Genomic DNA, 51,006 nt, shown 5'->3' with positions numbered 1-51,006 from the left:
TTGACGAATTGCATCTCGACTACCCCTTTGCCGGAAGTCGGATGTTGCAAGGGCTCTTGAGAGGAGAAGGTCTGGAGACCGGGCGGCGACACGTCCTCCTGGTCGTCTGCCTGACGGAATGCACTGAATATCTGGTCGAACATCCTGACCTCCGCGGGCGCGGCGTATTGCCGTCCGTCTGTTGCTTCTGCTCAGGGCGTGCTCAGAATTCTTCCCAGCCGTCGGCTTTCCCGGCGAGGGCAGTGGCGCCCGCGACACGAGCGGAGACGGCTCGCGGGAAATATTGTCTCATCCGTTGCGTTGCGGGGGCCGGTTGCTGCTGCTCTGCGCTGTCCTGCCGGAAGGAGAAGTGCCGGATCAATTCGCGCAGCTTGTGGGCTTCCGCTGCGAGCGTCGCACTGGCGGCATTGGCTTCCTCGACCATGGCGGCGTTCTTCTGGGTGACATGGTCCATCTGGTTGACGGCCATGTTGATTTCGGAAAGCCCGACGGACTGTTCACGCGCAGCGGTCGAGATCGCATCCATATGCTGGTTCATCGTCACGACGTCGTGTTCGATCGCCTTCAGCGCATTGCCCGCCTCGCGCACCAGTTCGACGCCGCTTTTCACTTCGGCGGTCGAATTGCCGATCAGGCCCTTGATCTCCTTGGCTGCATTGGCCGAGCGCTGCGCGAGTTCACGCACCTCTTGCGCGACGACTGCGAAGCCCTTGCCGGCGTCTCCCGCCCGCGCTGCTTCCACGCCGGCATTGAGGGCGAGAAGGTTGGTCTGGAAAGCGATCTCGTCGATGACGCTGATGATGCTGGAAATCTGGTTGGAGGACTGTTCGATACGCTGCATGGCTTCTTCGGCATTGGCGACGACCACGCCCGACTGGGTGGCGCTGATATTTGCCTGGCTTGCAACCTGACGGGCTTCCTCCGTCCGTTTCGCGGAATTGGCGACATTCGAGGTGATTTGCTCCAGCGCGGCGGCGGTCTCTTCGAGAGAGGCCGCCTGCTGCTCCGTTCGCTTGGAGAGATCATCCGCACTCGCGCTGATCTGGCCGGTGCCGTCGGAGATGGTCTGGGCGCTTTCCGAGACGGCGCCGAGCACGCGGCCGAGTTGGGCGACGGCCGTGTTCAGGTCGTGGCGCAGCATCTCGAAATCCTGATGGAACGGCTCGGAAAGCTCGAAGCCGAGATCGCCGCCGGCTAGCCGGCGGAGCGCGTCGGCCAGCCCGCCGGTCGCCTGGTCGAGCCGTGCCTTGGCGGCCGCTTCGGCTTCGGTCTGGATGTGCCGCCGTTCGGCTTCGGCGTTTTCTCGCTGGCGCGCGGCCTCCTCTTCGAGTGCGCGCTGGGTGAGCGCCGCCTTGCGGAACACTTCGAGCGCGCGCGCCATGTCGCCGATCTCGTCGGCCCGCTGCTGGCCGTCGACCATGGTTTCCAGATCCTGGCCGGCAATACTGCCCATCGTCGCCTGCAGGGAAACGATGCTGCGGATGACCCGTCGGAAGATGACGGCCCCGAAGGCACCCAGCATGACAAGCAGCAGGCCGCCCGCGGCCACCGTCATCATCTGATAGAAGGTGGAGGTTGCCCGTGCAGCGTCAAGCGTGCCCTGGAGGCGCGCTTCCAACGCGACGTAGAAGGCATCGATCGGCTGCATGATCTCCGCCTTGAAACGGTGATACTCCGGTGAGTTGACAAGGACATTCGCCCGGGCGCGGGAGGCCGTGCTGGTCCGCTCGTTGATGTCTTCCACGAGCTTCATCGCCTCGACTTCGAGCTGCACCAGCCCGTCCGAGCGCTTGTTCGCCTCGTCGAGCAGGGCGAATTCCTCCTCGGTGAAGCCCGCCTGCCGCATCAGGTCGCGCAGCGCGACAGCTTCTCCCAGGGGGCGCGGCTCGGGCGTGCCGCCGGCCACGAAGTCCCAATAGACGCGATGATAGTCGAGCGGACGGGGCGCCAAGCCGTTGCGGATGTCGAGGATGCGGTTGTACTGGTCCCTATACTGCGTATCGCCCGTTGAGGCGTAGACGCGTACGAGGCGGGTCAGATCGTCCGAAGACTGGCGCAGTTCGTCGGCGAGCAGATACGATCTGTATTGCGCGACATGTGCCTCCTCGACGCTCCTTTCCGCTGCGCCGTGAAGGACGAGCGAGCACCCGAGCGCCGTGCTGAGCGCCAGCGTGCCGCAGGAAAATCCAATGAAAAGCTGCTTGATCCGCATGAGTATGGCTCCACTCAATCGACGGATGCCGGGCTGGGGCTTCCTCCCGCGAGCGCCTCGCCCGCAGCCAGTCTACGGCATTCCGTCGATTGCAGGCGTCCGGCCGGCCTCGGCAGGGACCCTGCTATCGCAAGTCGAACCTTGCGCCATCATGAGGCAAGGGCTTCGGCGGGGACGGGGGCTCATTCCCCGTCCGAGGAGGATCGCCGCATGGGGAAGTGGGCAGGCCATCTTGCGCCATATTTCCGGCGATATGGGAAATATGTTTGGTCTTTCGGATTAAGATTAGGTAAAAAACGTAGAATAACTCTCTAAAATCGCTAATTTAGCAATGATACATTGTAATGTAGCATTGTGTATCAATACGTATAGTGCGTCAATATATGAATTTTAATACACATTTAACCGAATTAAACTTCTTTTAAGCGAAGATGTTCAATTTATACAAGCTGAGGATCGGGAAAATGTGCAATATTCTTCAATTTCCTCCAAAGAAGGTCTTTATCAATGGCGTTTCCGACGGTGGTGACGTCGACGACGTGCTTCGTTCCATGGCCGTGGTCACGCAACAGTTGGAGCTGATGCTCGACGTGCTGCGCGAAAGGGCGCGGCTGGAGGCACAGCCGGCCGCAGGGCTGGAGAAGGCGGCTGAAGCATAGGTCCGCAGCAGACAGCAATGAACACTTCAGGTGGCGGGAGATCCGCTGGCTGAAGACTGCGGAATGCCCGCTTTGAACCAAGGCATCCGAACGCCAACACCGACGACCGCGACGGGAAACCTGGAAGACCGTTGCATCGCACAGAGGGACAGATCATGCTTTCATTTGTAAAATCCATGGATGCAGGCCACATCGTCGAGGCGTTGTCGCGTTCGCAGGCCGTGATCCAGTTCGACCTTGCCGGCAACATCCTCACCGCCAACGAGAACTTCTGCCGGGCGCTCGGCTACGAGCTGAGGGAGATCGTCGGCAAGCATCACCGCATCTTCTGCGAGGCGGCCTATACGGCGAGCGAGGAGTATCGCCAGTTCTGGGCGCGGCTCGGACGGGGGGAATACGATGCCACCAGCTACAAGCGCCTGCGCAAGGATGGCGGCGAGATCTGGATCCAGGCCTCGTACAATCCGGTCTTTCGCGGCGGCAAGCCCTACAAGGTCGTCAAGTTCGCGACAGACATCACCCAGGCGAAGATGCAGGCGAGCGAAGACGCCGCCAAGCTCGATGCGATCTCCCGCTCGCAGGCCGTGATCGAGTTCACGCCAACGGGCGAAATTCTTCATGCCAACGAGAATTTCTGCGCGGCGCTCGGCTATGACCTTTCCGAAATCCGCGGCAAGCATCATCGCATGTTCTGCGATCAGGCCTATGTCCAGACGCCGGCCTATGCCGAGTTCTGGAAGAGCCTTGCAGAGGGGCGCTTCATCTCCAACGAGTTCGTGCGTTACGGCAAGGGCGGCCGGGAGATCTGGATCCAGGCGGCCTACAACCCGATCCTCGACCTCAAGGGCCGGGTCTGCAAGGTGGTGAAATTCGCGACCGACGTGACGGAGCGCATGTCGGCGATCAATGCGCTCGGCGCCGGGCTGAAGGCGCTGGCGGAAGGCGATCTCACGCAGAACCTCGCCACCGCCTTCGTGCCCTCCATGGAGACGGTGCGCAAGGACTTCAACGAGGCGGTCGCCGGCCTGCACGAGGCGATGCGCACGGTCGAGGCCAATGCGAATGCGATCGCCTCGGGCGCGCAGCAGATCCGCTCGGCGGCGGACGACCTTGCCAAGCGCACCGAGCAGCAGGCGGCCTCCGTCGAGGAGACTGCGGCGGCGCTGGACGAGATCACCACGACGGTCGGCGATTCGAGCCGGCGGGCGGACGAGGCTGGCACGCTGGTCGCCAAGACCCGGTCGGGCGCGGAAAAATCCGGTGAGATCGTCAAGCAGGCCATCGACGCGATGGGCCAGATCGAGCAGTCCTCCCACGAGATCTCCAACATCATCGGCGTCATCGACGACATCGCCTTCCAGACCAACCTCCTGGCGCTCAATGCCGGTGTCGAGGCGGCACGGGCCGGCGAGGCGGGCAAGGGTTTTGCCGTCGTCGCGCAGGAGGTGCGGGAACTGGCGCAGCGTTCGGCAAGCGCTGCCAAGGACATCAAGGCGCTGATCACCGCATCGGGCGAGCACGTGAAGAGCGGGGTGGCACTGGTCGACGAGACGGGGCGGGCCTTGCAGGAAATCCTGACGCAAGTGGAGGAAGCGCATACCAATGTCGACGCCATCGTCGAAGCTTCGCGCGAGCAATCGACGGGGCTTCGCGAGATCAACCAGTCGGTCAATGCGATGGACCAGGCGACGCAGCAGAATGCGGCCATGGTGGAAGAAAGCACGGCGGCAAGCCACGCCATGGCGCGGGAAGCCGATGCGCTGCATGCCCTCATCCGCCGGTTCAGGCTTTCCGGCAGTGTGCAGCCCGTCCAGCGGGTGCTGTCTTCGCCGCCTGTGGCACAGCTTCATGCCATGGCGCGCAGCATGCGGGCGCCGCGCGGCTCCACGGCGCCGGCAGCGGAGCACTGGGAGGAGTTCTGAGCGGGCGGCCATGGGATGAAAACGGCCGACGGCAAATGCCGGCCGTAGTGAGTAGCGGGAATGCGCGGTTGAGATCGGACGTTCGCCAGGAACAGCGGCGAGACGGCGTTCGAATTATCGGCGCCCGTCGGTCACCATCTTCACCGCAAGTGCGGCAAGGACGGTTCCCATCAGCCAGCGCTGAACCTGTGCCCAAGTCGGATGGCGCGCGAGGACGACGGCGATCGACCCCGCCGACAGGGCGATCATGGCATTGACGCACACACTGATGACGATCTGCGTGAAGCCGAGGACCAGCGACTGCGCAAGCACGTTGCCATTGTCCGGTTCTATGAACTGCGGCAGGAGGGAAAGGTAGAGTGCTGCAATCTTCGGATTGAGCAGATTGGTGAGGAAGCCCATGACGAACAGCTTGCGGGGACTGTCTTTGGGCAGGTCGCGCACATGGAAGGGGGAGCGTCCGCCCGGACGGATGGCCTGCCAGGCGAGCCAAAGCAGATAGATCGCTCCGGCGAAGCGAATAATGTCATACGCGTAGGGTACGGCGAATATGAGTGCCGTGATGCCAAGCGCCGCGCAGAGCATGTAGAAGACGAACCCGAGCACAACCCCGCCAAGCGAGATCAATCCGGCGACCCGTCCCTGACAGATCGAGCGCGAGATCAGGTAAAGCATGTTCGGTCCCGGCGTCAGGACCATTCCAAGAGAGATGAGGGCGAAGGCGAGCAGGTTGGCGCTGTCGGGCATAGTGGGCCTTCAACAATGGGAACTATCTGTTCAAGGATAGGGACACGTCACAGAGGCAGGCATTCAGGAGCGGATGGAAGCAATTGCGATCCTTCGCCCCCGCCATTATAAGAATGAGAGCGAACACGCCGCCAGTATCATCAAGGCCATTCCGATGTTCATCGCGCGTTCGGCGGGCGGAGAAAGCGTGATCCGGCCCAACGCGGCGCCGGTCGCCATCCACCCTAGATCGACCACAACCATCACTGCCACGCACAGGGCCCATTTGGCAATTGTGTCTGCCGTCGCAAACGCTGGTTCCAAAACGACGAACGAGCCGAAAAGGGAGACAAACGCCAGATAGGCTTTCGGGTTGGCAAAACCCAGCGCGAAGCCTATCGCTATCCCTGCCGGCCGGCCGCCGGCCCGTCCATCCGCCCCGCCGGAAACCGGCTGGCTCGCAATCTGCCAGGCCAGCCAAACGAGGTAAAGCACGGAAGCGACGCTCAACATGGTGCGCAATGCTGGAGCCGCATGAAGAAAACCGGCAAGGCCGAGCGCACTCAGGCCGGCCGCCAGGGCCAATCCTATTTGCATGGCAACGAAAAAACCTATTCCGCCGGTCAGCCCTTGTGCCCTGCCCACGGCGATCAGGGCCGCGATACCGGGGCCGGGCGAGCCGAGAAGCGCAGCGCAGGCGACTATGAAGAGGAAAACAGAACCGACCATACATCACCATCGATAATTATATAACAATATCTTTATGTCTTTATGTCATTTCTTCGTGCGGTGGCAAGACCTCTCGGCGCTCCGCTGGACGATGGGCGGGCGCCTTCGAGCTCCCGGATGCCGAAAGCAGCCCGCCGCCTCGATTGATATGGCTCGTATTCAGGTGTCTCGACCGGGATTCGGGGTTCGCCGGAGCGCCCGGCCAAGGGCACCTGCGATGATCGCAGCCATACAGGCAGCCAGTGCGACGATCAGCGCGGCAGAAGGCCAGCCATAGGTCTGGATGGCTCTGCCGACCGCCACCGGACCGGCGATCTGCCCCAGATTGTTCCCCTGTACCACGAGGCCTAGGACGACCGGCACGAGCCCGGCGGCCGGCGCAGCGAGCGGAGCGGTCGACAGAAGCGTTGCCGGGATCAAGCCGCCCACAGCGGAAAACATGACGCAGAGCATGAAGGTGGGCCCGTCCGGCAGCACCGGCAGGAAGATACCGAAGCCGGCGATGCCCATCGCAAGGCTCGCCCATGCGATCAGGCTGGCGCGCGCTACACCGCGTGACAGCAGAACGCCCGCGGCGAGATTGCCGGCGATGTTGGCAGCCGTTGCCATTGCACTGAGCAGTCCTGCCGTCTGGTGCGAGACCTGCATGCGCTCCATCAGCAATACGGGCAGGAAGCCGAACAGCGCGAAGAACATCAGGCTGTAGCAGGCGAAGGCAAGTGCAAGCAGCAAGGGACCGGCGGTCAGGATGGTCGTCGCTGCATCCTTGCCAAGGTTGCTCCACGACCAGCGCGCACGCCGTCCCGCCGCGGAAATCACGAACACGACCATGACGGCGACGACCAGCGCAAGGAGACTGCTCGCCCACCAAATGGCACGCCAGTCGCTGAAGAGCGGACCAGCGAGCATGGCGATCGCCATGCCGGCGGGCATGAAGCAACTCCATAGCGCGAAGGCAAGGTCGCGCCGCGACCGCTCGGTAACATGCTCCAGCACGGACGGCGCCGCGACAGTGATCAGCAGGAAGCCCGCACCTTCGCCGATGCGCGAGATCAGGAGCGGAGCGAAGGAGGAAACGGTGGCACCGTGCGCGGCACCGATGGCGGTTATGAGAAGACCGAGGAGGAGAATGCGCCGCGCGCCAAAACTGGCAACGAGTGCGCCGGCGGAAATCCCGCCGATGAGCCCCAGCACCGCGAAGACGCCGGTCAGCCAGCCGATGGCTGCCAGATCAAGCCCCATATCGGACTGCAACATGGGAATGGCGATAGCCGTTTTGCCGACCTGGAGGGCGGCGACGACGCCAGCCCCGACCAGCAGGGAGACTGCGCCCCAGCGCGTCGACACCGGCGCCGAGGTGGGAGCCAGCGTTGCCATCACGCCGCCTCGCTCAACCGTCCGGTCGCCAGGCGGATGGTGATCTCCGCGACATGGCGTCCCTGGAAGCGTGCGCCCTCCAACTCGTTGGCGCTTGGCTGACGGTCACCGCCGTCGCCATCGTCGGCAAGGGTGGAGGCGCCGTAGGGCGAGCAGCCGGTGATCTCGTCCATGCGCATCTGCCCCTTGAAGCTATAGGGCAGGCCGACCACGATCATCCCCAGATGCAGGAGCACGGTATGGGTGGACTGGATGGTCGTTTCCTGACCACCATGCTGGCTGCCGGTGGAGGTGAAGACGCTGCCGACCTTTCCCACCAGCCTGTCTTCGAACCAGAGCCCGCCGGTCTGGTCGAGGAAGTTCTTCATCTGCGCGGCCATGTTGCCGAACCGTGTCGGCGTGCCGATGATGATCGCATCGTAGTCGGCCAGTTCGGCGACGCTTGCGACGGGGGCCTGCTGGTCGACTTTGTATCCGGACTTTGACGCCACCGTTTCGGGCACGAGTTCCGGCACGCGCCTGATCGCGGCGGTTGCGCCCACGTCCTGCACGCCTTGAGCGACCGCAGACGCCATCGTCTCGATGTGGCCGTAAGACGAATAATAGAGCACCAGAACCTTGGTCATCGTTCTCTCCTTGCCGATTGATGTTTCCGGCAAAGATTAGGCCTGCCGACCGCTCAGCATAAGTGATATAATTCATATCAAGTCGATCATAGGAAATGATCATGCTGGATGCGCTTACCCTCGACCAGATCCGGACGTTCGTCGCAGTCGCCAGGAGCGGCAGCTTTCGGGCCGGGGCAAGCAGCCTGTCGCGCGCGCAATCTGGCGTCAGCGCCGCCATTGCCAATCTGGAAGCGCAACTCGGCGTCCTGCTCTTTGACCGCTCCGGTCATCGTCCGATGCTCACGCCTCAGGGCACCGCGCTCCTCGCCGATGCGCGCGACATCCTGCTGCGCGTCGACGCCATGCGCGCGCGGGCGCACGGTTTTGGCGAGGATGTCGAGCTTGAACTGTCGATCGCGGTCGATACGCTGTTTTCGGTCGCGGTGGTCGGGTCGGCGATAGCCGCGATGCGCCGCGTTCACCCCTCGGTCACGGTCCGGCTCGCTGTCGAGCCGCTTGGCGGACCGTTGCAGGCGTTGATCGAAAAGCGCGCGACGCTCGCGATCATGGTCGGTGAGGATTTTCGCGACCCCAGGGTCGTATTCGAAGCGCTTTCACCTGTTCGCCAGATCGCCGTCGTCGCTCCGGGCCATCCGCTGGCGACGCTGGGCGCGGAGCGGCAGGTCGAGGTTTCGGATATCGCGAACCATCTTCAGATCGTGCTGTCCGACCCGACCGCACAATCGAAAGGCCGGGATTTCGGCGTCATCTCGCCACAGACCTGCCGGGTGAACACGCAGGACGCCAAGCATGCCCTCATCCTGGCAGGCGTCGGCTGGGGACGACTTCCATTGTGGCAGGTTGGGGAAGACATCGACTGCGGAAGGCTTGTCAGGCTTGGTACGAAATCGCTCGGGCGTCACAGCCAGGTCGAATCCGAGAGTTATCTCGCCCGCCGCATCGATGAGCCATTTGGCCCGGCCGCCCGCAGCTTTGTCGATGCATTGAACCTGCTGGATGCGGACAATCCTGCCTGAACCGCCGGCGGTACCCCTCGACCGGATGGGGTGCCGCCAGCGCTGCCAGGGCACGGCGAAGTTCGACGGCGTGTGTCGTCAGGCATCGTCTGCGTGTCTGAACGACGTGCTGTTCATAACGAAAAGGCAAAGAAGCGGGGCGACCGCCACCGTCACGAACAGCCAACGCGCCGCGCTGGCCGTATCCATGCCGTCAGCGCCGCCGCTCGCCCCTGCGAGATTGACGGCCAGTCCGGCGATGGCCGCACCGAATGCGGTGGCGCAAAGCTGCACCGTCATGATGGAGGATGCTGCATTGTCTTCCTCGCCCTGCGGCGCCACATGCAGGATCATTGCCGAAAGGTGCGGATAGGCAAGGCCGACGCCCACTCCCCCGATCACCAGAGCCGCGCAGATGAGGGCCAGGGCAAGCCAGCCTTCCACGCTCGTCCACGGCATGGCGACGACGAGAACCACCATCGACGCAAGGGAGAGCATCGGCCCCGCGCGCACGACGGAGGCGCGCCGTTCGCCTTTCAACCCGGATGTGTGGATTGCCGCCGCCGTCCACCCCGCCGACATAACGGCCGCGATATAGCCGGCCTCCAGCGGCGAGCGGCCATGCAGGTCCTGCAGGAAGAGCGGCAGGAAGATTTCCGTGCAGGTGACGGTGACGGCGAGCAGCGCGGTGGCCGCGTAGAGGCTGCCGAGAGCGGCGGGGCGCTCGAACGTGCCGGCCGGAAGCAGCCTGTGCCTGGATCGTCGTTCCGTCACGATGACAAGCCCGACCAGAACGAGGGCCGTCACCATTCCAGCGACAGTGGATGAAAGATTCGCGCCCATGCCGCCCCAGGAGGCGGCAAACACCGCGAGCGTCAGGAGCGCGAGCTGAACGAGAGGAAGCGGCTCGCTCTGGACTCGTTCTCCCGTGCGCGGTGGCAATACGAAGAGCGCGGCAAGGGTGACCAGCCCGGCAATCGGGACCAGGAACAGGAACGCACCGCGCCAAAGGCCGAGTTCGGCGAAGACGCCGCCGACAGCAGGACCCAGCAGGGTGGCGATGCCCCACATGCTGGACAGAAGCGCGAGGGCGCGAGGCCAGAGCGGCTGGGCGAACACCCGGCGGACCATTGCATAGGCCAGCGCCAGCAGGATGCCGCCGCCGAAACCCTGCGCGAACCGCCCGGCCAGCATGATCTCCATCATATTCGCAATGGCGCAGACCAGCGTGCCGGCAACGAAGACGAGCGCGGCCACGAGATAGCCCCCTCTCGCCCCCGCCTGTGCCAGCAGGGGCGCGGACAGCGCCGCCCCGAGGATCGAGGCGACGACGAACAGGGTCGTGTTCCAGGCGTAGTAGTCGAGGCCGCCGATCTCGCGCACGACGGACGGCAGGATCGTGGTCGAGATGTAGAGATTGACGGCATGCAGGGCGACCCCGCCGCTCAGCGCCAGGGAGCGGATGAGGTTGCCGCCGGAGAGCAGATCGCCCCAGCCCGGCGAAGCCGAAAGGGTGTGCGAGTCGGTCATTGGATCGTCCTTTCAGCGTCGCCGAGGCGCGCCAGCTTGTCGGGATTGCGCATGATGTAGACGCCGGACAGGCGGCCTTGCGCATCGCAGGCGAGGCTGACCGAGGCGACGATTTGCGCAGCGTCGAAGACGAGCGCCCCCCGCGTCCCGTTGATGTCGGCGGGCTGCCATCTGTAGCCCTGCCAGTATCGATGGAGGGCATCGCCGAGGAACCCGAGCACGTCCGCCTTGCCCGAAAGGGGAAGCAGCAGCGTCGGTACCTTGCCGCCCCCGTCGGCCCGAAGCTCGATGTCTTCTGTCATCAGCATGGCGAGCTGCGCCGTGGCTCCTGTCGTGATCGCCGTCTGGAAGGCCGCAAGCAGTTCTTCCTGGCGCTGCTTCGGAGCGAGGGAAGCCGGTTCGGCCCGACCGACACGGCTGCGGGCGCGTGAAACCAGCTTGCGGCACGCCGCCTCCTGAACGCCCAGTGCGGCGGCGATATCCTCATAGGGCTGGTCGAATATCTCCCGCAGGAGATAGGCCGCCCGCTCCTTCGGCGCGAGCCGCTCCAGCACGAGCAGGAAGGCGAGGGACAGCGATGAAGACAGTTCCATCGCGCTTTCCGGCGTCTCGTCGGTCATGGTCTGGATCGGCTCCGGCAGCCACGCCCCGACATAGTCGACCCGGACCCGGCGAGCCGAGCGCAGCATGTCGATGCAATGGCGCGTGCAGGTTGCGGTCAGCCAGCCGGCGGGATTGGAAACGGCCCGGCGTTCGGCCCCCTGCCATTTCAGCCAGGTGTCTTGAACCGCATCCTCGGCTTCGGCGAGCGAGCCGAGGATGCGGTAGGCAAGTCCCGTCAGAAACGGGCGCCGGGCTTCGAACAGGTCTGTGTCGTGCCTGTCCATGTCAGTGCGTCGACACCTGAATGCGGTTCCACAGATTGATCATCGCAACCGTCGCGGTCAGCGCACTGATCTCGGCCTCGCTGAAATGCGCGCGCAGCTCGGCGCGCAGCGCCCCGTAATCCGTCTTCCGCTCGATCTGGGTCAGCGCCTCCGTCCAGGCGAGCGCGGCGCGTTCCTTCGGCGAAAAATCGCTCACATGGTCCCAGACCACGAGGCGATCGAGCCGCTCGTTGGTCTCGCCGTCGTCACGCGCTTCCTTCGTGTGCATCTTCACGCAATATGCGCAGCCGTTGAGCTGGGATGCGCGAAGCTGAACGAGATGATGCAGCATCCGGTCGAGGCCGTGCTCGTCGATCGCGCCATGCACATTCTCCAGGGCCGCAAAGACGGTGGGGATGGTCTTGTAGTGGTTGACGGGTTTGCTCGTCATCGGTGGTCTCCTTTTGGGCGTTACGCTCCTATGACGATCCACGCCAACGATCTGTGACGTGCCTTTGTCGAAATCCGCGGCTTGCTTGTCCCACGGCTGAGCGCTGTACGCCATTGAGCGTCCGGCATGGTTCGGCTCGCGGCTGCGGCATGCCTTCCAAAAATATATGCTTGCGCATGCAAATAGATTGACAGTGTCGCGCGCTCAATATATTGCATGCACATACATATAAATACGAGCCCGCATGATGAGCACTGTAACCGTCTATTCCGACTATGTTTGCCCCTTTTGCCTGCTTGCGGAGCAGGTTCTGTCCGATGCGATCGGCGATCGGGATATTTCCATATCCTGGCGCGCCTTTGAGCTGAGGCCCGAGCCGGTGCCGACGCTGCGTCCGGAAGACCCGTATCTGCCGGCGATCTGGAGCAGGTCCGTCTATCCGCTCGCCGACAGGCTGGGTGTTCCGATCCGGCTGCCGTCGATTTCGCCGCAGCCCCGAACTGCCAAGGCGTTCGAACTCCTCGTCATGGCGCAGGACAAGGGGCTGGACCATCCCTATTCCATGCGCGTGCTGCGCGCCTTCTTTCAGGAGGATCGCGACATCGGCGATCCTGAAATCCTGATCGCGCTGGCGGCGGAGGCGGGCCTCAACGCCGGCGAGGCCCGGCAGGTGCTTGAAAGCGGGGCCTATGCCGAACGTCATCGCGAGGCGCTGCGCCATGCCCGCGAAGACATGGCGATCACATCAGTGCCCACAATCGTTGTCGGCGACCGGGTTTTCCGGGGAACGCCACCGCTGGACGCGCTGCGCCTGGCAATCGACCGTCTCCGGGACGCCGCCGGCAATGAAGACCGCTCCCGTCCGGTGGAGCGGCCGACCCGATAGGCACATGCCTTCACAAGCTCACCACTCACGAAAGGATACATGCAATGAGCTGGCTTTATCTCGGAATCGCCGTGATCTTTGAGATCGCGGTCGCAATCAGTGCGGGCAATGCGAAAGGGTTCACGCGCGCCTGGTGGACCATTGCGACCCTCGTCAGCGGGGCCAACGCCACCTTCTTCCTCAGCCTCGCGCTTCTCACCTTCGATGTGGGCGTGGGATACGCGATCTGGACGTCGGTCGCGGGGGTCGGGATCGTCGTGTTGGGTGCGCTGTTCTTCGGACAGCAACTGAACTGGACGAAGGCTCTCGGGATCGCCCTCGTCATCGGGGGCGTCGTCGGCCTGCGCCTCAGCGGCGCGGCCTGACAAGGAAAACAGCCATCTTACTCGTCCAATTCATCCTGACCAAAAGGAACCATCATCATGGATACAATCCGCAAGACCCAAAGCAACGGCAGCGCATGGGGCATGCTGCTGCTCGCCAGCGTCTTCGAAATCGGCTACGCCCTCAGCGTGGGGGGCAGCCAGGCGTTCACCGTGTTGAGCTGGTCGGTCGCCGCCGTCGTCTTCTTCCTGCTCACGCTCTATTTCCTCAGTGCCGCCTTGCAGACCATCGACGTGGGGATCGGCTATGCGGTGTGGGCCGGGATCGGCTCGGTTGGGGCGGCCGTTTTCGGCAGCATCCTGCTCGACCAGCCGCTGACATTGATCCAGGCATTCTGGCTGGGGGTCATCATTGCCGGTGTCGTCTGGCTGAAGCTGGCCGACAGCGCAAAGCTCCGGGGGCAGGCCTGATGGTCGCCGAATCCTCTGCGCGCCACACGCGACTCATGGAGGAGGTCGTCGCCTTCTCCGTGGATCATGTCCACGACGGTGGCATTCCCTTCATCGCCTTCGTCGTCGACCAGGACGGCGTCGTTCTCGGACGCGGTGTCAACCGCGTCCGGGAGCATCACGACCCGACCGCGCATGCCGAAGTCGAGGCGATCCGTGACGCTTGCCGCACGCATGGAACAACCCGCCTGCAAGGCACGACGCTTCTGGCATCGGGAGAGCCCTGCGCGATGTGCTACATGAGCGCGCTCCATGCGGGCATCTCGCAGGTACTCTTTGCCGCGGATCGCGACGAGGCGGCTGCGCATGGCTTCGACTATCGCGGCACATACCGCCTCCTTGCCCACGATCCGCGGACCTGGCGGTCGCCCGTCGTGAACAAGCTTGCCGTCCCTGAACGGTTGCGTCCATTTCTGGAATTTCGTGCGCGGTTGCCCGCTCTTTAGCTGGGGGTCGCACTTGCTTAGGTGCTTGCATGAGCATACATATGCTGGGCAAGCACCCATTATTCGAGAGGAGTCGATATCGCTCATGCCTAAGAGAAGTGATGCCTGGCTCAAGCTGATTCATGCGGTCGCCAATGTCGAAGCCGAACTCGGGAAGGTCCTGCAAGATCGGCATGGTCTCGGCCTGTCGGACTATCGTGCGCTCGAGATATTGTCGCGATCGCCGGATTCCGAACTTCGAATGCAGGAACTGGCCACGCATTTGCGCCTGAACCAGAGTTCGGTATCGCGAATGGTCGAGCGCCTGGAGCGCGGCGGCCTTACGGTTCGAGATCTTTGCCCGGACGACAAGCGCGGCGTCTACACCGTGCTCACCGACAAGGGGCGTGCGCATTTTGAAACTGCGCAGCCCGACTACGAGGCGGCGCTGACCGCCGCCCTCAAGGAGCATGGCTGCGAAGAGCTGCTGTCGGTGAAATTCACCACGACAGGATAGGCGTTTCCTGAGCGCGGAGGTCTCGAACACCGTGGCGATGGTGTTGGCGTTTCCGTCCGGGCTTTCACCAAACATCCCGCAGGCCATGCGGATATCCCGTTCCGAGCCAACGGTATTCAAAGTTTGTCTGCCCCCATCAACCGCAATGCTGTGTAAGGTTTTTCCAATCGAACCGGAGGGTTGGCCGCTGCGGCCAGGTGCCGGTTCTGCCATGCCTTGGGGAAAACCATGGATCTGGAAAAGATCAAGACGCTGCTCGATTTCGTCGGCCGCTCGCGCGTCTCGGAACTGACGGTCAGCGAGACGGGTACGACGGTCATCATCCGGAAATCCCCGCAGGCGGCGGCAGCGGTGCACGCACCAGCGGCGCTGGAGCCGCAGGCATCAACCGCCCCGGTCGAACCGGCAAGGCAGAAGGATGAAGCCGAGGCGCAACTCGTGCGTTCGGCCATTGCCGGTGTTCTTCATCAGGCCGCAAGCCCCGGCGCGGCGCCGCTGATTGCCGTCGGCGATCCGGTCGAGGCGGGCCAGGCGCTCTGCATCGTCGAGGCGATGAAGGTCTTTACCACGGTGAGCGCGCCCTTCGGCGGGACCGTCAAGCGCATCTTCTTCGACGATGGGCAGGATGTCGGTTTCGGCGATCCGCTCGTGGAGATTGCCTGATGGGCAGGCCCTTCACCTCCGTCCTCATCGCCAATCGCGGCGAGATCGCCGTTCGCATCGAGCGCGCCTGCCTGGAACTGGGGCTGCGGCCGGTCCTTGTCGCTTCCGAAGCGGACGCGGCGGGCTGCACCAGGCCGGGTGCGGGCGGACCGCTCGCCATCGGTCCCTCGGCGCCGGGGCGCAGCTATCTCAACCAGGCGGCCATTCTGCTGGCGGCCCGCGTGACGGGCGCCGAGGCGGTTCATCCCGGTTACGGCTTCCTGTCGGAAAACGCCGATTTCGCCGATGCGGTGGAGGCGGCGGGGCTTGCCTTCGTCGGCCCACCGGCATCGGCGATCCGCATCATGGGCGACAAGATCGCTGCCAAGCGGGCGATGATGGCGGCCGGCGTGCCCTGCGTGCCGGGGCCGGGCGAACCGCTGCCGGAAGATGCCGAAGCGGTGCGGGCGATCGCCGAGGAGATCGGCTATCCCGTTATCGTCAAGGCGGCCGGCGGCGGGGGCGGGCGCGGCATGCGCGTCGTGCGCGAAAGCGCCGAGGTCGCCGATGCGATCGCCATCACCCGCGAAGAGGCGCGCCGCGCCTTCGGCAAGCCGGAACTCTATATGGAGAAATTCCTGGAGCATCCGCGCCACGTCGAATTCCAGGTCCTGTGCGACATCCATGGTAATGCCGTCTGGGTCGGCCATCGCGATTGCTCCGTCCAGCGCCGGCACCAGAAGGTGGTGGAGGAGGCGCCTGCGCCGGGCATCGCGCCTGACCTTGCCGAACGGATCGGCGTGCGCTGTGCGCAAGCCTGCCGGCAGATCGGCTATCGCGGCGTCGGCACCTTCGAGTTCCTCTACGAGAACGGCGAATTCTATTTCATCGAGATGAACACCCGCCTGCAGGTCGAGCATCCTGTCACCGAGATGACGGCAGGCGTCGATCTCGTGCATGAACAGTTGCGCGCCGCGCAGGGCGCAGTGCTGGAGACGGAACGCTTTACCGGCGCGGCGCGGGGCCATGCCTTCGAGTGCCGCATCAATGCCGAGGACCCCACCACCTTCGTCGCCTCCCCGGGGCGCATCACGGCGGTGCGCTTCCCGAGCGGTCCGGGCATCCGCGTCGATACCCATGTGTCCGCGGGCTACCGCGTCTCGCCCTATTACGATTCGCTGATCGCTAAGCTGATCGTCCATGCCCCGACCCGGGAAGATGCCATCCGCCGCATGCAGGTCGCCCTGTCCGAGACCTGCATCGAGGGCATCGCCACCAATCTCCCGCTGCACGCGCGGATCTTCTCCGATCCCGATTTCGTGCGCGGCGGCGTCGACATCCACCATCTTGAAAAACGGCTGAGGGAGGAACCCCGTGGCGAGGCGTGACCGCTCGACGGGCAGGAACACGATCGGCGATCTGTCCGATCCTGCCCTCATCTCGACCCTCACCGGCTGGCTCGAACGCTCCGGCGCAAGTGCGCTGGAGATCACGACGCCCGACGGTGGCGTGCTGAAGATCGCCCTCGATGCCGGCGCGCGGTTGGAGGAGATTGCCGAACCCGCGCCGGCAATCCCGGCCCGGCCGGAAGGCCGCGCCGTCAAGGCGCCGATGGCCGGCCTCTTCCGCGACCGGCATCCCGCTGCCCCTGAAACCGGCCCGCTTGCCGGCGAGGGCAGAGCGCTTGAAGCCGGCGCCGTCGTCGGTTTCGTCGAGGTCGGGCCGGTGCTCCTGCCCGTGACCGCTCCTGATGCCGGGGTGGTCGGTGAAATCCGCACCCGTACCGGCGACCTGATCGGCTACGGCGACCCCGTCCTGACGATGGAGCCTTCCCCATGAGCATTCGGTACGCCGCGCCCGCCGCCATCGTGCCCGACACGGATGGACAGGCAAGAATCTCCTTCATCGGCACACGCGCTTTTCTCATCGAGGCGCCCGGTGCCTTCGATCTGCCGAACCAGCGGCGCGTCTGGGCGCTGTCGCATGCGCTCGAAACCCGCCCCGATGTCGCCGAGATCGTGCCGGGCATGACGAACCTGCTGGTGATCCTCAAGGAGACGCCGGACATGCCGGAGGTGGTCGTCCGTGATCTGCAGGAGGAATGGCGGCGCGCGCGAAGCGTCGATCTGGCAGGTCGCGAGATCGAGATTGCCGTTACCTATGGCGGCGAGCACGCGGATGACCTGCCGGCGCTGTGCGACCTTTCCGGTCTCTCCGACCGGGAGGTGGTGCGCATCCACCACGAGGGCACCTACCGCGTCTTCGCGCTCGGCAGCGCGCCGGGTTTCGGCTACCTGCACGGGCTCGATCCGCGCATCCACATGCCGCGCAAGACCGTGCCTTCGCTTCACATGGCGCGCGGCTGCGTGACCATCGGCGGCATGCAGACGGGCATCGCCGTGCTGACCGGGCCGAACGGCTGGAATTCCATCGGCTTTGCCGAATTGCAGATGTTCGATCCGCTGGCCGCATCCCCCGCTGTCATGGCCCCCGGAGATACCGTGCGTTTCCGTCCTGAAAGGATCGAGCTGTGATCGAGATCGTCGCAACGGGTCCCCTGAACACGGTCCAGGACCTCGGCCGCCCCGGCTATCGCAATATCGGCGTCACGGCGTGCGGGGCGATGGATACGCTCGCGCTGACGATCGGCAATATCCTCGTCGGCAATGCGCCGGATGCGGCCGGCATCGAGGTGCAGACCTTCCCCTTCCGTGTGCGGTTTTCCGACCGGGGCGCCTTTGCCCTGACAGGGGCCGACTGCCGGGCGACGCTCGACGGTGTGCCGCTGCCGCCCTGGTGGATGGCGCAGGCGCGGCCGGGCCAGATGCTGGAACTCTCGCCGCCCCTGAAGGATGCCCGCGCCTATCTCAGCCTTGCCGGCGGAGTGGATGTGGCCCCGGTTATGGGCTCGCGCAGCACCTCGCTACGCGGCGGTTTCGGCGGGGTCGACGGGCGCGTGCTTGCCGCGGGCGACCGCATTGCGACGGGCGCGGCGGCGGATGGTTTCCTGCCGAAGGACGGCTTCGGCGTGGTGCCGCCGGCTGTGGCGCTGAAGGATGTCTTTCCCCTCGCCGAGGGCGGCGCGCTCGTCATCCGGGCGCTGCCGGCGGGTGAACATGATCTCTTCGGCGTGGATGCGGAACGCTTCTGGAGCCAGCAGTGGAAGATTTCCGCGCGCAGCGACCGCACCGGCTATCGGCTGAGCGGCGATCCGATTCATCCGACCGAGGTGGTGGAGATGCGCTCGCACGGGGTCGTTCCCGGCGTCATCCAGGTGCCGCCGGCGGGCGAGCCCATCGTCCAGATGAGCGACGCCAATACGGCGGGCGGCTATCCCAAGATCGCCGGTGTCATCGAGGCCGATCTCTGGCGGCTGGGGCAGGCGCGCATCGGCTCGCTGCTGCGCTTCGTGCCGGCGACGCATGCGGAGGCGAAGGTCGTGGAGACGGCGCTTGCCGCCTACATCGCCGATGTTCGGAAAACCGCCCGGCTGGTGCGCCAGGCGCTTGCCGCCATGGCTTGAGGCAGCCCGGAATCGCGTAGAAACGAAGAGGATACCATGCAGGTCGATCTCAATTCCGACATGGGCGAGGGCTTCGGCCCCTACCGGCTCTGCGACGACGAGGCGATGATGGATGTCGTCACCTCCGCCAACATCGCCTGCGGCTTCCACGCCGGCGATCCCGACACCATGGTGCGCATGGTGCGCCTCGCGCGGGAAAGGGGCGTCGATGTCGGCGCCCACCCCGGCCTGCCGGACCGGCAGGGCTTCGGCCGCCGCGAACTTCCCTTCGGGCCGGACGAGCTGCGCCAGCAGATGCTCTACCAGCTCGGCGCGCTGACGGCGATCGCGAGGGCCGAGGGCGTCACGGTCTCCCATGTCAGCTTCCATGCCGCCATGGGCAACATGGTCAACCGCGACCCGGCGCTTGCCGCCGCCATGATGCAGGCGATCCGCACGGTCGATGCCGATCTCGTCGTCTTCGGCACGGCGGACAGCGTGATCGAGCGCGCGGCCATCGAGGCCGGGCTGAAGACGCTGACCCTCTTCCTCGCCGACCGCGCCTATGATGCGAAAGGCGCGCTCGTGCCGCGCGGCCAGCCCGGCGCCCTCGTCAAGGACGAAGCTTCGGTCCGCGCCCGCGTGCGGCGGTTCCTTCTCGACGGAACCGTCACGGCCATCGATGGCACCGTTATTCCCATGCGGGCGCGCTCCATCCTCGTCCACAGCGATACGCCGGGCTCGCTCGACCTTGCCCGCACCGTGCGCAGCGAGATCGAGGCGGCCGGCGGCACTGTCACGCCCGTCTCGAAACTCCTTCGTTGAACTTCCCCGACCAATCGAAAGCAACCGCCATGCCCGCCATTGCCGACCGCCTGAAGAACGTTTCCGTCTCCGCTTCCGCCGCCATGACCCAGCGCGCCCGCGACCTCGCGGCCAAGGGCATCAAAGTCATCAGCCTGTCCTCCGGCGAGCCGGATTTCGCGACCCCCGCCAATGCCATCGAGGCGGGCCACGCGGCCGCCCTTGCCGGCGATACGAAATATCCGCCGCTCGACGGCACGCCGGCGCTGCGCCAAGCGATTTCCCGAAAATTCAAGCGCGACAACAATCTCGACTACGATCCCTCCGAGATCGTCGTTGCCGGCGGCGGCAAGCAGATCATCTTCAACGCCGTCCTGGCCACCTGTAATCCCGGCGACGAGGTCGTCATCCCATCGCCGTCCTGGATCAGCTATGCGGATATCGTGAAATTCGCCGGTGGCGTGCCGGTGCCGGTCGATTGCCCGCAGCAGAACGGCTTCAAGCTCAAGGCAGAGGATCTCGATGCGGCGATCACCCCGCGCACCAAATGGCTGTTCCTCAACTTTCCGAACAATCCGACGGGCGCCGCCTGCTCGCGGGCCGAGATGACGGCCATCGCCGAGGTGATGCTGAAGCACCCCCATGTCTGGATCATGACCGACGACATGTACGAGCATCTGATCTATGACGGCTTCGAGTTCTGCACCATCGCCGAGGTCGAGCCGCGCCTGAAGGAGCGCGTGCTGACGGTCAACGGCGCCTCCAAGGCCTATGCGATGACTGGCTGGCGCCTCGGCTTCTGCGGCGGGCCGAAGGACCTCGTCAAGGCGATCAGCAATGTCAACGGCCAGAACAGCGGCGGGACTTCCACCATTACCCAGGCTGCCGTCGCCGCCGTGCTCGACGGGCCGCAGGATCTCCTGAAGGAGCGGGCGGCGATCTACAAGACGCGGCGCGATTTCGTCGTGGAAAGGCTCGGCGAGATCGAGGGCATTCGCTGCCACAAGCCGGAAGGTGCCTTCTACGTCTTCCCGAACATCGCCGAACTCATCGGCAGGACCAGCAGGGGCGGGCGGAAGATCGCAACCGACACGGATTTCGTTCTGGCTCTCCTCGACGAGCACCATGTCACGACCGTGCAGGGCGCGGCCTATGGCATGAGCCCGTTCTTCCGCATCTCCTATGCCACGAGCATGGAGCAGCTCGACGAGGCCTGCGGGCGCATCGCCGAATTCTGCGCGGGGTTGCGCTAACCCTTGAGCCGTGCGGTCAGCTCCATGAGGATCGACCGCACCGCCAGCGCCGGCTCGGACAGTTCGCTCTGGTCGGAAACGCACAGCGACAGCGTCTCCTCGATCCGCGGCGTCACCACGCGCGAGACGATCGGCTCGGAGGATTCGGCGACGATGCGCTCGGCGATGGCGCGCGGCATGATCGTCGCGCCGACGCCGCGGCTGACGGCGCGGCCGAGCGTGCGCACGATCTCCACTTCCGCCACCACGTTCAGCGACAGGCGGCCGCGCGTGAAGGCGAGATCGATGGCCCGGCGCACGAAATTGTAGGGCGGCGGCAGGAGGAGCGGCAGGTCGTTCAGTGCGCTGACCGGCAATGGCGCATCGCCCGGCTCGATGCCGAGATCCCGGTGGGCGACGAGATGGAACTCCTCCACGAAGACCGGTTCGAAGCGCACGCCCTTGATCGGCCCGGTGCCGTGGATCAGGGCCATTTCCAGCCGGCCGTTCATGATCATCTGGCTGTAGGTCTGGCCGACGCTTTCGGTGAGATGCAGCAGGATGCCGGGATGACGCTTGCGCGTTTCGGTGAGAAGATCGACGGAGAGTGTCGCCGCGCTGGAAAAGGGAACGAGGCCCACCGAGACGCGCCCGACCAGCGTGGAGCCGGCTGCCTTCACGTCGGCCTGCGCCTGCTCCATCTGGCGCAGGATGATCTGGGCATGGCGATAGACCGCCTTGCCCGCCTCCGTCATCGAGACGCCCTGCTGGCTGCGGATCAGCAGCTTCTGCCGGAAATGATCCTCCAGCGCGGCAAGCTGCTGGCTGAGGGCTGGCTGGGCGATGTGCAGCACGTCGGCGGCGCGGGTGATGCTGCCGGTATCCACGATCACGATGAAGGATTTGAGACGCCTGATATCCATATGCCGAACCTGCCCTGAATGGGCCGCATGTTACAGGCCCAGGTCGCGGCGGCAAGCCCATAAGGCTTCCTTATCCATCCAGATTCAAACGGTCTTATCCAGAGCCGGAAAGCTTCGCTACTCTCTCTTTCAACAACAGGGGAACCACAATGTCCTTTTCCGATTACAGAACCGCACTGGTGACGGGTGCCTCCTCGGGGATCGGTGCTGCGGTCGTCGAACGGCTCCGTCGCGAAGGCCTCGAAGTGCACGCCGTCGCCCGAAGCGCGGGCGCCCTGCAGGACCTTGCCGCGCGCACGGGCTGCATTCCCCATGCCATCGATGTCACGGACCGCACCGCGCTGGCAAAGCTTGCCGGCGAGGTCGAGTTCGACATCCTGGTAAACAATGCGGGCGTCGATCGGCCGAAGAAATTCCTGGAGGCGGAGGACGGCGACATCGATCTCCTCATCGATGTCAATCTGCGCGCCGTGCTTCATCTTTGCCGGCTGGTCGTGCCCGGCATGGCGGCGCGCGACCGTGGCCATGTCATCAACATCACCTCGATCGCCGGCAACTACAATTTCGGCGGCAATTCCACCTATCACGCCACCAAGGCCGGCGTCGCGATGCTTTCCAATCAACTGCGCATCGACACGTTCGGCAAGCGCGTGCGGGTGACGGAAATCTGCCCCGGCCGTGTGGCGACCGACATCTTCAACCATGTGCACGGCGACGATCCGTCCATCCGCGAGCGCTTCATCGACGGTTTCGAGCTGCCGCAGGCCTCCGATATCGCCGACGCCATCGCCTTTGCCATCGCCGCGCCCGTCGCCGTCAATATCGGCCACATGGAAATCACGCCGACGCTCCAGGTGATGGGCGGCCTGCAGACGGCCCGCCCGCAGGAGCGGCAACCGTGAAGGGCTTCGATCTTGCCGCCATCCTCGGCAATGCCGAATACATGGCCATGCTGGCCCACGGCATCCAGATAACCTTCGTCATCGCCATCTGCTCGTGGCTGCTGGCGATGAGCCTTGCGCTCGTGCTGCTCGCCATCCGCTTCTCGCCGGGCCGCATCGGCAATTCGGCGGTGGCGGCCTACGTGTCCTATCACCGCAACGTGCCGACCCTGGTGCAGCTCATGCTCTGGTATTTCGGCATCTACACGCTTCTGCCGTCCGGCATTGCGGATTGGCTTTCGGCCCATTCGGCGGAAATGGTCTTCGCGATCATCGGCCTCGGGCTGTGCCAGGCGGCCTATTTCAGCGAGGACCTGCGTTCGGGCCTGCGCTCGATCAGCCCCGGCCAGATGGAGGCGGCGCGGGCGCTCGGCCATGGCTACATTTCGGCCATGCGCTACGTGCTGATCCCGCAGGGCGTGCGCAACGCCCTGCCGGCCCTCGTCAACCACAGCGTCTCGCTGTTCAAGAATTCCAGCCTCGCCATCGTCATCGGTGCGCCGGAACTCAGCCATGCCGTCAAGGAGATCGAGAACCTCTCCTTCCGGACCTTCGAGATCTACCTGATCGGCACGGTCCTCTATCTCGTCTTCTCCCTGATCATCATGGCTGCGGGGGCCTGGCTCACCTGGCGTGCCGATCCGCTGAACGGAGCGAGCCGATGATCCACGACATGATCGCCATCATCGATGAATACTGGCTGCTGCTGCTGATCGGCCAGTATCCGAACGGACCGCTCGGCGGCCTTGCCAACACGCTGATCCTCTCGGCGCTCAGCATCGTCATCGCCTTTCCCTTCGCCATCCTGCTCGCCTTCGCGCGCCTTTCCAGTTACCGGGCGCTGCGCTGGCCGGTGACGGTGCTGGTCTATGTGACCCGCGGCGTGCCGCTGCTGATGCTGGTGCTCTGGAGCTACTTCCTCGTGCCGCTTCTGACGGGCGCCGACGTGCCGAGCTTCCTGACCATGCTCGCCACGCTCGTCGTCTACCAGGGTGCGTTCCTGAGCGAGATCATCCGCGCCGGCATCGTGGCGCTGGGGCAGGGGCAGATGGATGCGGCGCGCGCACTCGGCCATAGCTGGTTCGGCGCGATGCGCTACGTCATCCTGCCGCAGGCGCTCTACAACATGATCCCGAGCATGCTGTCGACCTTCGTGGCGACCATCAAGGATACGACGCTCGGCTACGTCATCAACGTGCCGGACCTCACCTTCGCCGCCAGCCAGGTCAACAACCAGCTTCTCACGCAGCCCTTCCAGGTCTTCCTCATCCTGGCGCTGACCTACTACGTGATCTGCTGGTCGCTGACCGCGCTCACCAATGTCGTCGAGCGGCGCATCACCCGCCGCCGGGCGGGGCTTGGCCCCAGGCGCCGCGGCGAGATCGCTCTTCCCCTGACACCCAAAGTGACGGAGCAGCTATGACCGCCCCAGTATCCAACATCGGGAACGACCAGACGATCCGGCTTGCCGATGTCCGCAAGAGCTACGGCGATTACGACGTGCTGAAAGGGATCGACGCGACCGTCGCGCGCGGCGAGGTGGTCGTCATCTGCGGGCCGTCGGGCTCGGGCAAGTCGACGCTGATCCGCACCGTGAACCGGCTGGAGGAGATCAACAGCGGCTCGATCTTCTTCGAGGGACAGGACGTGCATGCGCCGATGAGCGGCCGGGACCTCAACCGCCTGCGCAGCCGCATCGGCTTCGTCTTCCAGAGCTTCAATCTCTTTCCGCATCTTTCTGCGGTGGACAATGTCGCCATGTCGCCCATCCGCGTGAAGGGCGTGCCGGCGGCCGAGGCGCGTGAGAAGGCGCTGAAGCTTCTCGATCGGGTGGGCCTGCGCGAAAAGGCCGAGTCCTATCCCGCTCAATTGTCCGGCGGCCAGCAGCAGCGCGTGGCGATCGCCCGCGCGCTCGCCATGGAGCCGCCCGTCATGCTCTTCGATGAACCGACCAGCGCGCTCGACCCGGAAATGGTCGGCGAAGTGCTGAGCGTGATGAAGTCGCTGGCGGCCGAGGGCATGACCATGATGTGCGTCACGCACGAAATGGGTTTCGCCCGCGATGTGGCCGACCGCATCTGGTTCATCGATGGCGGCCAGATCATCGAAACGGCGACGCCCGAGGACTTCTTCAAGAACCCCAAGCACCCCCGCGCGCAGCGATTCCTTGCGGACCTGCGCCACTAATATCAAGCAAAGAGGAGAACAGCATGAAGTATCATCATCTCATCCTGGCGGCGACCGTCGCCGTGGCCGCGATCGCCGGTCCCGCGAAGGCCGACCAGCTCGACGATATCATCGCCAACCAGACGCTGCGCTGCGCGACCTTCGCCGACGTGCCGCCGTTTGCTTCGCCGGATACGCAGACCCGCGAAATGGTGGGCTTTGACGTCGATCTTTGCAGCGCCATTGCGCGTGAACTCGGCGTGAAGGCTCAGATCAAGCCGGTTTCGGTGGAAGCCCGCGTGCCGGAGGTCAAGCTTGGCCGCGTCGATATCACCGTCGCCAACCTGGCTTATACGCAAAGCCGCGCCGAACAGATCCAGTTCAGCGATCCCTATTATCTCGCCAAGGAAATGCTGATCGTGCCGGTCGACGATGCCGGTCAGTCGAAGGCCGATTATGTCGGCGAGCGCATCGCCTCCACCAAGGGCTCGACCTCGGAAATGTCGATCAAGCTCAACAATTCCCAGCCGCTCACCTTCCAGGACACGGCATCGGCCTATCTCGCTGCCCAGCAGGGCAAGGCACGCGGCATGGTCGCCAACACGATGACGACCACCAAGCTCGTCAACGAATCCAAGACGAAGGGCCGCGAGATGCGGATGATCCCCGAACCCATGCTGTTCCAGCCCATCGGCATCGGCATGGCGCAGGATCAGCCCGCGCTGACCGCGAAGATCAACGAGGTGCTGCGCAAGCTGGACGAGAGCGGCGAACTCAACCGGATCTGGGACAAATGGCTGGGTCCGGATACCGAATACAAGATGACCCGCACCGACAAGGTCGTACCGCTTTCGGAGCTGAAATTCGACCAGATCCCGTAAGGGGTCACACGCAAGCGGCCACTGTCCGAAATGGATCAAACCTCTCCGGCGGCGGGTGCTGCGCCCGCCGCAATGATTACCCGTGGGAAAAATCATGACGCATATCAAGAAAATGCCCGTCCGCCCGAGTGCCACCGAGGTTGCGGCGCTTGCGAAATTCTCGCCGGCGACCATTCATGAGGCGCAGGGCCGGCGCGGCGCGCTCTCCTCGCGCATCAAGCCGGTCGATTACCGCATGAAGCTGTGCGGCCCGGCCTTCACCGTGCGCTGTGCGCCGCGCGACAACATCATGCTCCAGCTCGCGATCAACTATGCCCAGCCGGGGGACATCATCGTCGTCTCGGGCGGCGAATACGAGGAAGCCGGTTCCTTCGGCGACGTGCTCGCCAATGCCTGCCTCGCCAAGGGCATCGGCGGCCTCGTCACGGACAGCGGCGTGCGCGACTCGCTGCAACTGCGCGAGCTCGGCTTCCCGGTCTTCTCGCTCAGCGTCTGCATCAAGGGCACCGTCAAGGAAACGCTGACCTCCACCAACGACCCGATCGTCATCGGCGGCGAGCTCATCCATCCCGGCGACATCATCGTCGGCGATGCCGACGGCCTGGTCGTCGTGCGGCGCGAGGAGGCGCTTGAGGTGGCAAAGCTCTCGCAGGCCCGCGAGGATGCCGAAGCCGGCTACATTGCCGCCTACAAGGCGGGCAAATCCGTCGTCGAGGTCAGCAAGCTGGAAGCGGTGCTGAAGGCCAAGGGCCTGACCGTCGAGGCGTGAGCGATGGACCGCCTGTAAGAGGGATCGAGCTGTTTCAGGTTGGTCCTCATCCGTCCCGGGACGAGGATCGCCTGAACGCACATTTCAAGCGCCGCTACCGCGACCATATCCGGCACGAAGCCGGCACGCCCGTCACCTTCATCCACTTTCCGGCACGAAGGACCTGATGGGGATTTACAAAAGTAATATAATATGATGTTTTACCCTTGCTGCTGAGGAGCAGCTTTCTTTGGGAGGACATCATGAAATTCAGAACCGCACTTGCGAGTGCCACGATCCTTGCTGCCTCGATGGTCGGCGCCGCGTCCGCCGCCGATCTCACCGTCGGCTTCTCGCAGATCGGATCCGAATCCGGCTGGCGCGCTGCGGAAACCACCTTGACCAAGCAGCAGGCCGAGCAGCGGGGCATCGATCTGAAATTCGCCGATGCGCAGCAGAAGCAGGAAAACCAGATCAAGGCGCTGCGTTCCTTCATCGCGCAGGGTGTCGACGCCATCCTCGTCGCGCCGGTCGTCGCAACAGGCTGGGACGAAGTGCTGCAGGAAGCCAGGGACGCGGAAATCCCGGTCATCCTGCTCGACCGCACGGTCGATGCGCCGGAAGACCTCTACATGACCGCCGTCACCTCCGACCTCGTGCATGAAGGCAAGGTCGCCGGCCAGTGGCTGGCCGACACCGTCGCCGGCAAGCCGTGCAATGTCGTTGAACTTCAGGGCACGACCGGCTCCTCGCCGGCCATCGACCGCAAGAAGGGTTTTGAAGAAGCGCTCGCCGGCAAGGACAACCTGAAGATCATCCGCAGCCAGACGGGCGACTTCACCCGCACCAAGGGCAAGGAAGTCATGGAAAGCTTCCTGAAGGCGGAAGACGGCGGCAAGAACATCTGCGCGCTCTACGCCCACAACGACGACATGGCCGTCGGCGCCATCCAGGCGATCAAGGAAGCCGGCCTGAAGCCGGGCACGGACATTCTCGTCGTCTCCATCGACGCCGTGCCTGACATCTTCCAGGCCATGGCCGCCGGTGAAGCCAATGCCACCGTGGAACTGACGCCGAACATGGCCGGCCCGGCCTTCGACGCGCTGGAGGCCTTCCGCAAGGACGGTAAGCTGCCGCCAAAGTGGATCCAGACGGAATCGAAACTCTACACCCAGGCCGACGACCCGGCCAAGGTGTACGAGGAAAAGAAGGGCCTTGGCTACTGATCTCTCCCGATGCCCGCGTCCGGCCGCAAGCCGGCGCAGGCATCCACCTAGCCCGCCCGTCGTCTCCGGGGAGACGGCGGGCGGCCATTGTCATCGGGGTCGGATCATGCAGCCTGACAGTTCCCATGTTCTCTCGGCAACGGGGATCGACAAGATCTTCCCGGGTGCGCGGGCCTTGAACCGCGTCGACTTTTCGCTTCATCGCGGCGAGGTGCATGCGCTGCTCGGCGAAAACGGCGCGGGCAAGTCGACGCTCGTCAAGTGCCTCACCGGCGCCTATGCCCGCGACGGCGGGCGCATCGTGCTCGACGGTGCGGACATCGATCCGCAGAGCACGCTGGAAGCGCAGAATCTCGGCATCGGCACGGTCTACCAGGAGGTGAACCTGCTGGCGAACCTCACGGTCGCCGAAAACCTCTTCCTCGGCCGCCAGCCGCGGCGTTTCGGCCTCGTCAGCGCGCGCAAGATGAACCGGCGGGCGAAAGCGCTGCTTGCCGAATACGATCTCGACATCGACGTCACCGCCGGGCTTGCCGCCTATTCCGTCGCCGTCCAGCAGGTCGTCGCCATCGCCAGGGCCGTCGATCTCTCCGGCAAGGTGCTGATCCTCGACGAGCCGACGGCGAGCCTCGACGCGCACGAGGTCGCCATGCTCTTCCGCATCGTGCGGCGCCTCAGGGAGCGCGGCCTCGGCATCGTCTTCATCACCCATTTTCTTGAACAGGTCTACGAGATCTCCGACCGCATCACGGTGCTGCGCAACGGCGGGCTTGTCGGCACGCGCGCGACCGCGGACCTGCCGCGCCGCGAGCTGATCGCCATGATGCTCGGCCGCGAGCTGGTGCAGGAAGTCGCCGGCGGCCACGGGGCGAGGGGAGAGGCCGGCGACGTGCGCTTCCGCTTCCGCGGTTTCGGCCGCAAGGGCCATATCCAGCCCTTCGACCTCGACATATGCGCCGGCGAGGTGGTCGGCATTGCGGGCCTGCTCGGCTCCGGCCGCACGGAGACGGCGGAGATCCTCTTCGGCGCCGAGCGGGCAGACAGCGGCACGGCGCAGGCGGACGGGCGGGCGCTCGACCTCTCCTCGCCCCGCGCCGCCATCCGCGAGAAGTTCGGCTTCTGTCCGGAGGACCGCAAGGTCGACGGCATCGTCGGCGATCTCTCGGTGCGCGAGAACATCGCGCTCGCCCTCCAGGCCCGACGCGGCTGGGCGCGGCCGATCAGCCGCGGCGAGCAGGACCAGCTCGCCGACCGTTACATCAAGGCGCTGGACATCCGCACCAGCGACCGGGAAAAGCCGATCCGGCTGCTCTCCGGCGGCAACCAGCAGAAGGCGATCCTTGCCCGCTGGCTCGCCACCAATCCCGATTTCCTCATCCTCGACGAGCCGACGCGCGGCATCGATGTCGGCGCCCATGCGGAGATCATCCGCCTCATCGAATCGCTGTGCGAGAAAGGCATGTCGCTGATCGTGATCTCCTCGGAACTGGAAGAACTCGTCGCCTATTCGAGCCGCGTCATCGTGCTGCGCGACCGGGCGCATGTCGCCGAACTCACGGGCAGCGCGGTCACGACGGACGGCATCGTCGAGGCGATCGCCGCGTCGGCGGGGAGGGTGGAGGCATGACGTCCGCGCTGAAAGCCTATGCCGTCAGGCTCTTGCCCCAGGCCGCCGCGCTTGCCGTCATCCTCGTGATGGTCTCCCTCGCCTTTCCCGGCTTCTTCCGCCTCGAAATGCAGAACGGCCGGCTCTATGGCAGCCTCGTCGACATCCTCAACCGCGGCGCACCCGTCGCGCTGCTCGCCATCGGCATGACGGTGGTCATCGCCACCAAGGGCATCGACCTGTCGGTCGGGGCGGTGATGGCGATCTGCGGCGCGGTCGCGGCCGCCTGCATCACCTCCGGCCACGGGTTGGCGACTACCCTTTTGATCACGCTCGCCACGGGCATCCTGTGCGGCCTGTGGAACGGCATCCTCGTCGCCGTGCTCGATATCCAGCCGATCATCGCGACGCTGGTGCTGATGGTCGCCGGCCGCGGCATCGCGCAGCTCGTCACCGAGGGGGCGATCCTCACCTTCAACGATCCCGGGCTCATCTTCATCGGCAGCGGCGCGCTTCTCGGCCTGCCCATGCCCGTCGTCATCTGGCTCGCCTTCGGCATCGCCGTTGCTCTGCTCGTGCGCCGCACGGCGCTCGGCATGCTGATCGAGGCGCTCGGCGTCAACCGGCGCGCCGCCACGCTCTCGGGCGTCTCGACGGGCGTGCTCCTGATTGCCGCCTACATGCTGTCCGGCCTCTGCGCGGCCATTGCCGGCATCATCGCGGCGGCCGATATCCGCGGGGCGGACGCCAACAATGCCGGCCTCTGGCTGGAGCTGGATGCGATCCTCGCGGTCGTCGTCGGCGGCACCTCGCTGCTCGGCGGGCGCTTTTCCATCGCCGCCTCGCTCATCGGCGCGCTGATCATCCAGTCGATCAACACGGGCATCCTGCTTTCCGGCTTCCCGCCCGAATTCAATCTCATCATCAAGGCGGCGATCATCGTCATGATTCTCATCATCCAGTCGCCGCGCGCGCAGTCGGCCTTCGCCTTCCTCTCCCGCCCGCGGGCCGAGGACGGGAAGACGGAGCAGGAGGCGAAATGAACCAGCGCTACCTTCCCCTCGCCGCGACGATCGCGATCTTCCTGATCGCCTATGCCGTCTGCATCGCGCAATATCCGAACATGCTGTCGACCCGGGTGATGGGCAACCTCCTGACGGACAATGCCTTCCTCGGCATCGCCGCCGTCGGCATGACCTTCGTCATCCTGTCGGGCGGCATCGACCTTTCCATCGGCGCGGTCATCGCCTTCACCGGCGTCTTCCTCGCGGTGCTCCTGCAATCGACCGCGATCCACCCGCTCGCCGCCTTCGTGCTGGCGCTTGTCATCACCACGGCCTTCGGTGCGCTGATGGGGGCGATCATCCATCACCTCGAAATGCCGCCCTTCATCGTCACGCTCGCCGGCATGTTCCTGGCGCGCGGCATGGCCTTCGTGCTGACGATCGATTCCATCCCGATCCGGCACCCGTTCTACGCCACGCTGAAGAGCCTCTACTACACGCTGCCCGGCGGCGGGCGCATCACGCTGATCGGCGGCCTGATGCTCCTCGTCTTCGCCGCCGGCATCCTCGTCGCGCACCGCACCCGCTTCGGCGCCAATGTCTATGCGCTCGGCGGCGGGGCGGCGACGGCGCAGCTTATGGGCGTACCGACCGGCCGCACGACGATCCTGATCTATGCGCTGTCGGGCTTCCTCGCCGGCCTCTCGGGCATCGTCTTCTCGCTCTATACGTCGGCTGGCTATTCGTTGGCGACGGTGGGCGTGGAGCTCGATGCCATCGCGGCGGTCGTCATCGGCGGCACGCTTTTGACCGGTGGCTCCGGCTTCGTCGCCGGCACGCTGGTCGGCATTCTCATCCAGGGCCTCATCCAGACCTACATCACCTTCGACGGGTCGCTGTCGAGCTGGTGGACGAAGATCCTGATCGGCGCCCTGCTCTTCGCCTTCATCCTTCTCCAGAAGGGCCTGATCCAGTTCACGGGCCGACGGCGGCGGCATGCATAAGGACCATCCTCTTCCGGCCGCACCTGGATGGAGCCTCGGCCGCCATGGGGCTCGTCGTGCCGCGCGCCCGCATCGGCACGCGGGTCACGTCCAGGCACCGGTGTCGCGACTGCGATCCTGCGTGCATCCAGTCACTCAGACTGCGAAGCGTTCCATCACGAAATCAGGCCGAGCACCATGCGTGTCGGAGATCACGGCCAGGTCGCTTTCGGCACTGCCCGCCAACACGCCCGTCCGGACGAGGCAGGAGGCCAAGCCTGCCCTGGTGGCGCCGGCAATATCGTGTTCGATGCTGTCGCCGATGCAGATAGTGCGATCGCTGGCAATGTCGGAAAGCAGGGATCGGGCCTGCTGGTAGATCGCGGGATAGGGTTTGCCGAACCAGCGGACGGGACCGCCGAGCGCCTGATAGGCAAGCGCGATGCTGCCGGCGCCCGGTGCGGTGACGCCACCCTTGGCGAGCTTGTGACGGTCAGGGTTCGTGCAGTAGCAGGGCACGCCGCGTCGTGCGGCCGGCTCCAGCCGCTCGCGGTAGGCAGAGAGTGGCACCCTCTCCGCCTCGCTGCCCGAGATGATCACGATATCCGCAAGCGCCGCGTCCTCGACATTTTCGAAACCGAGCGCGTCGGCAAGGTTGCGGTCGCCGCCGCTCGAGATCGTCAGGCAGCGTGTCCCCGGTCTACCGGCCGTTTCGCGGGCCAGGATATCGTGGGCGACATCGCCGGAGGTCAGGAAACGATCGAAGCCCGCGCGATCGAAGCCGAGCTTTACCAGGCGCCCGGCATTGTAGTCGCCGCTTCGTCCCGAATTGGAAAGGAGGATGACGGTTTTCCCCAATGCCTTCAGCCGGAGCAAGGCCTCGTTGGCACCGCTATAGGCCCGTTCGTCATCGCGCAGCACGCCGAACTGGTCGACGAGAAAGGCGTCGTAGCGTTCGGCGAGGGCAGCGAGGGTCGTCCGCGGGGCAAGGCTCATGACCACCGGGCCTTTCCGGCAAGGACCAGCGACGCCGTGCCGACGGCCGCTTCGGCTGACCGGGCGGCAAGGAAGGGAACACCGAGCGCGTTTTCCCGCATTCTCGTCCAAGCGGGGTTGGTTGCCCCCCCGCCGACCGTGCGCACGGAGCGCACCTTGGGCCCACCGAGCTCGACCAGCCGGTCGTAACCCGATTTCTCGATGACGGTGATGCCTTCGAGCATTGCCTGGAAGAACACGACGTCATCGGCCGGGCGCGGCTCCAGCCGTGGCGGATAGGCGGGATCGTTGACGGGGAAGCGCTCGCCGGGCCTTGCGAGCGGATAATAGGCAAGGTCGGTCGGCACGTCCGGCTGCAGATGCGGCGTCATGGCTTTCAATTGCGCGTCGTCGAAGAAGCTGCGGATGACCGCGCCGCCCGAATTGGACGCTCCGCCCGCAAGCCAGAAATCCAGAACCCTGTGCGAATAGATGCCATAGCCGGCCGCATCGATCGGCCGGGCCGAGGCCAGCTTGACGACCAGCGTCGAGCCGAGGGCGGTGACGCCGTCGCCTATGGCCGAGGCGCCCGTCGCCAGGAAGGAGGCGCAGCCGTCCGTCGTGCCCGCATGATAGCGGCAGCCGGCCGGCAGGCCCAGCGCCCGGCCCGCCGGCCCGATATCCGCCAGAAGCGCGCCGGCGCGCTCGACCGCCGGCAAGAGGGCGATGTCCATTCCGCACGCTTCCAGCCAGTCCGGCCAGCGCTCGGTGGCAAGGTCGTAGCCGGTCTTCAGCGCATTGTTCTCGTCGCTCGTCGCCGTGGCAAGGCCGAGCTTCAGGAGGATCCAGTCTGCCTGATGTACGACCGTACGGACTCCGGGACGGCGCGACAGGTGGATGGCGCGGGCGAGCGCGGACGTCGCCCCGCGCGCGGGGCTATCGGCCGGCGCGTGAGCGGCGATCCGCTCGATGATCGCCGGGTCGGGGCAAGGATCGTTGTACATCAGCGCCTCGCCGACCGGCTGGCCGGTGGCGTCGAGCGCGACCATCGTGCCGGAGGTGCCATCGACCGCCACACCCTCGATGGCGGCGAAGGACAGGCGCGCGGAAAGCGCCGCAAGACAGGATTGCACGCCCGCCCACCACATGCCGGGCATGCGCCCCGCGGGCGCGCTCGGGAAGGGAAAGGCGGACATGTCGAGGGGCGTGCCATCCGCTGCAAGAGCTGCCGCGCGCACCCCTGACGTGCCGATGTCGATGCCGAGCGCGGTTGCGGGCTTGCCTGGCGCGTTCATGCCCGCTGGCTCGCCTTGCGGTCGAGCGCCTGCCGATATTGTTCCGCCTCCCAATGGGTCAATTCATGCTCCTGCTCCGGTCCGAGATAGACGACGGGCGCGCCTTCGGGAATGCGGGCGACGACTTCGGCGAGGCACCGCGCCATGACACGCCCGCCATCGGTCAGTTCGTTCGCCAGCAGGACGCCAAACCCCGGCACGAGAAGCATTTTCGGGATGGCGCGGTTTTGCGCAAGGCGCGCCTCGCAATAGGCCGTCGCCGTCTCGTCCCGGGCAAGGACGCCGATTTCCGTACCGAGGAAGATGACATGGTCCGGGTAGAGCGACCCGCCGGTCGCCATGGCGATGCTTGCCGGGCTGAGCGCGGTCTTGTGGCTGCCGGTGTCCTCAGCCGCGTGGAAATCCGACCCGTCCGCGAGGGTTGTCAGCGCCGCCGGATTGGCCGGCGCGGCGGCGCGCTCTTCGACGGCGAGGGCGGCGGTAACGCGGGCGATGCGCTCGCGCACCTCCTCCACCGTCTCACCGGTGACGATGATGCCGTGATTGTAGAGGATCAGGATATCCGGCCGGCTCGCGGCCACGCTCTCGATCTCGCGGGCGAGCGGCGTGCCGGGGCGACGGTAGGGAATGGCCGCCCAGGTGAGGTCCGGCAGCCTCGCCAGCCGTTCGGCGACGAGCCTCTCCCGGTCCGCCAGAACCGAAAGTGCGATGGCGTTGACGCAGTGATAGTGGGCAACGACCGCCTGCGGCAGTACGGCATGGAAGCTCGCTTCGATCGACGGCCGAAGACCCGAGGCATTCAATTGGGAAACGATGAAGTCGGTGGCCTTTTCGGCGCTCGGATCCCGCTGCCGCAACGCCTCCACCAGCGGCGCCACCGCCAGCGGCACCATGATGTCGCGTGCGCCGGCATGGGCAAGCCAGGTGCCCGATGCCTTCACCCACATCACGCCGTCGCGCTTGAAGGAGGTGTTGCCGCCGGCGCCCTGCGTTTGCAGCACGTCGCTGCCGATCTGCCGCGAAAGATCGAGAAATGCCTCGAAGGCGGGAATGTCCTGCGCCCGAATGCCCGAAGCCATGCCGGCCTCCTCCTTTGAACCGTCTTGCCGCGCCACGCTTGCTTGGCAACGAGAATGAGCGAACTTTTCAATGAATGGTATTTTTATGATCACATATCGTCAATAGTGAATAATTTTCGTCATTCCTGTTGATAATTTCGCGTGAGTATGATTGTCTTCATTCATCGGCGAGGGAGACGCCGGGAGGAGACGTCGTGAACGACACCGAGCGCCACAAAGCCATCATCGACCTCTTGCGCGAGACCCCCTTCGCTTCGGTGCGGGACCTCCAGGAACATCTCGGAGTCTCCCCCGCCACGATCCGCCGGGATATCGACAAGCTCCACGAGCTCGGTCGCGCGCGAAAAGTCTATGGCGGCATCTCGGCCATCGAGGCGGGCGACAGCGCACGGCTCTCGGCGCGGCCCTATGACGAGAACCGGGATATCGCCGTGGAGGCGAAGCGGGCGATCGCGGCGATGGCCGCTGGCCTGGTGCGCGACGGGGATTCCATCATCGTCCATGCCGGCTCCACCTGCTACCAGCTCGGCATCCTGCTGGCGCAGCGCAACCTGCGCATCTGGACCAATTCCATGCCGCTCGCCGCCTATCTCGGCGAGCACGGCACCTGCCAGCTTTCGATTGCCGGCGGCGAGCTTTACCGCGAGCCCGGCATCATCCACGACGCGGCGGCCGGCTCGCCGGGCTTCTTCGCCTCGCGCCTCTTCGTGGGCACGCAGGGCATCAGCGGCAAGGGCCTGCTCGAATCCCATCCGCTGCTCGTCAAGGTGATCGGCGAGCTTGCGGCCTGCGCCGACGAGATCGTGCTGCTCGCCGACAGCCGCAAATTCTCCATCCAGCCGCGCAACGCCGTCCTGCCCCTCTCGCGCATCGGCACCATCATCACCGACGACGGCCTCACGGACGCCGCCGCCAGGATGCTGGAAGACGCCGGCGTCAACATCATGATCGCGACGACGGGAGGCGCAGGTTGAGCCAGAGCCCTCTCGCCGTCTTCGATCTCGGCAAGACCAATTCGAAGCTCTTCGTCGTCTCGGCAGAAGGGCGGGTGATCGACGAGGCGCGCACCCGGCCCGTGTGGCGTCAGGCGGCGGACTTGCGCGTGCTCGACGACGCCGCGCTGTTCGACTGGATGAAAGGGGAGCTTGCCCGTGTCGTCGCGGCGCATGGCGTCGATCGCATCATGTTCTCCGGCCATGGCTGCACCTTCGCGCTGACGGCGGGCGACAGGCTCGTCCACGCCATCCTCGACTACGAACAGGAGCCGCCCGCCGATATCGCCGCGCGCATCGATGCGATGGCGCCGGATTTCAGCGAGACCTTTTCGCCGCCCCTGCCTCTCGGCTTCAACTACGGGCGGCATCTCCTGTGGCTCGACGCGCGCGATCCGGCCTTGATCGGCAAGGTGGAGGCCATCCTCTCCTATCCGCAGTTCTGGAGCTGGAAATTCTCCGGCCGCGCGGTTTGCGAGGTCTCCTATCTCGGCTGCCATTCCAATCTCTGGGCGCCGCTGAAGGACGATTTCAGCAGCCTCGTCGACCGCATGGGTTGGCGCGACAAGATGCCGGGCTTCGCAAGCGCCGGCAGCGCGATCGGAACCCATGCCGTCCGGCTCGACGACGGGCGCACCGTCGATGTCGCCGTGCACAACGGCGTTCATGACAGCAATGCCGCCCTCTATTTCTATCGTTCGCTCGGCTTTTGCGACTTCACGCTGGTTTCGACCGGAACCTGGGTCATCATCTTCAACCCGGCAAGCCCGCTCGAAACACTCGATGCGGGGCGCGACATGCTGGCCAACGTGACGGTCGGTCACCAGCCGGTCGCGACCATCCGCTTCATGGGCGGGCGGGAATACGATGTCGCAAGCGGTGGCTGGACAAAGCCGGTTTCGCCGCAAGCCGTCGCTTCGGTCATCGCCAGACGGGCTTTCGCGCTGCCCTCCTTCGCCGCCGGCGGCCCGATGCCCGGCCATGAAGGGCGCTTCATCGGCCCGGCGGTCGATGGCGAGGAACGCGCGGCCGTCGCCATGCTCTATGTCGCGCTGATGACCGACCTGTCGCTCGACCTCATCGGCTCGAAGAACACGATCGTCATCGATGGCGGCCTGGTGAAGACAGGGCTCTATGCCTCCGTGCTCGCGGCCCTGCGGCCAGACCAGACCGTGCATACCAGTGCCAATCCCGAAGGCAGCGCCTTCGGCGCCGCGGCCCTCGTCTTCGATGCCGCCGGCCGCAATCCCTTCGTCAACGACTGCGCCACGGCGAGCACGGCGAGCATCGCCGGCCTTGAGGACTACCGCCGGGAATGGCGCCGGCATGTCGATGCCATGGCTGCCGGTGAGCGGGGCGGAGCAAAGGAGAGATGCGCATGACCGTAACGGCGAGCCAGCAGCACGTGCTCCTCGAAATGCGCGATATCAGCAAGACGTTCGGGGCCTCGAAGGCGCTGTCGAATGTGAGCCTGTCCGTCCATCCCGGCGAGGTGCATTCGCTGATGGGCGAGAACGGCGCCGGCAAGTCGACGCTGATGAAGATCCTGTCGGGCGCCTATACGGCCGATCCGGGCGGCTCGGTGCTCATCGACGGCGCGCCGGTCGTGCTCGGCGATCCCCTCAGGGCCAAGGCCTACGGCATCGCCGTCATCTACCAGGAGCTTTCGCTCGCGCCGAACCTGACGGTCGCGCAGAACATGTTCCTCGGCAACGAGCCGTCCCGTTTCGGCCTTGCGGACCGGGCCGAGATGCGCCGGCGGGCCGAGCCGATCCTCAAGCAGCTCGGCATCGGCTTCGACTCTGCCCGGCGCGTGGCGGAGCTGTCGCTTGGCGAACGGCAGATGGTGGAGATCGCCCGGGCGCTGACGACCAATGCACGGATCATCGTCATGGACGAGCCGACGACGTCGCTGACCACCCGCGAGACCGACAGGCTCTTCGACGTCATCGCCCGCCTCAAGGCCGAGGGCATCGCGATCATCTATATCAGCCACCGCATGGAGGAGATCTACCAGCTCTCCGACCGGGTGAGCGTTCTGCGCGACGGCGCCTATGTGGGCACGCTGGAGCGCGCGGACCTTTCGGCGAACAAGCTCGTCTCGATGATGGTCGGCCGCGATCTCTCGTCCTTCTACAAGAAGGAGCACCGGCAGGTGACAGGCGAACGCGCCGCCGTGCTCTCGGTGAAAAATGTCGGCGACGGCGTCAGGGTGCACGATTGCTCCTTCGACGTACGCGCGGGCGAGGTACTGGGCGTTGCCGGCCTCGTCGGCTCCGGCCGCACGGAGCTTGCCCGCCTCATCTATGGCGCCGACCGGAAAACCTCGGGCGAGATCACGCTGAACGGCAGGCCGCTTGCCATAACCTCTCCGCGCGATGCGCTCGACTCGGGCATCGCCTACCTTACGGAAGACCGCAAGACGCTCGGCCTCTTCCTCGACATGTCGATCAGCGACAACATCAACATCGGCGTCATCGCCGGCGATGCGAAGGCCGGCGGCGTGCTCAACTTCGCCAGGGCAAGGGAGCGGGCGGCGCATGCGGTGCGGGCGCTGTCGATCCGCACGGCCGGCACGCAGATCAATGCCGGTGCGCTCTCGGGCGGCAATCAGCAGAAGGCGCTGCTCGCGCGCCTGCTGGAGACGAAGCCCAAGGCCATCATCCTCGACGAGCCGACGCGCGGCGTCGATGTCGGCGCCAAGTCGGAAATCTACCGCATCATCGACGAGCTTGCCCAGAACGGCATCGCCATCGTCGTCATCTCCAGCGACCTGCCGGAAATCCTCGGCATCGCCGACCGTGTGCTGGTCATGCGCGAGGGGCATATCGCCGGCGAGGTCACGGGCTCGGCCGAGCAACCGATCGGGCAGGAAGCGATCATGGCGCTGGCAACCGGCATCGCCGGCCATGCGGCCTGACAAACGGCAACGGAAGAAGACGGAACGGAACCATGAGCGCAAGTGAAACCGAACAGGCCCGGATGGACAAGCTGAAACTGCGCTCGACGCTGACGGCGCTCGGCATGCTGCCGGTCCTCGTGCTGCTGGCGATCGGCTTCCATCTGCTTTCCGGCCGCTTCCTCTCCGTCAACAACCTGTCCATCGTCATGCAGCAGGCCTCGATCAACACGGTGCTCGCCGCCGGCATGACCTTCGTCATCCTGACGGGCGGCATCGACCTTTCCGTCGGCTCGATCCTTGCCGCCTCGGCCATGATCGCCGTCATCGTCTCGCTCGTGCCTGACCTCGGCATGCTCGGCATTCCTGCGGCGATCGCTGCCGGCCTTGCCTGCGGCTTCCTCAACGGCGCGATCATCGCTTGGCTGAAGCTGCCGCCCTTCATCGTCACGCTCGGCTCCCTGACCGCCATTCGCGGCGTGGCGCGCCTGCTCGGAAACGATACGACCGTCTTCAACCCGGACCTGCCGTTCGACTTTATCGGCAACGGAACGCTGTTCGGACTTCCCTGGCTCGCCGTCATCGCCATGGCGACGATCCTCGTCTCCTGGTTCATCCTCAAGCGCACCGTGCTCGGCACCTGGATCTACGCCGTCGGCGGCAATTCCGAGGCCGCGCGGCTGACCGGCATCAAGGTGCCGCTGGTGCTGCTCTTCGTCTATTCGATGTCCGGCCTGCTCTCCGGCCTCGGCGGCGCCATGTCGGCCGCCCGCCTCTACGCGGCGAACGGCCTGCAGCTCGGCCAGGCCTACGAACTCGACGCCATCGCGGCCGTCATCCTCGGTGGCACCAGTTTCGTCGGCGGCGTCGGGTCCATCTGGGGCACGCTCATCGGCGCGCTCATCATCGCCGTGCTCTCCAACGGCCTCATCCTCGTGGGGGTCTCGGACATCTGGCAGTACATCATCAAGGGCCTCGTCATCATCGTCGCCGTCGGTCTCGATCGGTACAGGCTCAAGGGGCTTGGTCGGACGTGAGGTCCGGCTGAACGAACCGGTCGGCGACCGGAAACAACGGCGCCAAACGCGCCACAATGGAGGAAAACATGCGTCTTATGCCCAAGTTGCTCGTCGGCACCGCCATGGCCGCCGCTCTCTGCATGCCTGCAGCCGCCAAGGACCTCAACAAGATCGGCATTTCGGTCGGCCTGCTCGGCAACCCGTTCTTCGTCGCCACCATCAAGGGCATCGAGGACCGCGCCAAGGAGATCAACCCGAACGTCGAAGTCATCTCCGTTTCCGCCGACTACGACCTCAACAAGCAGGTCTCGCAGATCGACAGCTTCATCGCCGCCGGTGTCGACATCATCATGCTGAACGCCGTTGACGCCAAGGCCATCGCGCCGGCCGTCAAGAAGGCCCAGGCCGCCGGCGTCGTGGTCGCCGCCTTCGACGTGTCCGCGCCGGGCGCAGACGTCACCGTCATGACCAACAACGTCAAGGCCGGCGAAGAGGCCTGCAACTACATCGCCGACAAGCTCGGCGGCAAGGGCGACGTCGTCATCATCAACGGCCCGGCCTCCTCCTCGATCCTCGACCGCGTCCAAGGCTGCAAGGATGCGCTCGGCAAACACGCCGACATCAAGATCCTGTCCGACGACCAGAACGGCCAGGGCTCGCGCGACGGCGGCCTTGCCGTGATGCAGGGCCTGCTCACCCGTTTCGACAAGATCGATGCCGTCTTCGCCATCAACGACCCGACGGCGATCGGCGCGGAACTTGCCGCCAAGCAACTGAACCGCAGCGAGTTCTTCCTCACCGCCGTCGACGGCGCGCCCGACATCGAAAAGTCGCTCGCGAGCGGCGATTCCATGATCAAGGCCTCCGCCTCGCAGGATCCGTACGTCATGGCCGGCCAGGCCCTGAAGCTCGGCGTCGAGGTGCTGAACGGCAACACGCCGGCCGAGCCGGTCGTGCTGCTCGACCCGCAGCTCATTACGGCAGACAACATCAAGGACTACCAGGGCTGGACCGCGGCCCGCTAACGTTCCTCCCAGACGCTCGGGCACCCGGCTTCGGCAGGGTGCCCGAGCGATCCTGTTTCAATCCAGTTCAGAAAGTGGCCGGGATATGTCGAAGATCGGTGTTCATTCCTTTGTCTGGAGCGCTGGCTCCTCGCGCGATGCGCTTGAAAAGGCGCTCGAGAACACGCACAGGCTCGGCTATAAGCTCATCGAATTCTCCTATCTCGATCCCAGCCAGGTCGACGTCGCCTGGCTCGCCGGCCGCATCCGCGAACGCGGCCTTGACGTCGCCGTCAGCATGGGACTGCCGCCGGAAGGCGACATTTCGAGCGAGGACGCCTCGGTCGTCGCCAACGGCGTCGCCATCCTCGACCGGGCCGTGGCACTGGTGCGCGATCTCGGCGGCACGAAGCTCGCCGGCATCCTCAGCTCCGCGCACGGCAAGCAGGAACATGCGCTGACCAAGAAGGGCTGGGACACCAGCGTTACCGCGCTTTCCAAGGTCGCCGACCGCGCAAAGGCCGCGGGCGTCACGCTCAACCTGGAGATCGTCAACCGCTTTGAGAGCAACATGCTCAATACGGCGGCCCAGGGCATCGCCTATATCCGCGACACGGGCGCCTCGAACGTCTTCCTGCATCTCGACACGTTCCACATGAACATCGAGGAGGCCGATGTGGGCCTGGCGATCCGCCATGCCGCCGACAGGATCGGCTATATCCATATCGGCGAAAGCCATCGCGGCTATCTCGGTACGGGCACGATCGATTTCCGGGCGATTTTCGATGCGCTGGCGGCAATCGGCTGGGACGACTACGTGACGTTCGAGTCCTTCTCGACCACCATCGTCGACAAGGACCTCTCGCTGAAGACCGCGATCTGGCGCAACCTGTGGGACGACAACGTCGCGCTCGCTCGCCACGCCCATCGGTTCATCGAGCTCGGCCTTGAGACGGCCCGTCTCAAGGGTGAGCTTGTTCGCCAGGCTCATCTGCCTGCCCAGCCGATAGAGTGAAGGTGATGTGATCTGGGTGGCGCCCCCGCGCATGCGGGGGTGACGCCGCGGCCAGCCAGTTGCGTGGGGGCCGGGAGGCCCAGCGGCTGATGGTCGGCGATGCCATGGATGCGGCCGGCGCGGGCTTCAACAAGCCAGCCCGTCATGCAGGAGCCGGAGGTCGCTGCGTAACAAGGGCTAGGGCCTTCGACCAGGCCAAGGCATCCGCTCCAGCCGGCAGGCGCATGGGGCAGGCGGGATCGGTTGCCGCCCGCCAGACCGCCTCGGCGACGTCGATGGCGCGCGTGAATTCGGTCGCGCGCTGCCGGTTGGCCACGATCTCCGCCATGATGCCGGCATAGGCTTCGGGCACGTCCATTCCCATGCGGGCGCGGGCGTTCGCACCGAACGCGGTTTCGGGCGAAGCCCCCGGCAGAACGAGGCGCAGGGAGATACCGAGCGGCTCCAATTCCAGCGCCAGCGATTCCGTGAAGGCATTCACCGCAGCTTTGCTTGCCGTGTAGGCGGACAGGAGCGGCAGTGCCCGCAGGGTGACACTGGACGTCACGTTGACGATCGTACCGGCGCCTCGCGCGCGGAACTGCGGGAGAACGGCTTGCGTCATGGCAATGGTGCCGATCGTATTGGTCTCGAACAGCTCGCGGATCTTTTCGATCGACACGCCCTCCAGCGCATTCATGAGGCCGACACCCGCATTGTTGACGAGGACATCGATCGGACCCGCGGCTTCAACGGAGCGTGCGATGCTGCCGACATCCGTCACGTCGAGCGGCAGAACGCGCAGCCGGTCGGACGGCGGCAGAATGCCTTCGCGCGGCGTGCGCATCGTGGCGATGACCGTCCAGTTCCGGTCGAGAAAGAAACGCGCCGTCTCCAGGCCGAAGCCGGACGAACAGCCGGTGATGAGGATGGTGCTCATGGGGGATCTCCTGTTGGGTATGGCAGGAGGGTAGGCGTGAGAAGCCGGATGATCTATAAGGAGAAATACAGAAGATGTTTGCGATCGTACGGAAATGTCGGATCCTCTCAGCCAAGTCGTCGGTCTTCTGCAACCCAAGGCCGATCTGTCGAAGCTCATCGTCGCAGGCGGTGCGTGGCGCGTGCATCGCACGGACGAAGGCCGGCCCTTCTATTGTGCGGTCCTGAGCGGACGCTGCCGCCTTGAATGCGCCGGCCAGGCGCCCGTCATGCTCGAAGGCGGCGACTTCGTGCTCGTGCCGGCTGCCTACGACTTCGTCACGTCCAGTCTGGAGCCCTCCACACAAGCGGAGACGGCACGGGTCGAGATAAGCCCGGGCGTGTTCCGCCTCGGACCCGCAGACGCCCCGCTCGACTTGCGCATGCTGGTTGGGCACTGCAGCTTCGCGTCGGACGATGCCGATCTTCTCGTTTCGCTTCTGCCGCAGCTCATGCATGTGCGCGGCGAGCAGCGGCTGGCCGCTCTGGTGACGTTCGTGAACGACGAGATGCGTGCCGAGCGTCCCGGCCGCGAGGCCGTCCTGACGCGGCTCCTGGAAGTTCTCCTGATCGAGGCCCTGCGATCGGCTTCAGGCCCGGCGGCGCCCTCCGGGCTCCTGCGCGGCCTTTGCGACGAGCGCCTTGCCATCGCGCTGCGGTGCATCCACGACCGGCCGGCAGAGGGCTGGACGGTGGATGCGCTGGCGCGCGAGGCAGCCCTGTCGCGCACCACCTTCTTCGAGCGGTTCCGGCGCGAAGTCGGGGTCGCGCCGATGGAGTATGTCTTCGGCTGGCGCATGTCGCTTGCCAAGGGTCTTTTGCGCCGGGGCAATATCACGGTCGCAGAGGCGGCTGAGCGCGTTGGCTATGGATCGGCCAGCGCGTTCAGCACGGCCTTTGCCCGGCGCGTTGGAATCCCGCCCGCGCTCTACGCACGCGGGGTCGTTCAAGGATGAGGGGAATGAACAGAACGAACACCGCCGCGACCGCGACGAGCGCCAGTGCGTAGCCCGCCCCGTTCTCGAAACGGCGTGAAAGGATCGCTTGCAGGAAGCGCCCGTGCAGCGTTGGCAGATCGCACGCCGGCATGGTTTCCCATCGGCACGAATGGGCGTCGTCGGAGGAGCCCGTTTGATTGACGTCAAGGATACGGCCGTCGGGACGTGAAAGAAAGCAGGGCAGGCGATTTTGGGCCCTTGGGGACGGACATGGACCGGAAACACACGTTCAACATCGGTTACTTCCTTCTGGCGCTCGTTCTGTTCGGCGCGTTCCAGATGTGGCTGGCCTGGCGCGACGTCGCCCCGCTTTCCCATACCGAGCTGATGCGGATGGTGGACCAGGGCAAGGTGGCGTCGGTTACGATCACCGAGACGACGATCCAGGGCCGGTTCAAGGAACCGCAGGACGGCCGGAGCCTGTTCGTTTCCGCCCGCGTCGAGCCGGATGCGGCCGCCGCCTTCGAAAGGGCGGGAGTCCAGGTGACAGGCGGCACCGACAGCAATTGGCTCGCCACGATCCTTTCCTGGATTGTGCCGATGCTGCTCTTCTTCGGCATCTGGATGTTCCTGTTCCGCGGTTTCGCCGAGCGGCAGGGCATGGGCGGCCTCATCAACATCGGCAAGTCCAAGGCGAAGGTCTATCTCGAACGGGAGACCGGGGTGAGCTTCGAGGACGTCGCCGGGGTCGACGAGGCCAAGCTCGAACTGATGGAGATCGTGTCCTTCCTGAAGGACAAGGAGAAATACGGGCGTCTCGGCGCTCGGATTCCGAAGGGCATCCTGCTGGTCGGCCCGCCGGGGACCGGCAAGACCCTGATGGCGCGCGCGGTGGCGGGCGAGGCCGGCGTGCCGTTCTTCTCGATCTCCGGGTCCGAGTTCGTCGAGATGTTCGTCGGCGTCGGGGCCGCCCGGGTGCGCGATCTCTTCGAGCAGGCGCGCAAGGCGGCTCCCTGCATCATCTTCATCGACGAACTCGATGCGCTCGGCCGGGCGCGCACGCCGTTCAGCGGCTATGGCGGCGGCGACGAGAAGGAGCAGACGCTCAACCAGCTGCTTTCCGAACTCGACGGTTTCGATCCGCGCGTCGGCATCGTTCTGCTGGCGGCGACCAACCGGCCGGAAATACTCGATCCCGCGCTCACCCGCGCCGGCCGCTTCGACCGCCAGGTCGTGCTCGACCGGCCCGACCGCAAGGGGCGCGAAGCCATCCTCAAGGTTCACATGAAGGCGGTGAGGACTGCGCCGGGACTGGATATCGGCGACATTGCCGGGATCACCCCCGGCTTCACCGGCGCTGACCTTGCCAATCTCGTCAACGAGGCGGCGATCTTTGCCACCCGCCGCAATGCCGATCAGGTGACCATGGCGGATTTTACCGAAGCGGTGGAGCGCATCGTCGCCGGCGCCGAGCGGCGGGGCCGGTTGCTCGGCCCGCTGGAGCGGGAACGCGTCGCCTATCACGAAATGGGCCACGCGCTCGCCGCCGCGTCGCTGGCGAAGACCGATCCCGTCCACAAGGTCTCGATCATTCCGCGCTCGATCGGCGCGCTCGGCTACACCTTGCAGCGGCCGACCGACGACCGTTTCCTGATCACTGCCAGCGAATTGAAGGAGCGGATGATCGTGCTGCTGGCCGGGCGCGCGGCCGAGGAGGTCATCTACGGCGAGGTCTCGACGGGCGCTGCCGACGATCTCGCCAAGGCGACCGATGTCGCCCGCCAGAGCGTCACCCGCTTCGGCATGAGCGCTTCCGTCGGCCCGGCCGTGCTGGAGGAGGAAAAGCAGCAATGGCTGGGCGACGGCGCCCGCCTCCATCCCCGGGACTATTCCGAAGCGACCGCACGGGAAGTCGATCTTGCGGTGCGCGAGATTCTCGACGAGGCCGACGCGGCGGCAAGGGATCTCCTGCGCTCCCGCATCGACGACCTCAAGGCCGGCGCCCGCCTGTTGCTTGAGCGCGAGACCATCACGCCGGACGATTTCCCGCCGCTCCGGCGCCGGGAAGAGACGTCGCAACGACGGGTCAATCCGCCGGCCACGGATCGCGCAGGGATTTCTTCATCGCGTTCCTGACCTGCGCGATCCCGCCATGCGAAACGCCCCTTGATCTCCCGCTGCATTGACGCGGATCAAGGCCGCCGCGGCCGGGTTCTGGTTTTGATTTCGGAAGGATCGCAGGATAGCGGAGCAAGGAGCCATGACAGCATCACGAGAGAGCAGCGGCGACGGGAACCCGGCGTTGCGGGCCGCGAACCGTCCGGTCTCGCCATGAAGGCCGGCGGCGGCTTCCGGCTCGGCGCCATCCTGCTCGCGGTCCTTGCCGCCGGTGGATATTATGCCTGGCAGCAATCCCGCAACGGCGCGTTGCCGCAAGGCCTGGCGCGCGGCAACGGGCGCATCGAGGCCGTCGAGATCGATATCTCGGCGAAGTCGCCGGGGCGGATCAGGGACATCCTCGTCGACGAAGGCGATCTGGTGAAGGCGGGCGACGTCCTTGCCCGCATGGATATGTCGGAGATGCAGGCCCGGCGCCGGCAGGCGGAGGCGCAGTTGCAGCGCGCGTCGATCGGCGTGGACACCGCCAGGACGCTGATCGTCCAGCGGGAGGCCGAAAGGACGGCCGCCGCCGCCGTGGTGACGCAGCGCGAGGCCGAGCACGACGTGGCGCAGCGCACGCTGGCGCGCTCGGAACAGCTTGCCGCCAGCAGCACGATCTCGCAGCAGATCCTCGACAACGGCCGCGCGGCCGAGCGCAGCGCCGCCGCCGCGGTCGCCGCCGCCGAGGCGCAGCTTGCGGCAAGCGATGCGGCGATCAACGCGGCGAAGGCGCTGGTCGTGGATGCGGAAGCCGCCGTCGATGCGGCGCGCGCGGCGATCGAGGCCATCGACACGGAAATCGACGACGGGACGCTGCGCGCGCCGCGCGACGGGCGCGTGCAGTATCGCGTCGCCCAGCCGGGCGAGGTGCTGGGCAGCGGCGGCCGGGTGCTCAACCTCGTCGATCTCGGCGATGTCTCCATGACGTTCTTCCTGCCGACGGCGGAGGCCGGCCGCGTCGCGATCGGCACGGAGGTCCGGCTCGTCCTCGACGCCGCGCCGCAATATGTCATCCCGGCCCGGGCGACCTTCGTCGCGGATGTGGCGCAGTTCACGCCGAAGACGGTCGAGACCGAGGAGGAGCGCCAGAAGCTGATGTTCCGGATCAAGGCGAAGATCGCGCCGGAGCTGCTGCGCAAATACATCCAGCAGGTGAAGACCGGGCTTCCCGGCGTCGCCTATATCCGCATCGACCCCGAGGCCGAATGGCCCGCCGCCCTCCAGAAAAGCCTGCTGCAATGAGCGGGTCCCCGGTGGCCCGGCTGGAGAATGTCGGCCTTTCCTACGGCAGGACGCGGGCGCTCGACGCCGTGACGCTGGACATTCCGGCCGGCTGCATGGTGGGCCTGATCGGGCCGGACGGCGTGGGCAAGTCCAGCCTGCTCTCGTTGATTGCGGGCGCGCGGGCGATCCAGCAGGGCCGCATCGAGGTTCTCGGTGGCGACATGGCGCGCGCCGCGCACCGGCACGGCGTCTATCCGCGCATCGCCTACATGCCGCAGGGTCTCGGGCGCAACCTCTATCCGACCCTTTCCGTGTTCGACAATATCGACTTCTTCGGCCGGCTTTTCGGTCACGGCCGGCAGGAGCGGGAGCGCCGCATCGCCGAGCTTCTGGACGATACCGGGCTCGCCCCTTTCGCGGAGCGCCCCGCCGGAAAACTCTCGGGCGGCATGAAGCAGAAGCTCGGCCTCTGCTGCGCCCTGATCCACGACCCGGACCTCCTGATCCTCGACGAGCCGACGACCGGCGTTGATCCGCTGGCGCGCCGGCAGTTCTGGCAGTTGATCGAACGGATCCGCTTGAGCCGCGAGGGCATGAGCGTGATCGTCGCCACCGCCTATATGGAGGAGGCGGCGCGCTTCGACTGGCTGGTGGCCATGGATGGCGGGCGGATCCTCGCCTGCGGCCCGCCGGCCGAGCTTCTCCGGCGCACGGGCACCACCGACCTCGACGCCGCCTTCATCGCCCTCCTGCCCGCCGCAAAGCGCGACGGCTATCGGAAGGTCGTCATCCCGCCGCGCCCGGCCGGCGGCGGCGAGGAGACCGCCATCGAGGCGGAGCACCTGAGCATGCGGTTCGGCGATTTCACGGCCGTCGACGATGTGAGCTTCCGCATCGCGCGCGGCGAGATTTTCGGCTTCCTCGGCTCGAACGGCTGCGGCAAGACGACCACCATGAAGATGCTGACCGGCCTTCTGGAGGCGAGCGGCGGCCGGGCGAGACTGTTCGGCCGGGATATCGATCCGCGCGACCTCACGATCCGGCGGCGCGTCGGCTACATGTCGCAGGGCTTCTCCCTCTATTCGGAACTCACGGTCCGCCAAAATCTCGAACTGCACGCCCGCCTTTTCGGCCTTCCCGCGGAAACGATCCCGGCGCGGGTCGGGGAGACGGCCGGACAATTCGAGCTTGCCGGCCACATGGACGCGCTGCCCGGCGCCCTGCCGCTCGGCATCCGCCAGCGGCTGTCGCTGGCGGTCGCGACCATCCATGCGCCCGATATCCTGATCCTCGACGAGCCCACGTCCGGCGTCGATCCCGTCGCGCGCGACGGCTTCTGGCGCATCCTCGCCGACCTGTCGCGGCGCCAGGGCGTCACGATCTTCGTGTCGACCCATTTCATGAACGAGGCCGAGCGCTGCGACCGCATTTCGCTGATGCATGCCGGGAAGGTTCTCGTCAGCGATACCCCGGCGGCCATCGTCGCCAGTCGCTCCGCTGATACGCTGGAGGCGGCCTTCGTCGGCTATCTGGAGGACGCCACGGCGGCACAGGCGGTCACCGTCTCCGCACCGGCGGCACCGCCCTCGCGCGACGAAACCCCGCGCGCCCGGTCCCGCCTTTTCGACGTCCGCCGCATGTTCGCCTATACGCGGCGCGAAACGCTCGAACTCGTGCGCGACCCGATCCGGGCGACGCTCGCCACGATCGGCAGCCTGATCCTGATGTTCGTGATCGGCTACGGCATCAACATGGATGTCGAGAACCTGTCCTTCGCCATCCTCGACCACGACGACACCGCCATCAGCCGGGATTACGGGCTCCAGCTGTCGGGCTCGCGCTTCTTCACCGAAAGGCCGCCGCTCACCGGCTATGCCGACATGGACCGGCGCATGGAAAGCGGCGAGATCAGTCTTGCGCTGGAAATCCCGCCGGGCTTCGGGCGTGACCTGGCGCGCGGCCGCACCGTCGCCATCGGCGCCTGGATCGACGGCGCGATGCCGGCGCGGGCCGAGACCGTTCGCGGCTATGTCGAAGGCATGCACATGACCTGGCTGGCGCAGAAGGCGCGCGAGATCTACGGCAAGGATGCCGCGCAAGGCGATTTCCGGTTCGAGGTCCGCTATCGCTACAATCCGGATGTGCGCAGCCTCGATGCCATGGCGCCGGCCGTCATCCCGATGCTGCTGTTGATGATCCCGTCCATGCTGGCGGTGCTGAGCGTGGTGCGCGAGAAGGAACTGGGCTCGATCGTCAATTTCTACGTCACGCCGGTGACGCGGCTGGAATTCCTCATCGGCAAGCAGATCCCCTATGTGGCCGTGGCGATGCTGAATTTCCTGCTGCTGGCGGCCTTCGCCGTCGTCGTGTTCGCCGTGCCCTTCACCGGCAGCTTCGCGACCCTTGCGGCAGCGGCGTTCCTCTATGTCATCGTGGCAACCGCCATGGGGCTCGTCCTTTCCACCTTCCTGAACAGCCAGATCGCGGCGATCTTCGGCACCGCGCTCGTCACCATGATCCCGGCCGCGCAATATTCCGGCCTCATCGATCCCGTCTCCTCGCTCCAGGGCTTCGGGGCCTTCATCGGCCATATCTACCCGACGACCTATTTCGTCACCATCGCGCGCGGCACCTTCTCCAAGGCGCTCGGTTTTGCGGAGCTGTCGGGCGCCTTCGTGCCGCTGCTGATCGCCATTCCGGTCCTCATCGGCCTCGGCGCGGCGTTCCTCAGAAAGCAGGCACGCTGATGCGGGCGGCGAACGTCCTCCATCTCGGCATCAAGGAACTGCGCGGCCTGTTGCGCGATCCGATGCTTCTGGTGCTGATCGTCTACGCCTTCACGGCCGCGATCTACACGGCGTCGAAGGCGATGCCGGAAACGCTCAACCGGGCGCCGATCGCCATCGTCGACGAGGACCGATCGGCCGTGTCGACGCGCATCGCCGGCGCCTTCTATCCGCCCTATTTCCTCGCCCCGGCGCTCATTTCCCAGCAGGAGATGGACAGCCGCATGAATGCCGGCCTCGACACGTTCGCGCTCGACATCCCGCCGAACTTCCAGCGCGATCTCCTCGCCGGCCGCGCGCCGGCCCTCCAGCTCAACATAGACGCGACACGCATGTCGCAGGCCTTCACCGGCGGGGGCTACGTGCAGTCGATCGTATCGGGCGAGATCAGCGAATTCCTCGCCGGCCATCGGTCCGAGGCCGTCCTGCCCGTCACCCTCGACCTGCGCGCCCGGTTCAATCCGGAATTGAACAAGGGATGGTTCGGCGCGATCAGCGACGTCATCACCTCGATCACCATGCTGTCGATCGTCCTCACCGGCGCCGCGCTCATCCGCGAGCGCGAGCACGGCACCATCGAGCACCTCCTGGTGATGCCGGTGACGGCCTTCGAGATCATGGTGAGCAAGGTCTGGTCGATGGGCCTCATCGTGCTGGCGGCGTCGGCCTTCTGCCTCGTCTTCGTCGTGGAGGGACTGCTCGCCGTGCCGGTCAACGGTTCGCTGCTCCTGTTCCTTGCCGGCGCCGCGCTCGACATCTTCGCCATGACCTGCCTCGGCATCTTCCTCGCCACCATTGCCGGCTCGATGCCGCAATTCGGGCTCCTGCTGATGATGGTGCTGATGCCGCTGCAACTGCTGTCGGGCGGCGTCACCCCGCGCGAAAGCATGCCTGATATCATCCAGTTCATCATGCTCGCCGCGCCCAACACGCATTTCGTGATGCTGGCGCAGGCCGTGCTGTTCCGTGGTGCCGGGTTCGATGTGGTGTGGCCGCAACTGGCCGCCATGTTCCTTATCGGCGCGGCGCTGTTCGTCTTCTCACTAAACCATTTCCGGAATTTCCTCAGATAACATCAACAGTTCAAATGGGTATGCAAGCACAGGTCATTGCTGGCCCAGCAGGAAGTCGGAGCACCGTTCCGCGATCATGATGCAGGGCGCGTTCGTGTTGCCGCTCACGAGGGTGGGCATGATCGAGGCGTCGGCGATGCGCAGGCGCGGGATACCCTGCACCCGCAGCCGGTTG

Annotated in this window: 50 protein-coding genes (1 of these 50 cut by a window edge); 36 read left to right on the top strand and 14 right to left on the bottom strand. The window is 65.5% G+C overall.

Annotated elements, in window-relative coordinates; all coding sequences use genetic code 11:
• Nucleotides 1–202: 202 nt before the first annotated feature.
• The gene (locus tag EV665_RS26005; protein ID WP_245507833.1) at nucleotides 203–2,212 is read right to left on the bottom strand and encodes a methyl-accepting chemotaxis protein; all 2,010 of its coding nucleotides are present in this window, start codon (nucleotides 2,210–2,212) and stop codon (nucleotides 203–205) included.
• A gap of 464 nt (nucleotides 2,213–2,676) precedes the next feature.
• Here EV665_RS26005 and EV665_RS26000 point away from each other — a divergent pair, with 464 nt between their 5' ends.
• The gene (locus tag EV665_RS26000) at nucleotides 2,677–2,871 is read left to right on the top strand and encodes a hypothetical protein (RefSeq protein WP_133036290.1); all 195 of its coding nucleotides are present in this window, start codon (nucleotides 2,677–2,679) and stop codon (nucleotides 2,869–2,871) included.
• A 155-nt stretch (nucleotides 2,872–3,026) separates the two neighbouring features.
• On the top strand, nucleotides 3,027–4,793 hold the full coding sequence (locus EV665_RS25995) for a methyl-accepting chemotaxis protein (protein WP_133036289.1): 1,767 nt from the start codon (nucleotides 3,027–3,029) through the stop codon (nucleotides 4,791–4,793).
• Nucleotides 4,794–4,907: 114 nt separating this feature from the next.
• Here EV665_RS25995 and EV665_RS25990 read toward each other — a convergent pair whose 3' ends face one another.
• The 4 genes from EV665_RS25990 to wrbA form a co-directional block, all read right to left on the bottom strand.
• Nucleotides 4,908–5,540, bottom strand: coding sequence for a LysE family translocator (locus EV665_RS25990; protein WP_133036288.1), 633 nt, complete (start codon nucleotides 5,538–5,540; stop codon nucleotides 4,908–4,910).
• Nucleotides 5,541–5,645: 105 nt separating this feature from the next.
• Nucleotides 5,646–6,248, bottom strand: coding sequence for a LysE family translocator (locus EV665_RS25985; protein WP_133036287.1), 603 nt, complete (start codon nucleotides 6,246–6,248; stop codon nucleotides 5,646–5,648).
• Between the two features lie 159 nt (nucleotides 6,249–6,407).
• Nucleotides 6,408–7,625, bottom strand: a complete 1,218-nt coding sequence (locus tag EV665_RS25980; protein ID WP_133036286.1) for an MFS transporter — start codon at nucleotides 7,623–7,625, stop codon at nucleotides 6,408–6,410.
• Nucleotides 7,625–8,251 (bottom strand): NAD(P)H:quinone oxidoreductase, encoded by a 627-nt coding sequence (gene wrbA / locus EV665_RS25975; protein WP_133036285.1) that lies wholly within the window; start codon nucleotides 8,249–8,251, stop codon nucleotides 7,625–7,627. Before wrbA ends, EV665_RS25980 begins: the two co-directional genes overlap by 1 nt.
• Nucleotides 8,252–8,352: 101 nt before the next feature.
• Here wrbA and EV665_RS25970 point away from each other — a divergent pair, with 101 nt between their 5' ends.
• Nucleotides 8,353–9,270: a LysR family transcriptional regulator gene (locus tag EV665_RS25970; RefSeq protein ID WP_064328987.1), complete on the top strand. Its 918-nt coding sequence runs from the start codon at nucleotides 8,353–8,355 to the stop codon at nucleotides 9,268–9,270.
• A 78-nt stretch (nucleotides 9,271–9,348) separates the two neighbouring features.
• Here the strand turns inward: EV665_RS25970 and EV665_RS25965 are convergent, their stop codons facing one another.
• Genes EV665_RS25965 through EV665_RS25955 form a run of 3 tightly spaced genes read right to left on the bottom strand, consistent with a single transcriptional unit; the run spans nucleotide 9,349 to nucleotide 12,096 of the window.
• Entirely contained in the window at nucleotides 9,349–10,779 is a 1,431-nt protein-coding gene (locus EV665_RS25965; protein WP_133036284.1) for an MFS transporter, read from the bottom strand.
• The gene (gene sigJ / locus EV665_RS25960; RefSeq protein WP_133036283.1) at nucleotides 10,776–11,666 is read right to left on the bottom strand and encodes an RNA polymerase sigma factor SigJ; all 891 of its coding nucleotides are present in this window, start codon (nucleotides 11,664–11,666) and stop codon (nucleotides 10,776–10,778) included. Before sigJ ends, EV665_RS25965 begins: the two co-directional genes overlap by 4 nt.
• A gap of 1 nt (nucleotide 11,667) precedes the next feature.
• The gene (locus EV665_RS25955; protein WP_133036282.1) at nucleotides 11,668–12,096 is read right to left on the bottom strand and encodes a carboxymuconolactone decarboxylase family protein; all 429 of its coding nucleotides are present in this window, start codon (nucleotides 12,094–12,096) and stop codon (nucleotides 11,668–11,670) included.
• A 244-nt stretch (nucleotides 12,097–12,340) separates the two neighbouring features.
• Between EV665_RS25955 and EV665_RS25950 the strand changes: the two genes are divergently transcribed.
• The 12 genes from EV665_RS25950 to EV665_RS25895 all read left to right on the top strand — a co-directional run bounded on the left by EV665_RS25950 (nucleotide 12,341) and on the right by EV665_RS25895 (nucleotide 20,958).
• The gene (locus EV665_RS25950; protein ID WP_245507832.1) at nucleotides 12,341–12,982 is read left to right on the top strand and encodes a DsbA family oxidoreductase; all 642 of its coding nucleotides are present in this window, start codon (nucleotides 12,341–12,343) and stop codon (nucleotides 12,980–12,982) included.
• A gap of 44 nt (nucleotides 12,983–13,026) precedes the next feature.
• A complete protein-coding gene (locus tag EV665_RS25945) occupies nucleotides 13,027–13,347 on the top strand; it encodes a DMT family transporter (protein ID WP_133036281.1) in 321 nt (106 codons plus the stop codon).
• Between the two features lie 57 nt (nucleotides 13,348–13,404).
• On the top strand, nucleotides 13,405–13,776 hold the full coding sequence (locus EV665_RS25940; RefSeq protein WP_133036280.1) for a DMT family transporter: 372 nt from the start codon (nucleotides 13,405–13,407) through the stop codon (nucleotides 13,774–13,776).
• Nucleotides 13,776–14,261 carry a nucleoside deaminase gene (locus EV665_RS25935; protein ID WP_162853163.1) on the top strand — a complete coding sequence of 162 codons (486 nt, stop codon included), beginning with the start codon at nucleotides 13,776–13,778 and terminating at the stop codon, nucleotides 14,259–14,261. Before EV665_RS25940 ends, EV665_RS25935 begins: the two co-directional genes overlap by 1 nt.
• An 85-nt stretch (nucleotides 14,262–14,346) precedes the next feature.
• A complete protein-coding gene (locus tag EV665_RS25930; RefSeq protein WP_133036279.1) occupies nucleotides 14,347–14,757 on the top strand; it encodes a MarR family winged helix-turn-helix transcriptional regulator in 411 nt (136 codons plus the stop codon).
• Nucleotides 14,758–14,985: 228 nt separating this feature from the next.
• Nucleotides 14,986–15,420, top strand: coding sequence for an acetyl-CoA carboxylase biotin carboxyl carrier protein (locus tag EV665_RS25925; RefSeq protein ID WP_133036278.1), 435 nt, complete (start codon nucleotides 14,986–14,988; stop codon nucleotides 15,418–15,420).
• Nucleotides 15,420–16,787, top strand: a complete 1,368-nt coding sequence (locus tag EV665_RS25920; protein ID WP_133036277.1) for an acetyl-CoA carboxylase biotin carboxylase subunit — start codon at nucleotides 15,420–15,422, stop codon at nucleotides 16,785–16,787. Before EV665_RS25925 ends, EV665_RS25920 begins: the two co-directional genes overlap by 1 nt.
• Nucleotides 16,774–17,238, top strand: a complete 465-nt coding sequence (locus EV665_RS25915; protein ID WP_133036276.1) for an acetyl-CoA carboxylase biotin carboxyl carrier protein — start codon at nucleotides 16,774–16,776, stop codon at nucleotides 17,236–17,238. Before EV665_RS25920 ends, EV665_RS25915 begins: the two co-directional genes overlap by 14 nt.
• Nucleotides 17,235–17,933 (top strand): 5-oxoprolinase subunit PxpB, encoded by a 699-nt coding sequence (pxpB, locus tag EV665_RS25910; protein WP_064328999.1) that lies wholly within the window; start codon nucleotides 17,235–17,237, stop codon nucleotides 17,931–17,933. Before EV665_RS25915 ends, pxpB begins: the two co-directional genes overlap by 4 nt.
• Nucleotides 17,930–18,922: a 5-oxoprolinase subunit C family protein gene (locus EV665_RS25905; RefSeq protein ID WP_133036275.1), complete on the top strand. Its 993-nt coding sequence runs from the start codon at nucleotides 17,930–17,932 to the stop codon at nucleotides 18,920–18,922. The genes pxpB and EV665_RS25905 overlap by 4 nt, the downstream gene beginning before the upstream one ends.
• Before the next feature lie 36 nt (nucleotides 18,923–18,958).
• On the top strand, nucleotides 18,959–19,726 hold the full coding sequence (locus tag EV665_RS25900; RefSeq protein ID WP_133036274.1) for a LamB/YcsF family protein: 768 nt from the start codon (nucleotides 18,959–18,961) through the stop codon (nucleotides 19,724–19,726).
• Nucleotides 19,727–19,755: 29 nt separating this feature from the next.
• Entirely contained in the window at nucleotides 19,756–20,958 is a 1,203-nt protein-coding gene (locus EV665_RS25895) for a pyridoxal phosphate-dependent aminotransferase (protein WP_064329002.1), read from the top strand.
• On the opposite strand, the gene nac is transcribed toward EV665_RS25895, so the two are convergent.
• The gene (gene nac / locus EV665_RS25890) at nucleotides 20,955–21,860 is read right to left on the bottom strand and encodes a nitrogen assimilation transcriptional regulator NAC (RefSeq protein WP_064329003.1); all 906 of its coding nucleotides are present in this window, start codon (nucleotides 21,858–21,860) and stop codon (nucleotides 20,955–20,957) included. The genes EV665_RS25895 and nac overlap by 4 nt on opposite strands.
• Before the next feature lie 149 nt (nucleotides 21,861–22,009).
• Between nac and EV665_RS25885 the strand changes: the two genes are divergently transcribed.
• From EV665_RS25885 to yjfF, 10 genes are all read left to right on the top strand, one after another.
• Nucleotides 22,010–22,762, top strand: a complete 753-nt coding sequence (locus EV665_RS25885; protein ID WP_133036273.1) for an SDR family oxidoreductase — start codon at nucleotides 22,010–22,012, stop codon at nucleotides 22,760–22,762.
• Nucleotides 22,759–23,466 carry an amino acid ABC transporter permease gene (locus tag EV665_RS25880; protein WP_064329005.1) on the top strand — a complete coding sequence of 236 codons (708 nt, stop codon included), beginning with the start codon at nucleotides 22,759–22,761 and terminating at the stop codon, nucleotides 23,464–23,466. Before EV665_RS25885 ends, EV665_RS25880 begins: the two co-directional genes overlap by 4 nt.
• Nucleotides 23,463–24,224, top strand: coding sequence for an amino acid ABC transporter permease (locus EV665_RS25875; protein WP_064329006.1), 762 nt, complete (start codon nucleotides 23,463–23,465; stop codon nucleotides 24,222–24,224). The genes EV665_RS25880 and EV665_RS25875 overlap by 4 nt, the downstream gene beginning before the upstream one ends.
• On the top strand, nucleotides 24,221–24,988 hold the full coding sequence (locus EV665_RS25870) for an amino acid ABC transporter ATP-binding protein (protein ID WP_064329007.1): 768 nt from the start codon (nucleotides 24,221–24,223) through the stop codon (nucleotides 24,986–24,988). Before EV665_RS25875 ends, EV665_RS25870 begins: the two co-directional genes overlap by 4 nt.
• A gap of 23 nt (nucleotides 24,989–25,011) precedes the next feature.
• The gene (locus tag EV665_RS25865) at nucleotides 25,012–25,848 is read left to right on the top strand and encodes an ABC transporter substrate-binding protein (RefSeq protein ID WP_133036272.1); all 837 of its coding nucleotides are present in this window, start codon (nucleotides 25,012–25,014) and stop codon (nucleotides 25,846–25,848) included.
• Nucleotides 25,849–25,942: 94 nt separating this feature from the next.
• Nucleotides 25,943–26,617, top strand: a complete 675-nt coding sequence (locus tag EV665_RS25860) for a 4-carboxy-4-hydroxy-2-oxoadipate aldolase/oxaloacetate decarboxylase (protein WP_133036271.1) — start codon at nucleotides 25,943–25,945, stop codon at nucleotides 26,615–26,617.
• Between the two features lie 242 nt (nucleotides 26,618–26,859).
• Nucleotides 26,860–27,822 carry a galactofuranose ABC transporter, galactofuranose-binding protein YtfQ gene (gene ytfQ / locus EV665_RS25855; protein WP_064329010.1) on the top strand — a complete coding sequence of 321 codons (963 nt, stop codon included), beginning with the start codon at nucleotides 26,860–26,862 and terminating at the stop codon, nucleotides 27,820–27,822.
• Between the two features lie 106 nt (nucleotides 27,823–27,928).
• Complete coding sequence (gene ytfR, locus EV665_RS25850) at nucleotides 27,929–29,449, top strand: galactofuranose ABC transporter, ATP-binding protein YtfR (protein WP_133036270.1); 1,521 nt, start codon at nucleotides 27,929–27,931, stop codon at nucleotides 29,447–29,449.
• Nucleotides 29,446–30,471: an ABC transporter permease gene (locus EV665_RS25845; protein WP_133036269.1), complete on the top strand. Its 1,026-nt coding sequence runs from the start codon at nucleotides 29,446–29,448 to the stop codon at nucleotides 30,469–30,471. The genes ytfR and EV665_RS25845 overlap by 4 nt, the downstream gene beginning before the upstream one ends.
• The gene (gene yjfF, locus EV665_RS25840; protein WP_133036268.1) at nucleotides 30,468–31,436 is read left to right on the top strand and encodes a galactofuranose ABC transporter, permease protein YjfF; all 969 of its coding nucleotides are present in this window, start codon (nucleotides 30,468–30,470) and stop codon (nucleotides 31,434–31,436) included. The genes EV665_RS25845 and yjfF overlap by 4 nt, the downstream gene beginning before the upstream one ends.
• 135 nt (nucleotides 31,437–31,571) lie before the next feature.
• On the opposite strand, the gene EV665_RS25835 is transcribed toward yjfF, so the two are convergent.
• Genes EV665_RS25835 through EV665_RS25825 form a run of 3 tightly spaced genes read right to left on the bottom strand, consistent with a single transcriptional unit; the run spans nucleotide 31,572 to nucleotide 34,764 of the window.
• Nucleotides 31,572–32,411: a TIGR01459 family HAD-type hydrolase gene (locus EV665_RS25835; RefSeq protein WP_133036267.1), complete on the bottom strand. Its 840-nt coding sequence runs from the start codon at nucleotides 32,409–32,411 to the stop codon at nucleotides 31,572–31,574.
• Nucleotides 32,408–33,685: an FGGY-family carbohydrate kinase gene (locus tag EV665_RS25830; RefSeq protein WP_133036266.1), complete on the bottom strand. Its 1,278-nt coding sequence runs from the start codon at nucleotides 33,683–33,685 to the stop codon at nucleotides 32,408–32,410. The genes EV665_RS25835 and EV665_RS25830 overlap by 4 nt, the downstream gene beginning before the upstream one ends.
• Nucleotides 33,682–34,764, bottom strand: a complete 1,083-nt coding sequence (locus tag EV665_RS25825) for a class II aldolase/adducin family protein (RefSeq protein WP_064329016.1) — start codon at nucleotides 34,762–34,764, stop codon at nucleotides 33,682–33,684. The genes EV665_RS25830 and EV665_RS25825 overlap by 4 nt, the downstream gene beginning before the upstream one ends.
• Nucleotides 34,765–34,958: 194 nt before the next feature.
• On the opposite strand from EV665_RS25825, the gene EV665_RS25820 reads away from it, so the two are divergent.
• The 6 genes from EV665_RS25820 to EV665_RS25795 all read left to right on the top strand — a co-directional run bounded on the left by EV665_RS25820 (nucleotide 34,959) and on the right by EV665_RS25795 (nucleotide 41,693).
• A complete protein-coding gene (locus EV665_RS25820; RefSeq protein WP_133036265.1) occupies nucleotides 34,959–35,738 on the top strand; it encodes a DeoR/GlpR family DNA-binding transcription regulator in 780 nt (259 codons plus the stop codon).
• The gene (locus tag EV665_RS25815; protein WP_133036264.1) at nucleotides 35,735–37,138 is read left to right on the top strand and encodes an FGGY-family carbohydrate kinase; all 1,404 of its coding nucleotides are present in this window, start codon (nucleotides 35,735–35,737) and stop codon (nucleotides 37,136–37,138) included. The genes EV665_RS25820 and EV665_RS25815 overlap by 4 nt, the downstream gene beginning before the upstream one ends.
• Nucleotides 37,135–38,676, top strand: coding sequence for a sugar ABC transporter ATP-binding protein (locus EV665_RS25810; protein WP_133036263.1), 1,542 nt, complete (start codon nucleotides 37,135–37,137; stop codon nucleotides 38,674–38,676). Before EV665_RS25815 ends, EV665_RS25810 begins: the two co-directional genes overlap by 4 nt.
• A 32-nt stretch (nucleotides 38,677–38,708) precedes the next feature.
• Nucleotides 38,709–39,692, top strand: a complete 984-nt coding sequence (locus tag EV665_RS25805) for an ABC transporter permease subunit (protein ID WP_133036262.1) — start codon at nucleotides 38,709–38,711, stop codon at nucleotides 39,690–39,692.
• A gap of 68 nt (nucleotides 39,693–39,760) precedes the next feature.
• Nucleotides 39,761–40,699, top strand: coding sequence for an ABC transporter substrate-binding protein (locus EV665_RS25800; protein WP_064332399.1), 939 nt, complete (start codon nucleotides 39,761–39,763; stop codon nucleotides 40,697–40,699).
• An 85-nt stretch (nucleotides 40,700–40,784) separates the two neighbouring features.
• A complete protein-coding gene (locus EV665_RS25795) occupies nucleotides 40,785–41,693 on the top strand; it encodes a sugar phosphate isomerase/epimerase family protein (protein WP_064329020.1) in 909 nt (302 codons plus the stop codon).
• A 142-nt stretch (nucleotides 41,694–41,835) separates the two neighbouring features.
• On the opposite strand, the gene EV665_RS25790 is transcribed toward EV665_RS25795, so the two are convergent.
• Nucleotides 41,836–42,612, bottom strand: a complete 777-nt coding sequence (locus tag EV665_RS25790) for an SDR family oxidoreductase (protein WP_133036261.1) — start codon at nucleotides 42,610–42,612, stop codon at nucleotides 41,836–41,838.
• A 94-nt stretch (nucleotides 42,613–42,706) separates the two neighbouring features.
• Here EV665_RS25790 and EV665_RS25785 point away from each other — a divergent pair, with 94 nt between their 5' ends.
• The 5 genes from EV665_RS25785 (at nucleotide 42,707) to EV665_RS25765 (ending at nucleotide 50,831) form a co-directional block, all read left to right on the top strand.
• Nucleotides 42,707–43,606, top strand: coding sequence for an AraC family transcriptional regulator (locus EV665_RS25785; RefSeq protein ID WP_133036260.1), 900 nt, complete (start codon nucleotides 42,707–42,709; stop codon nucleotides 43,604–43,606).
• 252 nt (nucleotides 43,607–43,858) lie between these two features.
• Nucleotides 43,859–45,724, top strand: a complete 1,866-nt coding sequence (gene ftsH, locus EV665_RS25780; RefSeq protein WP_133036259.1) for an ATP-dependent zinc metalloprotease FtsH — start codon at nucleotides 43,859–43,861, stop codon at nucleotides 45,722–45,724.
• 195 nt (nucleotides 45,725–45,919) lie between these two features.
• Nucleotides 45,920–46,990, top strand: coding sequence for an HlyD family secretion protein (locus tag EV665_RS25775; RefSeq protein ID WP_133036258.1), 1,071 nt, complete (start codon nucleotides 45,920–45,922; stop codon nucleotides 46,988–46,990).
• Nucleotides 46,987–49,719, top strand: coding sequence for a ribosome-associated ATPase/putative transporter RbbA (gene rbbA / locus EV665_RS25770; protein ID WP_133036257.1), 2,733 nt, complete (start codon nucleotides 46,987–46,989; stop codon nucleotides 49,717–49,719). The genes EV665_RS25775 and rbbA overlap by 4 nt, the downstream gene beginning before the upstream one ends.
• Entirely contained in the window at nucleotides 49,719–50,831 is a 1,113-nt protein-coding gene (locus EV665_RS25765; RefSeq protein WP_133036256.1) for an ABC transporter permease, read from the top strand. The genes rbbA and EV665_RS25765 overlap by 1 nt, the downstream gene beginning before the upstream one ends.
• A gap of 33 nt (nucleotides 50,832–50,864) precedes the next feature.
• Here EV665_RS25765 and EV665_RS25760 read toward each other — a convergent pair whose 3' ends face one another.
• Nucleotides 50,865–51,006, bottom strand: the end of a protein-coding gene (locus tag EV665_RS25760; RefSeq protein WP_133036255.1) for a GMC family oxidoreductase. It continues 1,442 nt past the right edge of the window; only the last 142 of its 1,584 coding nucleotides appear in the window; the start codon falls outside the window, past its right edge; it ends in the stop codon at nucleotides 50,865–50,867.

This window comes from Shinella granuli, from assembly GCF_004341885.1.
Taxonomy (GTDB): domain Bacteria; phylum Pseudomonadota; class Alphaproteobacteria; order Rhizobiales; family Rhizobiaceae; genus Shinella; species Shinella granuli.
The sequence above is the reverse complement of the archived record's forward strand: the minus strand, read 5'-3'. Positions and strand labels throughout refer to the sequence as shown.

Bases quoted from the DNA above. Each gene is read 5' to 3' on its own strand.
- nac (WP_064329003.1), bottom strand. From the start codon at position 21,860: ATGGATATCAGGCGTCTCAAATCCTTCATCGTGATCGTGGATACCGGC.
- EV665_RS25885 (WP_133036273.1), top strand. From the start codon at position 22,010: ATGTCCTTTTCCGATTACAGAACCGCACTGGTGACGGGTGCCTCCTCG.
- ytfQ (WP_064329010.1), top strand. From the start codon at position 26,860: ATGAAATTCAGAACCGCACTTGCGAGTGCCACGATCCTTGCTGCCTCG.
- EV665_RS25970 (WP_064328987.1), top strand. From the start codon at position 8,353: ATGCTGGATGCGCTTACCCTCGACCAGATCCGGACGTTCGTCGCAGTC.
- sigJ (WP_133036283.1), bottom strand. From the start codon at position 11,666: ATGGACAGGCACGACACAGACCTGTTCGAAGCCCGGCGCCCGTTTCTG.
- wrbA (WP_133036285.1), bottom strand. From the start codon at position 8,251: ATGACCAAGGTTCTGGTGCTCTATTATTCGTCTTACGGCCACATCGAG.
- EV665_RS25835 (WP_133036267.1), bottom strand. From the start codon at position 32,411: ATGAGCCTTGCCCCGCGGACGACCCTCGCTGCCCTCGCCGAACGCTAC.
- EV665_RS25870 (WP_064329007.1), top strand. From the start codon at position 24,221: ATGACCGCCCCAGTATCCAACATCGGGAACGACCAGACGATCCGGCTT.
- EV665_RS25765 (WP_133036256.1), top strand. From the start codon at position 49,719: ATGCGGGCGGCGAACGTCCTCCATCTCGGCATCAAGGAACTGCGCGGC.
- EV665_RS25945 (WP_133036281.1), top strand. From the start codon at position 13,027: ATGAGCTGGCTTTATCTCGGAATCGCCGTGATCTTTGAGATCGCGGTC.
- EV665_RS25925 (WP_133036278.1), top strand. From the start codon at position 14,986: ATGGATCTGGAAAAGATCAAGACGCTGCTCGATTTCGTCGGCCGCTCG.
- pxpB (WP_064328999.1), top strand. From the start codon at position 17,235: ATGAGCATTCGGTACGCCGCGCCCGCCGCCATCGTGCCCGACACGGAT.
- EV665_RS25795 (WP_064329020.1), top strand. From the start codon at position 40,785: ATGTCGAAGATCGGTGTTCATTCCTTTGTCTGGAGCGCTGGCTCCTCG.
- EV665_RS25955 (WP_133036282.1), bottom strand. From the start codon at position 12,096: ATGACGAGCAAACCCGTCAACCACTACAAGACCATCCCCACCGTCTTT.
- EV665_RS25965 (WP_133036284.1), bottom strand. From the start codon at position 10,779: ATGACCGACTCGCACACCCTTTCGGCTTCGCCGGGCTGGGGCGATCTG.
- EV665_RS26000 (WP_133036290.1), top strand. From the start codon at position 2,677: ATGTGCAATATTCTTCAATTTCCTCCAAAGAAGGTCTTTATCAATGGC.
- ytfR (WP_133036270.1), top strand. From the start codon at position 27,929: ATGCAGCCTGACAGTTCCCATGTTCTCTCGGCAACGGGGATCGACAAG.
- EV665_RS26005 (WP_245507833.1), bottom strand. From the start codon at position 2,212: ATGCGGATCAAGCAGCTTTTCATTGGATTTTCCTGCGGCACGCTGGCG.
- EV665_RS25895 (WP_064329002.1), top strand. From the start codon at position 19,756: ATGCCCGCCATTGCCGACCGCCTGAAGAACGTTTCCGTCTCCGCTTCC.
- EV665_RS25995 (WP_133036289.1), top strand. From the start codon at position 3,027: ATGCTTTCATTTGTAAAATCCATGGATGCAGGCCACATCGTCGAGGCG.
- EV665_RS25950 (WP_245507832.1), top strand. From the start codon at position 12,341: ATGATGAGCACTGTAACCGTCTATTCCGACTATGTTTGCCCCTTTTGC.
- EV665_RS25860 (WP_133036271.1), top strand. From the start codon at position 25,943: ATGACGCATATCAAGAAAATGCCCGTCCGCCCGAGTGCCACCGAGGTT.
- EV665_RS25990 (WP_133036288.1), bottom strand. From the start codon at position 5,540: ATGCCCGACAGCGCCAACCTGCTCGCCTTCGCCCTCATCTCTCTTGGA.
- yjfF (WP_133036268.1), top strand. From the start codon at position 30,468: ATGAACCAGCGCTACCTTCCCCTCGCCGCGACGATCGCGATCTTCCTG.
- EV665_RS25825 (WP_064329016.1), bottom strand. From the start codon at position 34,764: ATGGCTTCGGGCATTCGGGCGCAGGACATTCCCGCCTTCGAGGCATTT.
- EV665_RS25805 (WP_133036262.1), top strand. From the start codon at position 38,709: ATGAGCGCAAGTGAAACCGAACAGGCCCGGATGGACAAGCTGAAACTG.
- EV665_RS25810 (WP_133036263.1), top strand. From the start codon at position 37,135: ATGACCGTAACGGCGAGCCAGCAGCACGTGCTCCTCGAAATGCGCGAT.
- EV665_RS25785 (WP_133036260.1), top strand. From the start codon at position 42,707: ATGTCGGATCCTCTCAGCCAAGTCGTCGGTCTTCTGCAACCCAAGGCC.
- EV665_RS25865 (WP_133036272.1), top strand. From the start codon at position 25,012: ATGAAGTATCATCATCTCATCCTGGCGGCGACCGTCGCCGTGGCCGCG.
- EV665_RS25985 (WP_133036287.1), bottom strand. From the start codon at position 6,248: ATGGTCGGTTCTGTTTTCCTCTTCATAGTCGCCTGCGCTGCGCTTCTC.
- EV665_RS25980 (WP_133036286.1), bottom strand. From the start codon at position 7,625: ATGGCAACGCTGGCTCCCACCTCGGCGCCGGTGTCGACGCGCTGGGGC.
- EV665_RS25775 (WP_133036258.1), top strand. From the start codon at position 45,920: ATGAAGGCCGGCGGCGGCTTCCGGCTCGGCGCCATCCTGCTCGCGGTC.
- EV665_RS25930 (WP_133036279.1), top strand. From the start codon at position 14,347: ATGCCTAAGAGAAGTGATGCCTGGCTCAAGCTGATTCATGCGGTCGCC.
- EV665_RS25935 (WP_162853163.1), top strand. From the start codon at position 13,776: ATGGTCGCCGAATCCTCTGCGCGCCACACGCGACTCATGGAGGAGGTC.
- rbbA (WP_133036257.1), top strand. From the start codon at position 46,987: ATGAGCGGGTCCCCGGTGGCCCGGCTGGAGAATGTCGGCCTTTCCTAC.
- EV665_RS25800 (WP_064332399.1), top strand. From the start codon at position 39,761: ATGCGTCTTATGCCCAAGTTGCTCGTCGGCACCGCCATGGCCGCCGCT.
- EV665_RS25875 (WP_064329006.1), top strand. From the start codon at position 23,463: ATGATCCACGACATGATCGCCATCATCGATGAATACTGGCTGCTGCTG.
- EV665_RS25790 (WP_133036261.1), bottom strand. From the start codon at position 42,612: ATGAGCACCATCCTCATCACCGGCTGTTCGTCCGGCTTCGGCCTGGAG.
- EV665_RS25920 (WP_133036277.1), top strand. From the start codon at position 15,420: ATGGGCAGGCCCTTCACCTCCGTCCTCATCGCCAATCGCGGCGAGATC.
- EV665_RS25940 (WP_133036280.1), top strand. From the start codon at position 13,405: ATGGATACAATCCGCAAGACCCAAAGCAACGGCAGCGCATGGGGCATG.
- ftsH (WP_133036259.1), top strand. From the start codon at position 43,859: ATGGACCGGAAACACACGTTCAACATCGGTTACTTCCTTCTGGCGCTC.
- EV665_RS25845 (WP_133036269.1), top strand. From the start codon at position 29,446: ATGACGTCCGCGCTGAAAGCCTATGCCGTCAGGCTCTTGCCCCAGGCC.
- EV665_RS25830 (WP_133036266.1), bottom strand. From the start codon at position 33,685: ATGAACGCGCCAGGCAAGCCCGCAACCGCGCTCGGCATCGACATCGGC.
- EV665_RS25900 (WP_133036274.1), top strand. From the start codon at position 18,959: ATGCAGGTCGATCTCAATTCCGACATGGGCGAGGGCTTCGGCCCCTAC.